The following is a 57,671-nucleotide window of genomic DNA, read 5'->3' as shown; positions in this document are numbered from 1 at the left end:
ACATATAGTGATATATAGTTTCTAGTTGCTCGTGTATATTCTGGCATGGATAAATAGCCTTCAATTTGAAAGTCTAATGACTCACCTTTAAAATGAACCATGTTTTTTGCAATCTGTAGACCGTATAATGATGCAAGAATTTGTCTTGCGTCGCCATTTCCATTACTACGGAACATTAATTTATCATTATGTTTTAAATCAAAAGCGATTTGTGGATTTGCTAATGCTAATCGATAGACTACGTCTGTCACATTACTTAATTCTGTTTGAACCGTTCTCATATATTTTAATCTAGCTGGTGTATTAAAAAATAAATTTGAAACTTCAATACTTGTCCCTTTTGATTTAGCAATTTCTTTTTGAGATTGCAATACGCCACCTTTTAAAATTGTTTCAATTCCAGGTCCGTCTTCGGTTGATGTTTTTACTGTAACATAACTAACAGATGCAATACTCGGCAATGCTTCACCTCGGAAGCCTAATGTACGTATTCGAAACAAGTCATTTTCATCTTTTATTTTACTAGTTGCATGGCGCTCAAATGCAAGGATACTATCTTCCTTTGTCATCCCTTCGCCATTATCACTTACAAAAATTCGTGAGAGTCCACCGTCGTTAATTTCAACTGTAATACGTGTACTAACTGCATCAATTGCATTTTCAAGTAATTCCTTAACAACTGATGCAGGACGTTCTACAACTTCACCTGCCGCTATCTGATTGGCTAAAATTTCATCTAACTTCTGTATCTTTGACATAAGTGAACCTCCTCTCTAGATAAATGAACCCTACAATAAAAAAGGTATAGTACATTATGCAGTTATCATAATTTTAACTATTAACAAAAAGAAAGGCCAATTGGCCCTCTTTTATTTTTTAACTTGCTTTTGTAGTTCATATAATAAATTAAATGCTTCCATCGGATTTAGCTCTAGTATATTGATTCCTTTTAATTGATCAATCACTGGATGGTTTTTAATTACTTCTTTAACCTTTGGTTGATTATCGTCAAACAAGCTTAATTGAGATCCACTATCTTCTTTGTCGGATGTTTGATCAATTTCTTTTTTAGTTTCTTGTTTATTTATAAAAACTTGTTCTTTATTTATGATTTCTTCTTTAACAAAAGAATGATTAGTTGATTCTAAATCATTTAAAAGTTCTTTTGCACGAATGATTACATCTTTTGGAAGATTTGCTAATTCGGCAACGTGGATACCGTAGCTTTGATCCGCTGCACCTTCAAAGATTTTATGAAGGAATAATACTTTTCCATCTTGCTCTTTTGCTGCTACGTGAATATTTTTCAAAAACTTAAGTTGATTCGCTAATACCGTCAATTCATGATAGTGAGTAGAAAAAAGCGTTTTTGCTCCGATATGATCATGTATATATTCGATCATCGCTTGTGCTAAAGCCATTCCATCATATGTTGATGTTCCCCTACCAATTTCATCAAATAAGATTAAACTTTTATCTGTTGCATTCGTGATTGCATAATTAGCTTCTAGCATTTCGACCATAAATGTACTCTGCCCAGAAATTAAATCATCTGCAGCACCAATTCTAGTAAATATTTGATCAAAAATAGGTAATTTTGCATATTCAGCAGGTACATAGCATCCAATTTGAGCCAATATACTGATTAACGCAACTTGTTTCATATACGTACTTTTACCAGCCATGTTTGGTCCTGTAATTAAAAATTGATGAGTATCAACATCAAAGTTTGTATCATTCGGAATATATTCTGAACCTAGAAGTACCTTTTCAACTACTGGATGTCTTCCATTCTTCACAATATATTCTCTTCCCTCGGTGAATGCTGGTCTTATATATCCATTTTTTTCACTAACGACAGAAAAACTTTGTAAAACGTCAATTTGACTAATTACTTGTCCTAATGTTTGAAGTCTAGATAAATATTGTTTTACTTGTTCTCGTATTGAAATAAATAACTCATATTCCAATCCAATCATTTTTTCTTCTGCTTCAAGAATCAGCGTTTCTTTTTCTTTTAGCTCTTCAGTAATAAAGCGTTCGGCATTCGCTAACGTTTGTTTACGTTCGTAACGACCTTCTGGTATTTGACTAATATTTGATCTAGTTACCTCGATATAGTAGCCGAAAATTCGATTGTAGCCAATTTTTAAGGACTTGATCCCCGTAATTTCTCTTTCTCTTTGCTCTAATTCCATTAGCCAATTTTTACCGTTCTTACTAACGAATCGATATTCATCTAATGTGTTATGAAAGCCATCTTTTATCATGTTTCCTTCTTTAATTGATAAAGGCGCATCTTCAATAATTGCATTCTCTAAAAGCATTTGAAGCTCTTCACATGGATCGATCTGATTAATTAGTTCATCTATCGTTTCATGACTAATTGATTTTAAAGCATGAATAATTGAAGGTACTGTTTGAAGTGAACGTTTTAATTGTAATAAATCTCTTGCATTTACATTACCAAATGAGACTTTTCCAGCTAATCGCTCTAAATCATATACATCCTTTAATAATTCTTTCAGGTCTTCACGTATAAAATAGTTTTCCATTAGCAATTCCACAATCGTCAAACGATGCTCGATTTGTTTAGTACTTACTAGTGGACGTTGAATCCATTTTTTTAGTAACCTTCCACCCATCGCTGTTTTCGTATCATCTAATAACCAATTCAAAGAACCTTGTTTGTTTTTTGAACGTTGTGTTTCAACTAATTCAAGATTTCTCATCGAATACATGTCCATGTTTAAAAAATCATGTTGATGAATGACTACTATTTCTTGAAGATGAGAAAGAGTTCGTTTTTGTGTTCTCGATAAATAATTTAATAATCTTGCAGCAGTAGTTTTTAAACTAGTTTGATCAATTGACTTTACAACATTTGTAAACTCCTCTGATAAACGATCGTTATCTTCGAATGAAACGGTAATTGAAAAGCTTTTTTCAAGTGTTTGAATCGCTTTAGATGAAAAATCTGCATTTACGACCACTTCCTTCGTACCAGTTGCTGCAATTTTTAAAACTGCTTCTTCGATTGAACCACTAAGTAATAAAGCATTGCCCTCACCAGTCGTCAAATCAATCCAAGCTAAAGCATATGAAGTAGGTGTTACTTCTGATAATGTTGAGATATAATGATTTTGCTTTTCATCAATCGATCTACCCTCCATTTGCGTCCCTGGAGTAATCAACTGAACAACTTCTCTTCGAACTACTCCTTTTGCGACCGTTGGATCTTCGACTTGTTCACAAATAGCTACTTTATATCCTTTTTCAACTAATTGTTCTATATATCCAGCAGCAGAATGGTATGGTACTCCACACATTGGAATTCGTTCATCCGTTCCACCTGCTCGTCCGGTTAAAGTAATTTCTAAAACTTGAGATGCCTTAATTGCATCTTCAAAAAACATTTCATAAAAATCACCAAGTCTAAAAAATAAAAATGCATCTTGGTAATTTTTCTTTATATTTAAATATTGCTCAATCATTGGCGTATAAGTTGCCATTCTATCCTCTCCATCAAAAAACATTCTTCGCATATTATATCACATTTTGCGAAAAGGCTTAGAAAGTTCGAAAGTTAAGAAAATGAAAACTTATATGATTGGAAAAAATCTTTATAAATCGAGTAGGAGGCGCGTTACCGCGCCGACCTCTCACACCACCGTACATACGGTTCCGTTACGGCGGTTCGAAAGTTTATGAAATTATCTCACTTAAACATTTTAATTTTAGTTCTTTCCAGTAGTTATTATTTAAGGCATAATCTAGAGTAGGATTATTTGAGGTGCGCCAATATCCTTTCCTTGAGTTGGCACATCTCCATGCTTTATTGGCATTGATTCCCAACCTTTTCAGATTTCGATATTTGGTAGATGTCTTCTTCCATTCCTTCCATCGACTTGCTCTTAATCTTCTTCGGGTATGCTTATCGATCTTTCTAGCGTATTTTTGGATATCTCCTATTTTAAAATAGTTTCCCCACCCTTGAAGTAGTTGGTTTATTTTCTCCACCCGATATTCCATACTTACTCCCTAATTTCGGTTGGTTAGTTTCTTTAGTTTTGTTTCAAATCTTTTCTTTGTTTGTTTCGGCACATATATTCTTGTTTTTCCCCACATTTTATAAATGCTGACTCCCAAAAACATACGTGCCATCGGCTTTCCCACTGCGCTTTTATTCTCATTTACCTTTAATTTCAACTTCTTTTCAATGAATTCACTAACACTCTTTTTAACTCGTTCGCCAGCCTTTTGACTTTTTACGTATATATTACTGTCATCTGCGTAGCGCACAAATCGGAGCCCGCGTTTCTCCAACTCTTTATCCATTTCGTTTAGGATAATATTGCTCAGTAATGGACTGAGTGGTCCTCCTTGTGGAGTGCCTTCACGATTCGCTTGTATTGTACCATTCTCCATTATGCCTGCTTGTAGGAACCTTCGAATTAATTTGAGTGTTGGTTTATCATAGATTGTCTTACAGATAATTCACATGAGTTTGTCATGTTGAACTCGGTCAAAGAATTTTTCTAAGTCGATATCCACTACATAGATGTATCCTTCTTCCACGTAGCGTCTTGCTTGTTCAATTGCTTGATGGGCGCTCTTATTTGGTCTGAATCCATAACTAAATTCACTGAATTGAACATCGAAAATAGGTGTCAACACTTGTACGACCGCCTGTTGAATGACTCGGTCAGTTATAGTTGGTATCCCTAATTTTCGTGTTCCTCCACTTGGTTTTGGAATATTTACCCTTCTGACTGCATGTGGTTTGTATTTTCCACTTCGTATTCTTTCGATAATTTCTTCGCTATGTTCTTTTAAGTAGATTCGTGTAGCTTCTATATCTTTCTCATCGACTCCTGCTGCACCTTTGTTTTTCTTAACCCGATTAAAAGCCATATTGAGATTATCTCTACTGGTGATTCGATTGATTAATTCCATATTGTCCCCATGAGTAGGTTTGCGCATAAGAACTCCACGCTAGTGATTTCTCCCACGTTTTCCGAACGTTTCGTAAACCATTAGTCCTTTTTAAGGTTGGCTGTGTCGTCATTCCTATGTAAACTTCCATTTTCATGGTCACTCCTTTCGTTCAGTCCTTCTCAACGTTTGTTGATACTATGACGTCTGCTGACTTCTCTTAACTCAGTTTCTTATCACTAAGAAGGTTCCCATCGGGTTATTAAGAGATCTCCCAGGGTAAGTTCATCCACTTTCATCTCATTTGTCTGCCACATTTATTCCTATTTTATCTAGAGATATTTTGGACTTTATCTTGTTATGCAGACTCATCCTAAAATAGGAACCTCGAATGTGATTCGTGTACCTCAGACCGAGATTTTGTCTAAGGCTTCCTTCAGATTTCATGTCACCATGAACACCCTTGCCTTCAACTAATGGTTCGCATATCTCAACGCCCATAACGGACTTTCACCGTCAAGTTGATGAACATGCCTGGCACACATAAAAAAACTAGGAAGTATCACCTTCCTAGCCTAGCTTACTCTTCTTCGCCTTCTAAAACAAAATCTGGATCTAAATCTTCAAACTCATCATCTACATCAAAGAACTCGTCATCGTCATGTACACCATGTGGTGCAACAAGTACGACTATTTTCGTTTCACCTACAACTTCAACTAATACTTCTTTCTCTACAGTTACAATAAATCGATTTCCATTTGGAGAAATAATTGCATCTAAACAATTTGGATGTTTTAATGATCTTGCAATCACTTCACAATCTTCGCCAGTAAAGTTTTCATCTCTGTGTCTCAACTTTACTACTTCATGATACTTAACAGACTCTGGAACTACTTCTGTTTTCGTATTGTCACCATGGGAGTACCAAATATTAATATCATATTTACCAGATACTTCTACTCCATCTTTGCATTTTTTTGCATCATATACATGGTTTATAACCCAGCAGCCTAAAATACTTGATGGTGTATGATTTGGTGTGATTGTATGTGTGACTTTGTTATATTTCTTGCCTCTTCCTACGACTGCCTTCGTTATAATCTCTCTATGTTCGCGTTCAGACATAGGTGTGACCCTCCTCGTTCCATTTTCATTTCATTCTATGCGTGACATATGCGGAATGTGTTAATGACATGAAAATTCTTTTATACAAGTTAAAAAAACATGTGATGATAAATTGTATGACGACAGCCTAATAAAGTTGACTCTAAATTGAAGAATTTAAAAAATAAACATAAAAATTATGATATTTAGGCTATTTAGTAATTACTTTATTAGCTTTACATAAAAAAAAGACTCAGGCAGCAAAATTAATTGCTTCCTTGAGTCTTTTATTATTAATGGCTGCAGCTATCTGTTTTGCAAGCATCAGGCCCGTGTGCTACTTTTGAACCTGTCTCACCACTTAATAAGTTACCACCTGTTGATTTAATGATTTCGTCTGTCACACCATTTGAGATCGTGTGAGCGATTAATTGAAGTAAATCATTAACTTCTACTTGAGAAGATTGGAATTCTTGTACAACTGGAATTGTTTCTAGTTTTTCGTTTAATTCATCAAGCTCTTGTTCAACCTTTTTAAGTGCTTCTTTCTTACCCCAGTGCTCTAAATTAACAGCTTGTTTTTGTAATGACTTAATTTCTTCAATATAAGTTCTTACAGTTTCACTCTCATTAATTTGCGCTTCAGCACGTTTAAAAAAATCTACTTCTTCTGTTTCAGAAATCATTACTGCTAATTCTTTTGCACGTTCAACGATATCAGTTTTTGTATATTTTCCCATTATAGCACCTCTACTGTTTCTTCTACTAATTCTCCATCTAATGACCAAGTTTTAGCTTTTGTAACTTTTACTTTTACAATTTGACCAACGATTGATTTAGGACCTCTAAAGTTTACAAGTTTATTATAAGGAGTATACCCAGCAAGTACATCAGGGTTTTTCTTACTTTCTCCTTCTACTAATACATCAAGTATTTGACCTTCAAAACGTTTATTAAATTCAGCAGATTTATCATTTACAACCTTGTTAAGACGTTGTAATCTTTCCTTTTTCACACTCTCTGGTACATCATCTACCATTTTTGCAGCCGGTGTACCTTCACGTGGTGAATAAATGAATGTAAATGCTAAATCAAAACCAACTTCTTCATATAATGTCATCGTTTCTTCGAATTGCTCATCCGTTTCATTTGGGAAACCAACAATAATATCTGTTGTAAATGAAATTTGTGGCATTGCTGTTTTTAATTTTCTTACAAGTTCTAAGTATTGTTCACGATCGTATTTACGTGACATTAGTTTTAGAACTTCAGAGCTACCAGATTGTACTGGTAAATGAATATGTGGCATTAAGTTGCCACCTTTTGCTAAAACTTCTATTAAATGATCATCAAAATCACGTGGATGACTTGTTGTAAAGCGAACACGTGGGATGCCAATTTTACGGATTTCATCCATTAAATGACCTAAACCATATTTACCATCATCTAAGTCTTTACCATAAGCATTAACATTTTGACCTAATAATGTAACTTCTTTATAGCCTAGTCTAGCTAATTCACGTACTTCATTGATGATATCCTCTGGTTGACGACTACGTTCTTTACCACGTGTGTAAGGAACAATACAGTATGTACAGAATTTATCACAGCCATACATAATATTAACCCAAGCTTTTATTTCGCCACGACGTACTTTTGGAAGGTTCTCGATTACATCCCCTTCTTTTGACCATACTTCAATAACCATTTCTTTACTAAACATCGCTTCTTGAATAATAAATGGTAATCTATGAATATTGTGTGTACCAAATACCATATCAATAAATGAATGTTTTTGTAAGATTCGATTAACAACTGCTTCTTCTTGAGACATACAACCACAAATACCAATTAATAGATCTGGTCTTTGAAGTTTTAACGGTTTTAAGTGACCAATTTCACCAAACACTTTATTTTCAGCATTTTCTCGAATTGCACAAGTGTTTAATAGAATAATATCAGCATCTTCAACTGATGTAGCGATTTCATAACCCATCGTTGTTAAAATACCTGCCATAACTTCTGTGTCATGCTCATTCATTTGACAGCCATAAGTACGGATTAAGAATTTCTTACCGACACCTGAATTTCTCATTTCTTCAGGAATTTCGAAACCACGATCATACGTAACTTCTTCTTTACCACGACGCTTTGCATCAGCTAAAGATGGAGCTTGGTAAACTTTTTCAAAATATTTACTGTAATCTTTATCGTTTTTATCTTTAGAATTATTTATATTAGTGCCTTGAAGGCGTTGTTGTTCATTCATGAAACAATCTCCTTTCTTCTCGAGCGTCCACACATTACTTAAGTATATAACGTTATTCTACAATATACAATGTGCCTTACGCAAAAAAGAAAGCTGATAATAGTAGTATATTTGAATAATTTTATTCATTATTTAAAAAACAATTCTTTAAATAATAAAGCGCTTTAATTATTAATAGAAGAATGTTGATTTCCAATATAGGGTACTCATCTTGGAACGTGACCCGGGCCTCTCGTGTTTTAATAGCACTTTTTTGAAACACAAAAAGAGAATCCATCAAAGGATCCTCTTAAATTAAAAATTCTCAGTATGATGTGGGTTCTCAGCTTACATAAAAAAATAAAAATATAAATAACTTAAGAAACAACCTGTCCAGGAAATAATCGTAAAATTCATGACTACGACATTTTCTGACCAACCATATTTAATTCCATAGTGAAAATGTATAGGGGCCATAAGAAATAGCCTTTTTCTTGTTTTTTTATAGTAGAAAACTTGAAAAATTACGGAAAACTGTTCAGCTAAATAAATAAAAAACAACATAGGAATCAAGATTTCTACTTTTTCAATTATCGCTAAAAAAGATAAAGAACCACCTATTGCCATTGATCCTGTATCCCCCATAAATGCCTTAGCTGGATATAAGTTATAAATTAAAAACCCAGCTAAACTCGCGATCATTATTAAACTAAAAATTTTCACTTCAATTTGATCTGAAATCAGAAAAAAGAAAAAGAAGGTAGGGATTGATACCATCCCAAGGAGTCCGTCCATCCCGTCAGTAAAATTAATAGCATTAGCTGATCCTACAATAAATAAAGTGATTAGAGTCAAAAAAACCCATAATGGTAAAAAGATACTTATAGAATCCGTAATACGAAAGGTTGTGTCTATTTTAAAAAAATTAATTAATACAATAAGTAAAAAAATTGTAAAAGAAAATTGAAAAACTAGTTTTGTTCTAGCTGATATTCCCCCTGGATCCTGTTTTGATGCTTTCCAAAAGTCATCAAGAAAACCAACAACACTGAATAAAATAAAAGTTCCAACTAAAAAAAGCATTAGTGGACTAGAATAATTAAGGAAAGCTACTAAAATACCAATCAGAAATATACTTCCCAGCATTAAAGGAGTGCCCTTTTTATTATGGTGCTCAGCTGGTAATTCTGCTCTTATAGGTTGAGTCAACTTCAATCTTCTTAACGTAGCAATTAAAAAGGGTGAAAGAATACTTACCAAAATAAAAGTTATTAAAGCAGGTAGGAGTGAGAATAACAAGATTTTTCTCCTTTCAATTATTTTTAATTAAGAAATTCGATAATATCATACGATTTCCTTTATTTGCCTACTTTTTAAATTTCAGAATTTATTTAAGTGTTACTCTGTAATTAAAAAAGGAGGACATCCAAAATAGGAAACCACCTTTTTTATTATGGGAAATATTCTTAGAGAATCGTTAAATATGTTGGCAAAACTGCAGAACAAAAAAGAGTAGTGATAAACAAAGTATAGGCTGCAAATAAGTCTTTGGGTAACGCAAATAAAAGGATCATCTGTACAAATAAATGATGAAATCTGGCAAATAAACAGTGATTTGCAAATAAAATCTGAAAATCGCAAATAAAATTGGCAAATCTGCAATTAAAAATACAGAATCGCAAATAAATTTAGCAAAACTGCAATTAAATCTAGTGGAAGTGCAAATAAAATAAAAAATTACCTATACCCGTTGAGATATTATGACCTAATATATGTACATAGTAGATGCTTTTAACTTAAAAACTAACAAATAAGCTCTAATGCTTACTAAATCTAATAAAAATTTACTAATTTTCGATAAAAAGCTCAATCAAATCAACTACAAATGAAAACCGAAGTTGAAAAACCTCCCACTTCATATATCGCCATAGTTCAGAACGTTATAAAATGTGAAACCTCATCTTTTCTCATCATTTATGCTATTTTAATATATCACTGACTTTAATTTTCCAAATCATATGATCATACCCTTTTTCCCAATAATCATTTAATAAATAATCGGGTTTCCCAAATTTCTTTTTCCAGATTTTTTGGGCATTACTATAGCCACTATCTAAACAAAATTCTTTTATCCCTTTATTCTGTAAAGTTACGTACATTTTATTTAATAATAAATTTCCTATTCCATTTTTTTGATAGTCCGGATGGACAAATACGGTACCGACCTCAAGTAGCCCTTTTAATGCATGGTTTGTACAATTTAAAATAAGATCACTTGCTGGACCATATTCAATCGAACCAATAATCTTTTCGTTATCTAGAGCAATCAAAAAAAATCGTTCCTCACCATTACTTTCAAAATCATTTTCTAAATATTTTCCTTTTGCTTCGATTTCATCATTCATACTTTCCACCTGATTTCTAATACCTTCTTTTGTAAAAGTGTCAGTAATTACTATTTCAAAAAATTGATTTAACTCTTTAATGTCCTCTATTCTTGGTCTTCTTATTTTAATATTCATCATCAAAACACTCCTAACTACAAATTACTTCAACATCAAATGGCAGTATCCTTCATAATAAATAGTCAGTTTGTCTATATTTAGATATAAAATAAAAAAAACTCCTCAAAAATGAGGAGTATTTTTATTATTACATGAATTCAGCAACTAATTTTTCGAATTGTGCTTTTTCTAATTGAAGTTCTGATTCAACTAATGGTTCTTCACTGTATCCAGAGATTAATTGTTGGTATGATTTTTGCTCTTTGTTTTGGTAAATAAGACCAGTTACTAAACCTTTATTTTGCATTAATGTTTGCATAGCCATTTCTTTGTTTGATGGATCATATCCTTCAATATCAGAAAGTTTAACAAGATTTTCTTTAAACCAGTCATATGTGTTTACTTTATTGTAAGTTACACATGGGCTGAATACGTTAATTAAAGAGAAACCTTTGTGGTTAATACCTTGCTCAATTAATGAAGTTAATTCTTTTAAATCACTTGAGAAACTTTGAGCTACGAATGTTCCACCAGCTGTTAATGCCATTTCCATTACTGAAAGTGCAGATTCAACAGAACCATGTGGCGTACTCTTAGTTTTGAATCCTACATCACTACGAGGTGATGTTTGACCTTTTGTAAGACCATAGATTTGGTTATCCATTACGATATACGTAATGTCAATGTTACGACGAATTGCATGGATTGTATGACCTAAACCGATAGCGAATCCATCACCGTCACCACCAGAAGCGATAACAGTTAGATCACGGTTAGCCATTTTAACACCTTGTGCAATTGGTAGTGAACGACCATGGATACCATGTAAACCGTATGAGTTAATATATCCAGAAATACGACCAGAACATCCAATACCAGAAATTACTGCAAGGTTATCAGGTTCTAAACCAACATTTGCTGCTGCACGTTGAATAGATGCTTGTACAGAGAAATCTCCACATCCTGGGCACCAGTTTGGTTTAATATTATTACGAAATTCTTTAAATGTTGCCATTTAGAACAACTCCTTCCTTGCAAGTATTGTAAATTTCTTTTGGTAAGAAAGGATTTCCATCATATTTTAGTAAGCTTGAAATCTTTTCTGCATGTCCACAGTTCATTTTAATAATGCTTGCTAATTGACCAGTAGCATTATTTTCAACAACGATTACACGTTTAGCTTTTTTAAGCTCAGGCATTAATTCGTTTGTTGGGAATGGGTGAATTAGACGGATATGAGCATGGTTAACTTTGATACCATCTTGCTCTAAACGAACCATTGCTTCTTCAATCGCACCACGAGTTGAGTTGAAACCAACTAGTAATACATCAGCATCGTCGTGTTTAGAGTTCACTAACACCGGGTTAGGGAATTTTAGGTTATTTAACTTACGCATACGTTTATCCATTTGTTGATTACGGTTAATTGGTGATTCTGATGGTTTACCCATTTCATCATGCTCAACACCAGTTACGTGGTGAATTCCACCTTTCATACCTGGTACTACACGAGGAGAAACTCCATCTTCAGTCACTTCAAAACGTTTGAAGTACTCTTTGTTTTCTGATACAGGTAATTCTTGTTTGTAATCAAACTTACCACGGCGAATTTGAACTTTATCAAATTGAAGTGGCTCAACAGTTTGTTTACCTAAAGAAAGTTGTAAGTCAGTAATTACGATAACAGGTACTTGGAATTCTTCAGCTACGTTAAACGCTTCTACCATATCGTAGAATCCTTCTTCTACTGTACTTGGAGCGATTACTACTTTTGGAATCTCACCATGAGTTCCGTAGATCATAGCCATTAAGTCTGATTGCTCTTGTTTAGTTGGAAGACCAGTACTTGGACCACCACGTTGAGTATCAACGATTACTAAAGGAACTTCAGTCATACCAGAAAGACCGATTGCTTCCATCATTAATGAAAGACCAGGACCTGCAGATGATGTTAATGTACGAACACCAGCATAGTTAGCACCGATTGCCATTGTACATGCAGCAATTTCGTCTTCAGTTTGAATAACTGCCCCACCATACTGAGGTAATTTTTTAATTAAGTATTCCATAATTTCAGATGCTGGCGTAATTGGATACGCTGCCATAAAACGAGAACCACCAGCTAATGCACCCATTGCGATTGCATCGTTACCGATTAAGAACATACGTTTTTTACCATCAGCTTCTGATAATTGCATTTTATTTACATTCACGCCAAGCATTTCTCTCATTTCTTCTGCTCCACGTGCGATTGCTTCTATGTTTTTCTCAACAATTTGTTGACCTTTTTTACCAAAAATTTCATCTACAACTTCTCTGAAAACTTCAATTGATAGACCTAAAATTGCACTTGAAGCTCCAACTGCAACCATGTTTTTCATTAATGAAGTACCTAGTTCAGTAGCTAATTCTGTAAATGGAATTGAATAAAGTGTTACGTCAGTTGAATCTGGAATTGTCGGATTAAATTTAGCATCAGCGATTACAATGCCGCCTTTGCGTAATTCATAAAAGTTTACATCGATTGTTTCTTGGTCAAATGCTACTAAAATATCTAAGTCATCTGAAATTGCACGAACTTCAGTTGTACTTACACGAATTTTGTTATTAGTGTGACCACCTTTAATACGAGAAGAGAAATGACGATATCCGTATAAGTAGTAACCTAAACGGTTTAACGCAATTGCAAAAATCTCACCTGTACTTTCGATACCTTCACCCTGTTGTCCTCCAACTTTCCACGAAAGTTGTTCAATCATTTCCTACACCCCTTTGAATGCCCTCATTCGTAATAAATTAAATTATAAATGGATAATTTTTTTGCATATCATTCATTTTTTATAAAAGAATGAAAGCGATTTAAAACATATCTTTTGATATGAGTTAATTCGCTTTCAATTCTAGACCTATTAATCAAAAAAATCAATGATTTTGAAAGAAATTATTCCTTTAATTTTTATATTTTTATTATTCTGAACAAGTAACGTGTTATTTGTAATGTATATATGATGAATAATTCTCATACATAAAGCCTTTAACCTGCTGTTCTGTATAGTGTTTAAGCAATTCATTTGTTAAATTTTGATAAAGTCCTACGTGATGTAAATTTGTTGGATGAGTATCTATTCCATCAAAATCTGATCCCATCGCGATAAATTTTTCTCCACCTAGAGAGCACATATAATCGATATGTTTAAGAATATCTGAAATCGTTGCGACACCTTCATCGACTAAAAAAGTAGGATAGAAATTAATCCCTACAATTGCTCCTCTATTAAACATAGCCTTTAGTTGTTCATCATTTAAATTTCTTGGATGTTTACAAATTGCTTTAGCATTTGAATGAGTCGCAGTTGGATATTTTGCTTGTTCAAATGCATCCCAAAACGCAGCTTCAGTACAATGAGAAAGATCACACCACATATTATGCTCATTTAAGTATTGAACTACACTTCTTCCAAAATTAGTTAAACCCCCATTTCTTTCTTCAAGAATTCCATCTGCAGCTTCATTAGCAAAATTCCATACTAAACCGACACTACGTACGCCTAGACGATGTAATATCTTTAGTCGATTAATATCACCTAAAAGTGCGTCACAGCCCTCTAGCGTCAAAATAGCACCCATTTCGTGACTTTTTAATCCAACTTCATCTTCTTTTGTTCGAATAACTTTAATATTATTATTTTTTGTTGCTACTTTTTCATAAAAAAGCGTGACACATTGAAGAGCTGCATCAAATTTGATTAGTTTATGTACATTTTCGGGGATATAAATAGCATAACACTGTATTTTACTATTCCCTTGTTTTAATCGATTAACTGAAACTTGTAGTGAATCATCATTTTCAAAATTGATCGATGGCTTTTCTAGTAATTTCATCAATACATCACAATGAGCATCAAAAACTTTCATAAATGAACACCCTTCCATTTTTTTGATTATTGAAATTAGTGTATCATATTAATAAATTCAATAATAAAAGTAATATTTATACACAAAAAAACTCGTCGACTGACGAGCTTTAAGTCGGAGCTAAAGTGTTTGCTCCACTTTTTAATTACAAATTTGCGTAATCTTACTCGCTATTACTTAATCTTTCTTTAATTAAAAATAAAACAACCTGTCGCTTTAAGCTAACAGGTTGTTATTATTAACGAGGCTCTACGATTAATTTAATCGCTGTACGCTCTTCCCCATCGATTTGAATATCTGTAAATGCAGGGATACAAATAAGGTCTACACCACTTGGTGCTACGAATCCTCTTGCAATTGCAACTGCTTTTACAGCTTGGTTTAACGCGCCAGCACCAATTGCTTGAATTTCCGCTGTACCACGCTCTCTCAATACACCTGCAAGTGCTCCTGCTACAGAATTAGGGTTTGACTTTGCTGAAACTTTTAATATTTCCATTCCTGATCCTCCTTGTACTTACAAAGCTATTATTGTGTACAATAAAAACTATTCTCGATAACAAGAAGTTATTCCTGCAAATATTTAAAAGTTTTTTAAAAATTTTCACAATTCTTTTAATTGATGTTATAGCTCTTGATGATCATCATTTATTTGTATTCTTTTTATCGATTTTGCTAGACCAGTTTGTTTGTCTAATTCGATGATCACACCACTTAGCTGACCTCTACCTTCATCTACTTCGAATCTCACTGGTAAGTTCGTTAAGAATTTTTTAATAACAGCTTCTTTTGTAACGCCTAGAATCCCATCATATGGACCAGTCATTCCAACATCCGTAATAAATGCTGTACCAGCAGGTAAAACTCGCTCATCAGCCGTTTGGACATGTGTATGTGTACCAACAACCGCTGTTACTCTTCCATCCAAATACCAGCCCATAGCAATTTTTTCACTTGTTGCTTCAGCATGAAAATCAACAAAAATGATGTTTGTTCGTTTTTTAGCGATTTTTATTAGCTCATCAGCTTTTTTAAAAGGACAATCAAGTGGTGGTAAAAATGTTCTACCTTGTAAATTTATCACAGCTATTTCAACATCATTAAAATTTAAAAATACTAATCCATTACCAGGTGTACCTTCAGGGAAATTAGCTGGTCTAACTAAGTATTTTGCTTGATCAATAAATTCAAAAATATCCTTTTTATCCCATGCATGGTTACCAAGTGTTACTGCTTGAGCGCCTAATTCTAAAAATTCTCGGTAAATATTTTCCGTTATTCCTTTACCATGCGCTGCATTTTCACCATTTATAATTGTTACTGATGGATTATATTTCCTTTTTAAAGCTTGAATATTAGCCTTTACCATTGTCCTACCATTTGAACCAACTACATCGCCTATAAACATTATTCTCATTTCGTTACATCCTTCCAACTTGCCACTGTTAATTCACAGCACTGATTTTACTTTTAGATTACCCAAAAATACGAATAGCCCCATTACTAGCACAATCTGAATCTTTCATCTATGCCATTCAACTAAGATTCATTTCAGATATGTATTTAGTTGGAGCTATTTTTAAAATTACTTTATTTTGTTACAAAAAAGAAAATAAAGTGGCATATACCACTTTATTTTGCATACTCGACAGCTCGAGTTTCACGAATAACCGTAACTTTTATATGACCTGGATAATCCAGTTCATCTTCAATACGTTTTCTAATATCTCTCGCTAATCTATGAGCTTGTAAATCATCAATTGTATCTGGTTTTACCATAATGCGTACTTCACGACCTGCTTGAATAGCGAATGATTTTTCTACACCTTCGTATGATTCAGAAATCTCTTCAAGTTTTTCTAAACGACGGATATAGTTTTCTAATGTTTCGCTACGTGCTCCTGGTCTAGCAGCAGATAATGCATCTGCAGCAGCTACAAGAACCGCAATAATTGAAGTTGGCGCAGCATCTCCATGATGAGATGCAATACTATTGATAACTACTGGATGTTCTTTATATTTCGTTGCTAATTCGACACCGATTTCAACGTGACTTCCTTCTACCTCATGGTCAATTGCTTTACCAATATCGTGAAGTAAACCTGCACGTTTTGCAAGTTTTGTATCCTCACCAAGTTCAGCAGCCATAAGACCAGCTAGGTTCGCTACTTCCATCGAATGCTTTAACACATTTTGACCATAACTAGTTCTAAATTTCAGACGACCTAATATTTTAATTAAGTCAGGGTGAATTCCATGAACACCAACTTCAAAAGTAGTTTGTTCACCGACTTCACGTATGTACTCATCTACTTCTCGTCTTGATTTTTCAACCATTTCTTCAATTCGTGCAGGATGGATTCGACCATCTTGTACTAATTTATCTAGTGCAATTCGTGCAGTTTCACGACGAATTGGATCAAAACCTGATAATATTACAGCTTCAGGCGTATCATCAATAATTAAATCTATACCAGTTAACGTTTCTAAAGTACGTATATTTCGTCCTTCACGGCCAATAATACGACCTTTCATTTCATCATTTGGAAGATTTACAACTGAAACAGTTGTTTCAGCAACATGATCTGCAGCACATCGCTGGATTGCTAATGATAAAATATCTTTTGCTTTCTTATCTGCTTCTTCTTTTGCTCGAGCTTCTGTTTCTTTTACTAGTATTGCTGTTTCATGGGATAATTCATTTTCGACTTTAGTAAGTATTAATTGTCTTGCTTCTTCACGATTTAAGCTAGAAATTCTCTCTAACTCTTCTTGTTGAGCAGCAATTAATGCTTCTATCTTGCTTTCCATTTCTTCTATCTGCTGTTGTTTTAAAACAAGAGATTCCTCTTTTCTTTCAAGAACAGACTCACGTTTTGAAAGTCCATCATCTTTACGATCTAAGTTCTCTTCTTTTTGCATCAGACGATTTTCTGACTTTTGTAGTTCACTACGACGGTCTCGAATTTCGTTTTCTGCATTTGTACGAATATTGAAAATTTCGTCCTTTGCTTCCAATAAAGCTTCTTTTTTAATTGTTTCTGAATCACGTTTTGCATCTTCAATAATTTGATTTGCATGATTAGTTGCGCCATTTATTTTAGCTTCTGCAATGGACTTACGGACAAAAAATCCGACAGCATAACCGACTCCGAATGTGGCAAGCAATGCGAAGATGATCAAAATTATAGTATTTGCACCCATGATTTCACCTCCTCTTGCTATTTAGTTAGTTTCATTTTTGTCGGCTGTTATATTGTATAAATAATTGCATCAACATACAGCACACTTCAATTCAATTTTTCACAAAATAGTAATATTTTTTTAGAATATACACTTAAATATTAAATCTCTTACCAAATGATGTCAAGCCTTGTAAATCGCTTACTTACTTGATTTATCAATATTTATTACATTTTTACTAGATTTCATACATTAGAATCTAAATTTTATTCATTAAATTTTTTATTAAGATCTGATTAGTAAGTAAATTGATAGAATTTTTCATATATGAAGTACTACTTATAAATATAAAAGAATATAGTTATTGTCTGCTTTTTTGATAAGTCCTGATCATAAAAATATGACTGATTCCAATGCAGGACACCTACATACTATGAGTGACTTGATATTCCTCTTCATAGTCGTTCTTATGGGCTCGCTCCGCATTGCCTATAGGAGTCGTTAATCCTTCCATTTGAATCTACTCTTTCATTTTCGTGAAATTATTATCTATATTTCATTTAAAACCATTTGAATCTCAATGAATACTGCTTTTTAGAAAATCAAAGAAATAAGAAATTAAAAATAAAAAAAATGTAGGCACTTTTAATAAGCGCCCACATTTTTTGCTGTTTTAAACTAAACTATGATTACTCTTTTAATAAAGAGAATTGTTCTTCGTCATCTGTTTCTGTTACAGTAACAGGGTTATCTAAACCATGGTGAAGACGGATCGATTCTTTAATCGTATCACGTATTTCTTTATTTTCTTTTAAGAATTGCTTAGCATTCTCACGGCCTTGACCAAGACGCTCTTCATTGTAAGAATACCATGCTCCACTCTTAAGAACGATATCTAAATCAGATCCAATATCAAGAATTTCTCCTTCTTTAGAAATACCTTCTCCATACATAATGTCTACTTCTGCTTGTCTAAATGGTGGTGCTACTTTATTTTTAACTACTTTAATCTTTGTTTTGTTACCCACAATATCATTACCTTGTTTTAATTGTTCAGCACGACGTACTTCTAAACGAATTGTAGAATAGAATTTTAACGCACGTCCACCTGGAGTCGTTTCAGGATTACCAAACATAACCCCAACTTTTTCACGAATTTGGTTAATGAAGAATGCGATCGTTTTTGACTTGTTAATTGCACCAGAAAGTTTACGTAATGCTTGAGACATTAATCGTGCTTGTAGACCTACGTGAGCATCACCCATGTCACCTTCAATTTCAGCTTTTGGAACTAGTGCAGCTACTGAATCAATTACGATAATATCAATTGCACCACTACGTACTAATGCTTCAGCGATTTCAAGTGCTTGTTCACCTGTATCTGGTTGAGATAATAATAACTCATCAATATTTACACCTAATTTTTGAGCATAAACCGGATCTAATGCATGCTCAGCATCTATAAACGCCGCTTGTCCTCCATTTGCTTGAACTTCAGCGATTGCATGTAATGCTACAGTTGTTTTACCTGAACTTTCAGGACCATATACTTCGATAATTCGACCTCTTGGATATCCACCTACACCTAATGCTACATCTAGTGCTAACGATCCACTAGAAATAGTTGAAATTTGGCGGTCAGTTTGTTCTCCAAGTTTCATTATTGAACCTTTACCGAATTGTTTTTCGATTTGTTTTAAAGCCATATCTAATGCAGCTTGACGATCACTCATTTAGATTCCTCCTACAGGACATATTTATCTCTTAACTATATAATAACTGTTTTTTGTTCGTTTGCCAACAAAATAATAGAACGTTTATTCGATATTTTTCGTATTTAAACTTAATTTTTAAAGAATAGAAACGCTTGTTTCGTATTTTTCGGTCTATAAAACTAGATTTTTATGAATATCGAAACTATAAAATTAAAAAACTCGGCTAAGTTAACCGAGCTTTTATATTATAAAATATTCTATTTCATTTTATAAGTCTTGACTTTCAAAACTTGAATTAATTAATTTAATCAACAAGTTCGCGCCATTTTTGACACTTGATAATCTTATTTGTTCTCTAGTGCCACTGAATTGAAACTCTTTTACAATTGAATCAGAATCACCAATTTTTATACCGATAAATACTTTCCCTACCGGCACATCTTCTAATGTAGACGGTCCTGCTTCACCAGTAAAACTAATTGAAATATTACTTCCTGTTAATCTTTGAATATTTTCAACTAGTGATTTTGCACACTCTGCACTGACTGCACCATTCTTATTAAGAATGTCTGATGGCACATTTAAAAGTTTTTGTTTCATTTCATTAGAATAACAAACAACACTACCTTTAAAAATGGACGAGTTACCAGGAATATCTGTCACTCTTTTACTGAATAAACCTCCAGTTAAACTTTCAGCAGCAGAAATAGTCAGCTTAAAATCTTTTAGCTTACTTGATAAAACTGTAAATAAGTTTTCATTATTTGTACCATATATAAACTGCCCAACACGCTCACGTATTTTTTCTTCAGCTTGTCCGATTAGTTTTTCTGCCTCTTGTTGATTACTAGCACTTGCAGTAACTCGAAGCATTACTTCTCCCTCACTCGCTAAAGGAGCAATTGTTGGATTTGATTGATTTTCAAGTAAATCAAGAATTTCAGTTTCTAAAATCGATTCCCCTATGCCAAAAAACTTAAGCTCTTTCGAAATAATCGTACTTGCTTCCTTTCCTTTTAAAAAATAAGGAATTAGTTCTTTCTCAACCATCGGAATCATTTCTTTAGGTGGTCCTGGTAATAATACAAATTGTTTATCTTTCGCTTCATAAAACATTCCAGGTGCCATACCGTTTTTATTCAATAAAACATGTGCATTATTAATGACTAATGCTTGTTTTTTATTATTTTCAGTCATTGGTCGATTTACTTTAATAAAATATTGTTCAATATACTCTAGTGATTGATCATGATAAACAAGTGACTCTTGAACAAATTCTGCGACAACTTCTTTCGTTAAATCATCCTTTGTTGGTCCAAGTCCACCAGTTAAGATGATTAAATCACTTCTTGATGAAGCAATTTCTAATGCACTTTTAAGTCGTTCGGAATTGTCTCCTACAACTGTTTGGAAATGATGGTGATATCCTAATGCAGATAAATGTTTAGCTATAAATTGAGCATTTGTATTTGCAATTTGACCTAAAAGTAGCTCAGTACCTACTGCGATAATTTCAGCACGCTTCATATCATTTCCCCCTATATTATTAATTACATTGATTTAAGAAGAACATCTCTATTTTTATAAAAATAATCCCAACCAGAATATACTGTAAAGAATAATGCGACCCAAAGTGATACATCTGCAATCGAAAATGGTAAGAAATTCAATGGGAAGTCATGTAAAAAATATGCAGAAATCGCGACTATTTGAGCCCAAGTCTTAATTTTACCTAGCATTGCAGCAGCATGTACTTCTCCAGAGCCAGCTAAAATCATTCGTAAACCAGTTACAGCAAACTCTCTACTTATAATGACAATCGTAATCCACGCAGGAACATAATGAAAATCAGTTAAGATAATTAAGGCTGAAGAAACAAGTAATTTATCAGCAAGAGGATCTAGAAACTTACCAAAATTAGTAACTAAATTATATTTTCTTGCGTAATATCCATCTATAAAATCAGTAACAGAGGCAATAATAAAAATTGCAGCTCCTACTAAATGATTAACTGGTATCGAATCACCAATTAATGTAACTTTTCCCCATCCAAAATCTACTAAAACGGCAATCATAAATAATGGAATTAGACAAACCCTTGACACTGTGATCTTATTTGGTAAATTCATGGTAAAACCCTCCAAAACTTTCTAAAAATGAAACATTTATAATAAATGAATAAAAGCCATCTTAAAGATGACTATTGATTCATTTTTAAATTTTTAATCGTAATCTTTTGGTGAACAGCATTTGTTGGACTAACTGGATATTTAAATACCTCATCGTTAATTCGTAGCTCAACATTATTAGAAGCACCAATATTTACAGTTACTTCATTTTCTGCTGTTAAGTCGTAGTTTTGAGTTTGTCCTTGTTTTAAAATTCCGCTATAGAACATTTTTCCATCAGCATTTTTTAAATCCACATAACTTTCACCATTTGCAACTACTTCTAATTTAAATACATCCGTACCAGATAAAGAAATAGTAGTTCGTTTACCCGCTGCAGAGTCAACAGTAATTTTTTGCGCTGGCGGTTGCTCGGTCACTACATTTTTAGGTTTCTCTGTTTTTTTCGTATTATTAGTTTTAGCCTGATCTAGCGCATTATTTTTTGGTTTTTCAATTTCAGAATTAGAGTTAGTTTGAGATTGATTCGTATCCGCAGATTTTTCATCATTTTTTGATGGGAACATCATATAAATAGCAATGCAGATTCCAATGATCAGAATCGCTACTAGTATCCTTGGTAAATAATCCATTATTCGTGATGACTTAACATTGTTTAATGGTTCTTTAAGCTTCGATGCTCTACTAGGGAGCTCCTCATGCTTTACATCTTCTACTGTATTTGCCACAGTTGATTCCTCTACCACTGGCTTTTCAGTTAGAAATCCAGAAACGTCAACACCAATTGTTTCTGCATATTGTCTAATAAATGCACGAACATAAAATTGCCCTGGCAATATTTCATAATTACCTTCTTCAATTGCTTCAAGATAACGTTTCTGAATCTTCGTTAACTCTTGTACATCGTCAATTGATAAGCCTTTCGCTTCTCTTGCTTCTCGTAAATATTTTCCTAATTCTGTCACAAGTTACACCCCAACTAACTTTAAAAATCAAACATTGAGAACGAGTTGTGTCCATTTTTATCCATTTGGTCTACAAGTTCATATTTAATTTCTTCATTTTCATCATTTCTTAATTCAATTATGTAATCAAAATCTTCTAAAGAGTATTCAGTTTGCTGTACAAATACATCTGGATGCTCAACTACTTTCACAGAAGACATTGCCATAATTTCGCGAACCAATTGCCAATGTTGCTCATTTGCTCTTCTATGAGAAAGAATGCCATCAATAATAAATACATTATCTGAATTATATTCGTCTTCTATTAATTGACTTCTTAATGTTTGTTTAATTAATGTTGATGAAACAAATAACCAGCGTTTATTTGCACATACACTTGCTGCTACTACTGATTCAGTTTTACCAACACGAGGCATCCCTCTAATTCCGATTAGCTTATGGCCTGGCATTTTAAATAACTCTGCCATAAAATCAACAAGCATACCTAAGTCATCGCGGACAAAACGAAAAGTCTTTTTATCATCTACATCACGTTGAATATAAGTACCATGTCTTACAGCTAAACGATCTCTTAGAGTTGGCTTTCTAAGTTTAATTATTGTTATATTGTCCATAGTATTTAAAATTGATTCAAATCTAGTAATTTGATCATCGTTATCGCAACCAAGTAACATGCCGCGTCTCATTGTGTCGACACCATTGATGGTTAAAATATTAATCCCTAGCATACCGATTAGTGATGCAATATCTCCAAGTAGTCCAGGGCGATTCTTATGTATTTCATACTCAAAATACCATTCGATTAACTCCATACCTATACCCCCTATTTGTTAACTACTTTACTCTACATTTAATAATAAACGATTTCGCCATAATATAAAAGGTAAAATATGTGAAATAAATAACTTTCGACGGGAAATTTTACTATGAAGTATGCCAACCACCGTTTACTCCAAGAATTTGGCCAGTTATATAAGAAGATTGTTCGGAAATTAGGTAATTTACAGTATTCGCAATTTCACTTGGAAGAGCTAAACGATTCATAGGAATTTCATTTGCAATTTCTTTTAAATCTTCTTCATTAAAGGCATTTAACATATTCGTTTTTACGGCACCTGGAGCAACAGCATTAACTTTTATTCCACTTGGCCCTAACTCTTTAGCTAATGCCATTACATAGGCATTTTGAGCACCTTTTGTAGTTGAATATAATACTTCACATGATGCACCAATTTGTCCCCATATAGACGAAATAACGACGATACTGCCAGATTTTTTAGCCACCATGTTAGGAAGAAAATGATTGACTACTTTGATCAAACTTTTAATATGTAATTGGGTCATTCGATCTATCTCTTCATCACTTACATCGTTAATCAAACCAAAGATTGAAAAACCAGATGCATACACAATTGAATCAATTTTATCAATTATTTGTGATGTTAACATTTCAACTCCATTTTCAACTGATAAGTCCGCTTGAACGAATTGGCAATTTACTTCAATTTCATTAGCCAATTCGATCAGTTCATTTAGTGGCTCTTTCTTACTATTATAATGGACAACTAAATCATATTTTTCATTGATTAATTTTTTCGAAATCGCCAAGCCAATGTCACCACTAGCTCCAATTACTAGAATTCTTTTTCTCATTTATTATAATCTCCATTTATTTGAGGTTTTAATGCAGGTTTCAAGAGTATTAAGAAATATAAAGGTAAAAGAGAAGCGAGGAAAACTCTTTAAAATTCAATATTACACTTAGATTCTAAATAAACCCTTAAATTTTTTTCTTTAAATTTCAAAAAGCATCCCAAAAAGGATGCTTTTAATTTTTCAATGAGGAAGAACAAAAAATTCACTCATAAAGTCTTCATTTATTAGATGACTAGCACTTTCTTTTAGATCCTCTACAGAAATAGATTGTAACACAGATACGATGTCAAATAAATGCATATCTAAGAACGCGTATCGTGTAAATTGGTTAGCGATATATTCTGGAGAATTTAAAGATCGTAAAAATCCGCCAATTTTCTTTTTAACTACGCGATCGACAATTTCTTTTTCCCACTGATGATTTATTGAGTCTAATAATACTTCTTTTATTTTTTCAGAAAGTTTTTCAGGTGAAGTAGAATCTCCTCCTATGATTGCAAAAGCAAAACCATTTTCTGCAGAGTAATCATATGAGAATGTATCATCGATTAAACCATCTTCATACATTTGTTGATAAGTGTTTGAGCCTTTGCCAAATAAATAATCAAGTAATACGGAAATTGATAGTTCATGCTTTAGTAATTCGCTTCCACCTTTAGGTGCAGTAAAATCTTTTACGCCAACAAGTACTTTCGATGATTGGACATTCATATGTAACACTTTTTTCTTTTCTGCAGATTCAGGAGTTTCTTCAGGGAAAAATCTCTTTATTTCATTTGCATCTTTGAAAGTTTTTTTACTTTGGTTATCTCTAATTAAATTCATTGTTTTATCAGGGTCTACAGGACCTACAACGAAAAACAGCATATTACTTGGGTGATAAAAAGTTTCGTAACAAGTATAAAGTAATTCTTTTGTAATTTTTGAAATTGATTCAACCGTACCAGCAATATCTGTTCTAACAGGATGTTTACCATATAAATTTGCAATCATCCCAAAATATTGTCTCCAATCAGGATTATCTTCGTACATTTTAATTTCTTGACCAATGATCCCTTTTTCTTTTTCAACACTTTGATCAGAAAAATATGGATCTTGAACAAAATCAATTAGCGTCATTAAATTTTGTTCTACATTATTCGTTGCTGAAAATAAATAAGCAGTTCGTGTAAAACTTGTAAACGCATTAGAAGAAGCTCCTTGTTTACTAAAAACCTGGAATACATCTCCATCTTTCTTTTCAAACAATTTGTGCTCTAAAAAATGAGCAATCCCATCTGGTACAACTAATTTTTCATCTTTTCCTAAAGGAATAAATTCAGAATCAATCGAACCGTATTTAGTTGTAAAGGTCGCATATGTTTTGTTGTAGCCTTGTTTAGGAAGAATATATACTTTTAATCCGTTATCAAGCTCCTCGAAATAAAGCGTTTCATTCAATTGTTCAAAATACTTTTTTTCCATTATGCTCCCTCCTGACCTTTTAAGAAGTAAGTTGTGTGAAGTTTTATTTTATTCGCTACAGCTACAATTTCATCTTTAGTAACTTTTTCGATTTCAGGAAACCAGTCCTCGATCGGACGTTCATTTCCCGCAGCTTGGTCATTGAATAATGTTTCAATGATTCCATAAGCAGTGTCCATACTTTCTAATAGACTGTTTTTGATCACTAATTTTGTTTGATCAATTTCCTCTTCAGTGAAATTTCCCTTTTTCATCTCTTCAAGTTGTTCAGCAATAATGGTTGTTGCTTTTTCATAATTTTCACTTGCTATACCAGACATGACCATTAAAATTGATTTATGACTTTCAAAACGCGAAGCAGCATAATACGCTAAGCTATTTTTTTCTCGAACATTGATAAATAATTTTGAATGAGAGAATCCGCCAAACAGTCCATTAAATACTTGCAGTGCAAAATAATCTGGATCTTTAATGGAAATCCCAGTAGTATAACCGATGTGTAGTTTAGCCTGATTTAATTTTTGCTCTTCAATTACTTCATTAGGAGAATCGACTGGCGTTGCTTTTGTTGTATCAACTGTTAATTGCCTACTAGTTGTGTTTCTAAAGTTTTCTTCAACTAATTGTTTACATTGGTCAAATCCAACATCTCCAACTATATAAAGATCAATTAAATCTTGTTGCAAAGCTTTTTCATAGTACTTATAAAGTGACTCAGCTGTAATTGAATTGACATCTTCTGTTTTTCCATTTGCAAGTAATGCATAAGGTTCACCCTTAAACATTTCTTCCACTAGTCGTTGATTTGCAAATTTTAATTTATCATCATTAATGGACTGAATTCGTTGTACTTGAGTTCTTTTTTGAGTTTCAACATGCTTAGCTGAAAATACCCCATTTTCTAAAAATGGATTTTGCCAAATAGAAGCAATAAGCATAAGCGCTTCTTTTAATAATGAACCTTGATTTGAAAGGTATTTTTCATTTGCTATGTCAATTGTAAATGACATAACATGATAATCACCTTTTTTTGATACGTCTACAAAGAAGGTCGCCCCATATAATTCTTCTAATTTCCTTCTAATTTCACCATTAGTAGGAAGATCTTTTGTTCCACTTTGCAATATATAAGGTAAAATTCCGCGATACGATACTGTGTCTTCTTCAAGTTTTCCACGTACTTTTAATGTAATCGAATTTGTTTTAAATTTTTCAGTTGTTACCACATGTAGTTTAATACCGTTAATATCACTATTTTTGTACTGTAACAAATTCAAATTGAACCCTCCTTAGACAAATACTATTTACTCATATTTATTTCCAATATCTTCATTGTATCTCTAATTTTACCAAAAATAAAACCTACTGCTTAGTTTACCCAAATTAATTATTTCAAATAAAAAGAAGCTTCGGATTTTATAAAGGAAGCTTCGATCGACCAGTTGAAATATAACGTAATCATTAGTATAAGCGATACTCATTGAAATTTATTGATAAAGTTGTGTATTTTGTTAAGATTGAGCTGATTTTTCACTATATATGCTTGAAAAATTTAATATAATTTTTTGGTCATTCTTTAAGTAAGAAATTGAGTAGATTGATTATTGTTTTTACTGGATTTTGTTTAATTTTGATTGTTTGCCATCCTATTTTATTGTTATTTCTTTTATTTTTTTAATACTTTTACTGTTTTTCATCATGATTTGTGGCCTTATTTGCAGTTTTGCTAGTTTTTATTGTAGATACGAGTTTTTTATTTGCATTTCCTCTGATTTATTTGCAGCTTCACCTTTTTTATTTGCACTTCCTATTATTTATAACAACGATATTATTCGTAATTAATTCTTTTAACCAAAATAAATAAAGCTTCAGAATGTTGAAATATAATGTATTCAATATTGATACATATAAACATTAATTGAATTTCTATGAACAATTAGACTATTTATCATTGTTTTATCTGTCATTTGATTTATAAACAAGTGATTTTGATTGATAGATAAATGTTTTAACTAACTTGTATAAATTTTAATATCTTCTTTTTGACGATTAATATTTGTAAAAATGTGTAGTCGTAATCATAAGTTACAATTTGATTAATAAAGGGTCATACATTCGTTCAATTGACTATTCTATTGTTTTTAAGATTATTCTTTTTTATCAAGAACTTGATTGGAACGAAAGGGTGCTCGACTCCTATGGGATTAGCAGGAAGGCTGAGACCTTAGCAGGCGTAGCCGAGGAGGCTAAAGAATCTCGCCCCATGGAAAGCGAGAACCCTGTAGTGGAAATCAATTCCACACAACTTACTTATCAGTGATTATCCAACAATTAATTGACAACATCCTTTTTAACAATAAAAAAAGCTTCCTAATTAAATAGGAAGCTTCAAAAACAATTATTTATCGTTTACCTTTTTCATATGCAACACCAACTGATTTTGGTGCTTGAGATGTTTTTGAGAATATAACTAATGCGATTAAAGTTACTACGTATGGGAATAGCTTTAGTGCTAATGGTGGTATATGAGCTAAACTTGGAATAACTTGTGATACGTTGGCAATTGTTGTAGCTACACCAAAGAATAATGTTGCAGCTAAAATTCCAAGTGGTTTCCACTGTCCAAAAATTAATGCTGCAATCGCTAAGAAACCAAGACCTGCAACACTTCCTGTAAATTCGCCAGAGTAAGTTACTAAAATAATTGCTCCACCTAATCCAGAGAATGCACCAGAAATAATAACGCCAAGGTAACGAATACGGTATACATTAATACCTGCTGCATCAGCTGCTTGTGGGTATTCACCACATGCACGTAGACGTAAGCCTAAACGAGTTTTATAAAGTACAAATGTACTAATGAGTAGAATGCCAATTACTAACCATGTTGTAGAATACGTGTTTTTAAAGAATAAATCCCCAAGAATTGGAATGTTCTTTAAGACTGGGATATCGGTACGTGTAATACCGTTAATACTGATGTTTCCTGATCCAGTAATATTTCTTGCTAAGAAGATTGTTAAAGCACCTGCAATCATATTAATTGCGATACCACTAATTACTTGATCTGCGTGTAAATTTATACTTGCAAACGCATGTAGTAAAGAAAATAAAGCACCTGTAAGAACTGCGACAAGAATTCCTACCCAGATTACCCAAACTTCACCTTGATGAGTTTCTTGAAGTTTTGAAATTGTTAAGGCACTAGCGAAACCACCGACAACCATTAAACCTTCTAAACCAATATTTACGACACCGCTTCGCTCAGAAAATAAACCACCTAATGCTACGATTAATAATGGAATCGTATAGGCAATTGCATATGGGAAAATTTGTATAATTAAATCCATGCCTTATTTCACCTTCTCTCCTACATTGCTGTTTTTATACTTGCGTGATTTGGATACTCGATCTATGACTTTTTTAATTAAAATACTCGTTGCAGAGAAATAGATAATAATTGCAATGATAACATCAGCAATATCTGGTGGAATTGAAGTCATTGCACTCATAAAGCCTTTACCAGAATATAATAGTCCAAAGAAAATAGCTGAGAAAAATACGCCAATTGGTGTATTCATTCCTAAAAGTGCCACAGCAATTCCGTCGAATCCTTCAGTAGGTAAAACCCCAATTTGAATTAGTGAAGCATTACCAGCGAATTGAACAACACCTGCTAGCCCAGCAAGTCCACCTGAAATCATCATTGATAAAATAACATTTCTATTTACCGAAATACCCGCATATTCAGCAGCACTACGGTTGTAACCTACAGCTTTTAATTCATAACCTAATACTGTACGATTAATAACAAATGAAATAACGATTACCATAATAACGGCGATAAATAAACCGAAGTTAATATATGAACCACCAAATAAATTTGATAAAAATGGCATTTTTAATGTTGCAGCATCTGCAAGCATTTTTGACTCTGTTTCAGTACTACCTTTAAAATATTGTGGTACTAAATAATAAACTGTCCAGTATGCAATCCAGTTCATCATAATCGTAGAAACTACTTCGTGAACATTAAACTTAGCTTTTAGTAGTCCTGGAATAAATGCCCAAGCTGCTCCTGCAATAAAGGCTACAATTACCATAAACGGTACTAGGACAAGAGTAGGTAAATGTACTGTTAAACCGACTGCTGAAGCACAAAATCCTGCAAAAAGCATTTGACCAGCAGCACCAATATTAAATAAACCTGTTCTGAATGCAAACGCAACAGAAAGTCCTGTTAAAATTAACGGAGTAGCAGTAGCAAGTGTATTACCAATACGCTCCGGATCTTTTAATCCACCTTGGAATAAATAATTAAACCCTTCAACCGGATCATTACCTGTTGCTAAAATTAATAATGCTCCAGCTAGTAAACCTAATACTACGGCAATTAAAGAAATAATTCCTCCCTTTTTCATGCCCCTTCACCTCTCCTTATACCAGCCATCATTAATCCTAATTCATCTTCATTTGTGTCTTTGGCATTAACGATATCAATGATTTCACCAGCATTTACGATTGCAATGCGGTCAGATAAATTAAGAACTTCATCTAGCTCTAACGAGATTAGTAGAACAGCTTTTCCACTATCTCTTTGCTCTATTAATCTCTTATGAATATACTCAATCGAACCAACGTCTAATCCACGCGTTGGCTGACATGCAATTAATAACTCAGGCTTAAGTTCGATTTCACGACCAATGATTGCTTTTTGTTGGTTTCCTCCAGACATTGATTCAACGACTGTTTTAGCACCTTCACCAGAGCGTACATCGAATTCTTCAATGATTTTCTTTGCATGTTTGGCAATCGCAGCTTTATCTAAAACTCCATATTTAGAGAATGGTTCTTGATTATAAATTTCTAGAACAACGTTTTCTTCAATTGTATATTCAAGTACAAGTCCTCTTTTTTGACGATCCTCTGGAATATGTGCAATACCGCTTTTAATTCGCTCGCGTATACTGTGTTTTGTAATATCTTGATTTTTTAATAAAATAGAACCTTCTTCAATCGGTCTTAAACCTGTAATTGCTTCAACAAGTTCAGATTGTCCATTTCCTTCAACTCCTGCAATCCCAACGATTTCACCTGCTCGAACTTGAAGAGTAGCATTTTTCAAACCTAAAACTTTTTTATTATTTTTGACACTTAAATTATTTACATCTAGAACAACTTCACCAGGTTTTGATTCTACTTTATCTACCTTGAAAGACACCTGACGTCCGACCATCATAGATGCCATTTCAGATTCAGAAGTTTGTTTTACTTCAACAGTACCGATGTATTTTCCGTGACGAATGACTGTACATTGATCTGCAACAGCTTTAATTTCTTTTAACTTATGTGTAATGATAATGATTGACTTGCCTTCATTAATCAAATTTTTAATAATCTTCATTAATTCTTGTATCTCTTGTGGAGTAAGTACTGCTGTTGGCTCATCTAGGATTAGTACTTCAGCATTACGATATAAAGTTTTTAAAATTTCGACTCTTTGTTGCATCCCTACTGTAATATCTTCAATCTTTGCATAAGGATCTACATTTAAACCGTAAGTTTTAGAAAGCTCTTCAATACGTTTTGCTGCAGTCTTGATATCTACTACTAGACCCTTTTTAGGTTCAAGACCTAGAATAATATTTTCTGTAACTGTAAAATTTGAAACTAATTTAAAATGTTGGTGAACCATTCCGATTCCTAGTTCATTTGCAACATTTGGATTTGAAATTTTAACTTCTTTACCTTTTACTTTTATAATTCCTTTTTCAGGTGTGTACATTCCAAAAAGGACGGACATTAAAGTTGATTTCCCTGCTCCGTTTTCACCTAATAAAGCATGAACTTCCCCTTTTTTTAATCGTAGTGTAATATTATCATTCGCTATAATGCCAGGAAACTCTTTTGTTATATTTAGCATCTCCACTACATATTCCATAATTTTCCTCCTTGTATATTACGAAGTCATTTATTTTAAAGTTTTACTTGATTTCGAAATATTTTTCTATATTTTTTATTTAGGGAGGGCTTTATTCTCTCACCCGATAGTCACGCCCTAATCAATTGGAAGCTTTACCAATATAAGTGCTTACAATTGATTAAGGCATGAAAAGCCAAAATCATTTTTAGGGTAGAAGAAGCATATAAAAGGTTCTCCTTTCCTATGCTTCTTCTACCATTTATTCATTAAATATTTAATTACTTAATTAAATTTCCTCTTTCATTTGCTACTACAATTTCACCAGACTTAATTTTGTTAAATACATCTTGAACTTTTGTTAAAGTTTCAGAACTTAAGTTTGGATTTTCTTTTGGTAAACCAATACCATCATTTTTTGCATCGTAAGTTAAAGTTTGTCCACCAGGGAATTTTTTATCTTTTTCAGCTTTTACCATATCAGATGCTGCTTTAGCTACACCTTTCATAGCTGATGTTAAAATTACTGATTTGTTATCTTTATAAACACCATCAGAGTACTGATCTACGTCTACACCAACAACCCATACTTGTTTACCACTAGCTACTCTGTTTTTAGCTTCAGTAATAGCACCTTGTCCTACTCCACCTGCTGCAGAGAAAATTGCTTTAACGCCACGGTCATACATTTGAGCTGCAATTTGTTGACCTGCTGCTTTGTCTGTAAAGCTTCCAGAATATACTACGTTATTAGCTTTTAAAGAAATGCTTGTTCCAAGGTTTTCGTTTGCATATTTAATACCTTGTTGGAATCCCCAGTTATATTTTTGAACTGCTGGAATTTCCATACCACCGATAAATCCAACATCACCAGTTTTTAATTGAACTGCTGTTGCAATACCAGCTAGGTAACCAGCTTCGTGTTCAGAGAAGAAAATTGAAACAGTGTTTTTCTTTACATCTGGCGTATAATCTTTAGCAGAGTGTGGTGTACCATCGATAATTACAAATTTGTCATCTTTATATTTATCTTGTGCTTTATAAATTGCTGTTTCAAATTTAAAACCTGGAGTAACGATGAATTTAAAGTCCGCATCATTTAAGTTTCCGATTTCTTTTAAGTAATCAGCTTCAGTTTCTCCAGCAGGTTTTAAGTATTTTGTATCATTCTTAAGATTGAAACCTAATTCTTTCGCTCCTGCTTGGATCCCTTCCCAAGTACCTTGGTTAAATGACTTATCATCAATTGTACCTGAGTCAGTTACCATACCTACTTTAAATGCGCCTTTTGCGTCTTTTGTATCTCCACCTTTACCACAAGCACCTAACATTGTACCTGCTGCTAAGGCCATTGAAAGAACAAGACCAGCTTTTTTCATCTTCATAAAAATTTTGCCCCCTTAAATTTTTATTTACTTTTGCACTAGCTTGGTATATAATCGTTAACTTAACGATCCACCTCCCTAATAATTTAATGAAATTTCAGTAAACAATATTTGAAAACCAGCCAAAACTTATTTTTTGTAAATATTAATTTGGCTATACAATTTTAATTTCTTTTTCTTAAAACATTAAAACTGAACTGATCCGCTCTGAAGTAATTATAAGAATGTAAAACTGCTCGGTTTAAATCGTCAAAATGTAGCTGTTCGATTAATAATAATGAAACATCTGGTTCACACTGTAATAAAGGAGAAACTTTATCGTGGTAACCTATTGGTTCAATTCTTGCACTTGAATATTCGATATTTCGACCAGTTTCTTTTTTGATGAATGAAAAGAATGAATGGTCTTCATATGATGGAACCTGTTTAAAATAATTAGTTGGTAATTTATCAATGCAATAAACTACAGGTTCACCATTTGCTGTTCGAATTCTTTCTACTACGTGCATACGATCATCTTCTGTGATTGTGAAGCTTTTTAAATCTTCTTTCGTAGGAACTAATAGTTTAGAAGATAGGAAGATTGTCCCAGGCTCTTTACCTGCATCAATAATCATTTCTGAAACACTACTTAATTGTTCAATGCCTGTCCTAAAAATTGGTTTCGGTTTCACAAATGTGCCGACCCCATGTCTTCTAACTAAGATATTTTCTTCTTCTAAAACTCTTAACGCTTCTCTTAATGTTGCTCTTGATACTCCAAATATTTTAGATAACTCATACTCTGATGGTAACTTATGATGTGGCAAGTAAATACCATTCTCAATATCTTGTTTTATTCGATCCATCACTTGGAGATAAAGTAATCTGGTGTCTGTTTTAATCTTCATTTCCCATCCCCCAAACTTCGGATTTCAGACATCAGTTGTTAGACATCTGTCGTATAATCCTTCTTTACTATACTGTTATTTTTTACTCATTTCAACACTTTTTTGAAAACGCTTTATTTTTTATTACGTTAATGAATCATTTGTTCATATTTAACATAAAAAAACTCTTATAATCTACAGTTCCACTTAGTGAAAAAGCTAGATTATAAGAGTTTTTGATTTTGGTAAATATAAATCATTTCTCCATAATAATGCTTTTTCCCCATAGTATTGCAAATATTGGTTGCAATGTAGAAACTTCCGACCCATCATGTCGATATTATATGAGGACTATCAATTTATCTGAAGAAATAATATCATTCTATGTCTAAAAATGTCAATAATGTTTCGACATTTTTTTCTTTTTGTTAAGACAACGCTTGCTCATCTTCCACTGGTTTACTAATTAATACTTCCCTAGGTTTACTACCTTCATACGGACCAACTATACCATTATCTTCCATAGAATCAATTAATCTGGCAGCTCTTGTATAACCAATTCTAAATCTTCTTTGTAGTAGTGATACCGAGGCTGATTGCATATTTGTTACTAACTCAACAGCTTCATTATAAAGATCATCATTCACTTCGGATTTCCCATCTTTTTCCTCTTTTACCATCATTTCTTCTTGGTACTGAGCCTTTTGTTGAGAGATTGAAAACTCGACTACTCGTTCAACTTCATCATCAGATAAAAATGCTCCTTGTACTCGGAGTGGTTTAGATGCACCAATTGGTTGATATAACATATCTCCTCTACCTAATAGTTTTTCTGCTCCACCAGTATCAAGTATTGTACGAGAATCTATTTGAGAAGATACACTAAAAGCAATTCGAGAAGGTATATTTGCTTTAATGACACCCGTGATTACGTCAACGGACGGTCTTTGTGTAGCAATAATTAAGTGGATACCCGCTGCACGAGCCATTTGAGCTAATCTAGTGATTGAATCTTCCACGTCACTTGAAGCTACCATCATTAAGTCAGCCAACTCATCAACAATCACGACGATAAATGGTAATAAAGGTTGTTTTGAGTCAGTCATCGTATTATTTTGTTTAGTTAATTCGTTATAACCTTCGATATTTCTAGTACCTGAATGAGAAAAAAGCTCATATCTTCTTTCCATTTCACTAACAACTTTTCGTAACGCTTGTGAAGCCTTTTTAGGATTTGTTACAACCGGAGTTAGCAGATGAGGAATACCATTATATACATTCAATTCAACCATCTTCGGATCGATTAGCATTAGCTTTACTTCAGATGGTTTTGCATTCATTAGGATACTAACAATGATTCCATTTATACATACACTTTTCCCACTACCTGTCGCCCCAGCTACTAATATATGCGGCATTTTATTAAGCTCTGCAAATACAGCATCACCGGCAATATCTTTTCCTAACGATACAGCTAATGGATTTTGTAATTTCGGATTTTTTGCTTCGAGAACTTCTCTAAGTAATACAGTCGTTATATTCGTATTAGGCACTTCAATTCCAACCGCAGATTTACCTGGAATCGGAGCTTCAATACGAATGTCTTTGGCTGCGAGTGCAAGTGCTAAATCATCACTAAGATTTACAATACGACTAACTTTTACACCCGCTTCAGGGTATACTTCATATTTAGTTACTGCAGGTCCATGATGTACTTTTGTTACTGTAGCCTTTACACCAAAACTTTGAAATGTTCTTTCAAGCTTGTCCGCATTTTCCTTTAGTTTGGACTCATTTTCACGTTTTTTAGCACCTTTTGGGTAGGCTAATAAATCCATTGATGGCAATACGTAATCTACCTTATCATCAATTCCTACTTCTGCAACTGGCAATTCGATTGACTGATCGTCTTCCTCTGCAAAATGGGCCTGGACTTGATTTGAATTATTTGCGATTATCAATTTTGGTTCCTTAGGTGCCTGATATGTAGGAGAATATTCGATTTGAATTTCTTTTTTCGGTTCGATGATCCCATCTTCGTATGAATTTTTAACTTGATAATTTATATTGTTACCATTTGACACTTCTTCATCATTATCATTGTCTTCATATGAATCTTTCCTTGTTTTTCTCTTTTGTTTAGCCTCAGCTCGTCTACTAATAGTTTTTTGTTCACGACCACGTTTCCAGAAATTTGTAAAATCCTTCCATGTATCTGAAATTAAATTTCTTACTTTTGGCATTATATATTGATATAAATAACCGCCAAGTGGCTTACCAGTAATAAATAAAACTCCCGCAACAATTGCTATGACTCCGAATAGAATTGCACCGGTTCGATCAAATAAGAAATATAAAACTGCAAAAAGTATCGCTCCAATCATACCTCCACCAAGATCCACCGTACTAATTTTACCTTTGGCTTCAATTAAGAATAAATCTAGCGTACTTTTTATGACAGATTGATCATGAAATTGATTATTTTTTGCTAATAAATCAAATAGAGTAACATGACTAAACATCAATATACTAAAGAAGATTAACAATCCACCAATCGTAATACTCGAAACAAATGGAGGTCTTTTTCGATAAATTATGCTATATGCAGATAAACCGATTATAAAAAGAAAGCTTAGCATGTACCATTCCCCAAAGAAGAATCTCAAGAATAATACAAAGGCTTTACCTACAATACCAAGCTTTAAAATTGTTACGATTGATAGTGCTAAAAATATTAATCCACTAATTTCATACCATATTGAACCATTTCCACTTACTGATTTTCGAGCTTTTGACTTTTGCTGCTTCTGCTTTGCCATGTAATTCACCCCCATCAAAATTTGCAGATTCGCCAAAGAAAGCAGCCTTTTGGCTGCTTTCTTAAATTGAATTTATTATAACATATCAGAACATATGTTTACCATGTATTGTTAATAATTACCTCAAGTTGGAAGAACTAAAATTCTTTGACCAGGTGAATATTGCATAAAATGCTGCGGATCGGTACTTACAATTCTTTTAATTTCAAAAGCTGTACCCCCTACACTATCAACCAACATTGGAACACCATTGTATTCCAAAAACTGCTGCGAGGTGTATTCTTGTTGATCAACGGGAAAAATCGATTCAATTGGCATTATTGTATAAAGAATCAAAATTCATTCTCCTCTTTATTAGACTTTTCTTTTCGTTCATCAATCAATTCCTGCAATTTACTTAATGCTTGCCCAATGCCACCTACATCATCAATTAGTCCATATTTTACTGCATCTCCACCGACTACATTTGAGCCGATATCTCTTGTTAAATTACCTTTTGTAAACATTAATTCCTTGAAACGTTCTTCCGTAATATTTGAATGCTTTGTAACAAAACGAGTTACTCTTTCTTGCATTTTATCAAGATATTCAAACGTTTGAGGTACACCAATTACTAAACCAGTTAGACGAATTGGATGGATCGTCATTGTTGCCGTTTCAGCAATATATGAAAAGTCAGTACTTACTGCAATTGGAACTCCGATACTATGTCCACCGCCTAAAACGATTGATACAGTAGGTTTCGTTAATGTCGCAATCATTTCTGATATCGCAAGACCAGCTTCCACATCTCCACCGACAGTATTTAGAACGATTAATAATCCTTCAATCTTAGGATTTTGTTCAATTGCAACTAATTGCGGGATTAAATGTTCATATTTAGTTGTCTTATTTTGAGGTGGTAATGCTACATGCCCTTCAATTTGCCCAATTATCGTTAGACAATGGATTTTTGAATCATTGCTTGCTGGAACATTTGTTTGTCCTAGCTGTTGAATTTTTTCAACAATGCTCATTTCCTTTTGATCATTTGGCTTTGGAGGTGCTTCTTCGTTTGGAATAGGTGTTTCATTATTTGAATTTGTCAAAACGGTTCCCCCTATCATTTTTCATACAAGTTAGTATGTGAAAATAATAAGGAAATCATACCCATCTTGGAATAAGAAGTACCTCACTTCAATTTAAAATTATACTTCCATTAATATTGGAAGAATCATTGGTCTTCTTTTTGTTTCTTCATATAAATAAGCGCTTAATCCATCTCTAATTGAATTTTTTAATAATGTCCATTCAATTTGATCGTTCTGTAACATTTTTTCTGTAATGTCTTTTACAATTTCAGTTGATCTAGTTATTAATTTTTCGGACTCACGAACATACACAAAGCCACGAGTTATAATTTCTGGACCAGATATGATTGCTTTCTTTTGCTTGTTAAACGTTACCACAACAATTAGTATTCCATCTTGAGAAAGTAGCTTACGATCACGTAATACGATATTTCCAACATCACCGACACCAATTCCGTCAATTAAAACGTTGCCAACATCGACTTTTTCAGTACGAGAAGCTTGACCATTTTTAAATGAAACGATGTCCCCTTTTTCAACAATAAAAATATCTTCTTTTGCCATCCCTACTTCTTCTGCAATATGTGAATGTGCTTTTTGCATTCGATATTCACCATGAACTGGTATGAAATATTTTGGCTTCATCAATTCAAGCATTAATTTTAATTCTTCTTCATAGCCATGACCTGATACGTGTACCTTTTTATAGCCATAGATAACATTTGCACCAGCTCTAAATAATAGATTAACAGAAGATGCAACTAACATTTCATTTCCTGGAATAGCTGTTGCTGCCATTAGTACAGTATCACTTTTTCGGATTGAAACTTGTTTATGCGTACCTTTAGCAATTTTTGAAAGGGCTGCCATTGGTTCTCCTTGTGTACCTGTAGTTAGAATGACAATATCTCTTTCTTTATAATTATCTGTATCAACAACTGAAATCATTAAATCATCAGGAATCGTTAAATAATCTAATTCCTTCGCTATTTCAATCGATTTCATCATACTACTTCCGACCACCGCTAGTTTTCTACCAGTCGCTACACTTGCATTAATAACCTGTTGGATGCGATATATATTTGAAGAAAAGCAAGCTACTAAAACTCTTCCATTTGCATTCATTATTTCTTTTTTAATTTCTTCCGATACTTTCTTCTCAGACCCCGAAAACCCTTGTCTTTCTGCGTTCGTGCTATCAGAAAGCAAACATAATACACCTTTATCTCCTATTAGTGCTAGTTTGCCTAAATCAGCACCTGGATAAGGACTTTTCGATTGATCAAATTTGAAGTCTCCAGTAAAAACGACCGCACCTTGTGGTGTATTTACACAAAATCCAAATGAATCAGGAATACTATGGGTAGTCCTAAAAAAACTAATTGAACTATTTTCAAATGTTAATAAAGTGGTTTCGTCATATAGTTCAAATTGCTCAAGGTTTTTAATACCCTTTTCACTTAATTTTTCTCTTATAAATAAATAAGCTAATTTATTAGTGTAAAACTTTACTTGTGGAAGTTTATTCATAATATATGGAATCGCACCAATATGATCTTCATGTCCATGTGTTATAAAAACACCTACTACTTTATGTGCGTTTTTCTCTAAATAACTTACATCAGGTATGACATAATCTATTCCGTACATTTCTTGGTCAGGAAATTTTAAACCTGCATCTAACACATAAATCAATTCACCAACTTCGACTATATACATGTTTTTTCCGATTTCGCCTACCCCACCAAGGGCAAAAACTTTTACTTGTTGTTCCTTCATTTCCTTCACCACAACCTGTTCCTCCTAGTTAGTTCTTTAAATTTACAGACCGTTCAAAATCTTACAAACATTATATCCTAGTCGGAACAGGTAAAACAAGATACATTCTTCCTTAAATAGGAAAATCGGATTACTTTGGGTATGTATTTTTAATCATTTTTAACGCTCAGGTGGCTATTGCTAACATTGAAAATAAAAATGATTGTTTCCACCTCAACCTTCCTTCTTACGCATAGGAGCAAAGAAGACTTTTCTGCTAAAATAATCAAGTTTTCAGACTTCTTATCTTTTCTTATTCCTCCTTTTACTTCTTCTTAATAAACCAATTAATAAATCTCTCTATGATGAGAAAATTACAAAGGCACCTCTTATGGGTATTGTTCAAAAAATGTCTCATTTTAATAGTTAAATTCTTTTTTTGTAGTGATTCATTGGTCAATTATTTCTCATTACAGGAATATGAATAACTTAGAGAAGGAGGATCTAGATGAATTTTAATGATAGAGAGCCTTCAAGAATGAATCTATCTAAATTCGTAGACGAACTACCAATTCCACCAATTTTAAAACCACGCTGGAAAGATCATTTTTATACTTATTATGAAGTAACGATGACGGAGTTTAAGCAATCGCTCCATCGTGAGTTAAATGACTCGACTGTTTGGGGGTATGAAGGAAGTTATCCTGGACCTACAATTAAAGTAGAAAAAGGTGAGACCGTGTTTATTAAATGGATCAATGATCTACCAGATAAACACTTGTTTCCTATCGACTATACTGTTCATGGTGCCCATAAAGATGTCCCTCAAGTAAGAACAGTAGTGCATGTACATGGTGCTTGTGTTGAGCCTGAAAGCGATGGCTATCCTGAAGCTTGGTTTACAAAAGATTATAAACAAGTTGGACGTTATTTTAGAAAGCAAGTATATCGATACGATAATTGCGATTGCGCATCTACGCTTTGGTACCATGATCATGCACTTGGCATTACAAGACTTAATATTTATGCAGGTTTAGCAGGATTCTATCTAATTAGTGACCATTCGGAAAGTTCATTAAATTTACCGAATGAGAAATATGATATCCCGCTATTGATACAAGATAAAAGTTTTAATCATGATGGTTCACTTTATTATCCAGAACAACCAGATCAACCAATCAAAGTACTACAAACGTCTATTATTCCTGAATTTGTTGGTGATACAGTGATAGTGAATGGTAAAGTTCATCCTTATTTAAACGTGGAACCAAGAAAATATCGATTTAGGTTATTAAACGGTTCTAACACACGCTTTTTTCGAATTACGCTTGATTCTGGTCAACTTATGTATCAAATCGCAACAGAGCGTGGATTCATGCAGCATCCGATTGGCATAAATGAGCTTATGTTATCACCTGCAGAACGAGCAGAAGTAATCATCGATTTTACTAATCTTGGAGGTAAGAAGATTACTATGAAGAATGATGCTCCTACCCCATTTCCAACTGGAAGACCTGTTGATGAAAATACTGGAACTGTGATGCAGTTTAAAGTTACTTTGCCATTATCAAACGTGGATACGAGTATGATACCAGCTTATATGGTGCCCGTTCCAAAAATAAATGAACTGTCTGCTTCAATGAAGCGATACTTAACATTAGATCACAAGATGGATCAGTTTGGACGAGAAATTATGTTATTGGATAATAAACATTGGGATGCACCTATTTCAGAAAATCCGAAATTGGGAACGATCGAAATATGGTATTTAATTAACTTAACGCCAGATTCTCATCCTATCCATCTTCACTTAATTGATTTCCAAATCTTAGATCGAAGAAACTTTGATGTAGAAAAGTATAAAAAAGAAAGGATCATTCTTTACACAGATCCACCGACTCCACCTGAACCACATGAATGTGGATGGAAGGACACTGTTCAATCTAATCCAAACCAAGTAACTAGAATAATCATGAGGTTTGGTCCATTCACAGGATTATATGTTTGGCACTGTCATATGTTGGAACACGAGGACTATGAAATGATGAGACCATTTATTGTGATTCAATAAGAGATTTCGGAGTTTTGGGTTTGAATCCATACAATAAAAAACCACTTACGCCATCCGAAATTGGATTGTACGTAAGTGGTTTTGTTATTAATTATTTTGTAATGCTTCGTCTAATTTATTTATTAAAATACTTAAAGTTGTACGTTCAGCTTCTGAAAGTGGTACAAGCGGTAAACGAACTCCACCAACATCTAAACCTTTCATTTGTAAAGCTGTTTTGATTGGACCTGGACTTGGAGCCATGAAGAATCCATCAAATAATGGTAATAGTTTACGGTGTAAGAATTGCGCTTTCGCCATATCTCCTGTGAAGAAGCTTTCAGCTAATTGCTGCATTTCATTTCCTAACACGTGAGACGCAACTGAAACCGTTCCCTTTGAACCAATTGCAAATGCAGGAAGCGTTAGGCCGTCATCACCACAATATAATTCAAAATCTTCAGGAGTACGGTCAATAATTTCTGTCATTATGCTTAAGTTACCAGTAGCATCTTTAATTGCAACTACATTTTGAATTTCTGCTAATCTTACAACTGTATCTACTGTAAGGCTGGCAACTGTTCTGCCTGGTACATTATATAACATTACAGGTAGTTCAGTACTTTCAGCCGCTGCTTTAAAGTGTTGATATAGTCCTTCTTGGTTTGGTTTATTATAATAAGGTACAACAACCATAATTGCATCTACTCCTAAAGCAGATACCTTTTTCGTTAATTCAACTGTTTCACGAGTATTATTACTTCCAGTACCCGCGATTACAGGGACTCTTCCTTCTGCAGCTGAAACAACATGACTAATTAATGCTAATTTTTCTTCAGAAGTTAATGTTGGAGATTCTCCAGTTGTTCCACAAACTACGATTGAATCCGTTCCATTCTCAATTAAGTAGTTCACAAGTTTTGTTGTTTTTGCAAAATCAATATTACCTTTTGAATCAAAAGGTGTTACCATCGCTGTTGAAATTTTACCAAATCTACTCATTGTTCCACTCCGATCAAAAATTAATCCATTTTAACAGAACTAAGTTCAAATGCATCATGAAGTGCAGTAACCGCATCGACCATATCTTCATTTTTGACAAGCACCCAAATAGTTGTGTGACTGTCAGCTGATTGTAAAATTTGAATACCTTTTTCAGCTAATGCAGTTACAATTTTTGAAGTTACGCCGGGTACTCCTGCAATTGCAGCTCCAACTATTGATACTTTTGCACATCCTGTTGTGTATGAAGGCTCATAGCCAATACCTTTTAATACATCAATCGCTTTTGAAGCAACTTCATCACTTACAGTGTATACTACACCATTAGGTGAGATATTAATAAAGTCTACACTTATTCCTTTATTTGCCATTGCTTTAAATACTTGAGAATGTAAATCAAAAGTATGTTCCTTTGAAGTTACTCTAATTTGCGTAACATTCGGTACATGTGCGATCCCTGTAATTAAACGGTCTTGAATATTTTCACCAATAATTCGTTGTGTAGGATTCGATGTTACTAGTGTACCTAAACTATTTGAATAAGTTGAACGAATGCGAATAGGTACTTTCCCTTGCATCGCGATTTCTACAGCCCTAGGATGAATTACTTTCGCTCCTTGATATGCCATATTACAAATTTCTGCATAAGTAACAACTGCTAAAGGTCTTGCTTCTTTTACGATCCTTGGATCTGCAGTCATTACGCCTTCAACGTCAGTAAATATCTCGATTGTTTCTGCGCCAACAGCAACCCCAAGTGCAGAAGCTGAAGTATCACTTCCACCTCTACCTAATGTCGTAATATCACCATTAGATGTTGATCCTTGGAATCCTGCGACTACTACAACATCAAAGTTTTCAAGCTCTTTAATTAGACGGCCACATTTCATATCAAGAATTTTTGCATTTCCAAATTCATCATTTGTTCGGAAACCTGCTGATGCACCTGTCATTGCCATCGCATGAATACCGTTTTCATTTAATAAATTTGAAAAAACAATTGATGAAATTGTTTCACCACATGACATTAATAAATCAAGTTCTCTTTGTGTAACCTTACTTTTTTTTGCGCCAACTAAATTTAATAGTGTATCTGTTGCATATGGTTCACCTTTTCGTCCCATAGCAGAAACTACTACTACTAATTTATATCCTTTTTCTAATGCTTCTTTTATATGCTTAAGTGCGTGCTTTCTACCATTTTCGTCACGTACTGAAGTCCCTCCAAATTTTTGGACTAATATTTTCATTCTTGCACCTCTCTAGCAGTTTTCACTAAATGATGCTTAACTCAATTAATCTTTCAGCAATTTGCACTGAATTCCAAGCAGCACCTTTTAATAGATTATCTGAAACGATCCATAAATGGAATCCAAAAGGATTATCTAGGTCTTTACGGATACGTCCTACAAATACTTCATTACTTCCAATACTGTAAAATGGCATTGGATATAGTTGTTGTTCTGGATCATCTTGTAAAACGATTCCAGGTGCATCACTTAAAAGTGATTTAAGTTCAGCTACCGATACTTCTTTATCAACTTCAATGTAAACTGACTCAGAGTGACCAGAAATTACAGGAAGTCTTACACAAGTTGCACTAATTTGTAATTCAGGTAAATGCATGATTTTTTTAGTTTCATTAATCATTTTCATTTCTTCATAAGTATATCCATTCTCAGTAAATACATCGATTTGTGGAATTGCGTTAAAAGCAATTTGATAATGTTTCTCACCACTTTTTACCGGTAATACTGATGGAGTTGCTTCTTCACCATTTAAGAATGCTTGCGCTTGTTCCTTTAAGGCTTCAATTGCTGTTACTCCAGCACCAGAAACGGCTTGGTAAGTTGAAACTACTACTTTATTTAAACCAATTGATTGACGAATTGGTTCTAGGGCAACAACCATTTGGATTGTTGAACAGTTAGGATTTGCAATAATACCTTTATGATTAAATAAATCTTTGTCATTTACTTCAGGTACAACTAAAGGTACATCTTCAGCCATTCTAAATGCACTAGTGTTATCTACTACTACTGCCCCTCTTTTAACTGCTTCAGGAGCTAGATCTTTTGATACTGAGCCACCAGCACTAAATAAAGCAATATCTACACCTTCAAAAGCTTCAGGAGTAGCTTCTTGAACGATTACTTCTTCACCTTTATATGTTAATTTTGTTCCTGCAGAACGTTTTGAAGATAAATATTTAATTTCTTTTACTGGAAAATTTCTTTTCTCCAATGTTGCAATCATTTGTTGTCCAACTGCTCCAGTTGCACCTACTACAGCTACTACATAACTTTGCTTATTCCCCACTTTTTTTTGCACCATCCCTGTTTTCACTTTTATTAAATAGTTTACGTCAAATGAAGTTTATATTCAAAGGTTTTCGCTTGAATAATTCTTTTCATAGTAACGAGTATGTATCCTAATGACACATACTCAATTTTCTTCATTCTAACATAGAAAAAATAATTCAGTCCTATTTTTTCTAAAATATTTATTGTAGATCGCGATATTTTTCAACTAAAACAGGTTGAAGTTGATTTCCTTGAATAGAAGATTTCACCGTATCAAGTAATGAATCCATTCTTGCCACTAATGAATTCGGTTTTTTTATTGGATCATCTTGACCAAAGGGAATAAAATAGATATTTTTTGTACTCATTAAACGCATTAAATTATGACTTAGATGATAATACCAATCTAAATGGGATATCTATGGTTTGGGACATAATAATTGACTTTAAAAGGAGTCGATTAAAGGATTTAAAAGGGGATTGAAACAAAAAATTAAGCTTAGGAAAATAATTTTTAATATCTCACCCTAATGATTGTAATGAACGATATATTTAGCGTAAACAGTATCAAGTTGTTTTTTAATGCAAGTATGATAAAAGGTTTGTTTATAATCAGTAAATAACACCTTTAAAAACCGATCTCTAATTGATTTAATCGTCATATTATGAAAACGTAAATAGGTTTCTGTCCAAAACACCATATTCTTTGAAAAAGTTTCATCGTCTATTTCAAAAAATTTCCGTACAGCTCGAATACCAATATTCCCCATCAAAACAGTTACATCCTCCACGTCAACATTTGCATCTAGTTCAAAAATAATAATCTCATAATCGTTTCTAGTTCTATTATTTGTATCTTTAAGTGAATATCCTATTAATTCACCATTTGTAAGATTAAAAGCAACTACACCTTTAGCATAATCTAAAGCCCAGTTATTATATGCTAGTTCTAATACATCTTTTATTCTTACATTTAAAATTAATTGATCGGCAAGCTTTCGTTCGATCAATTTTCCCATTGTAAAAAATTGTTTTTTTAAATGATATTCGATAATAACCAACATCCCTCTCTATGATGAATATTTAGAATCACTATCACTATAATTACGATCGTTATGTAAAAAAAATGACAGATTTTTGAAGAATCTGTCTCAGAATTTTTCTGAAATACATGAATCATCTTAATTATGGTCATTATTATATCTGCAGATAAATTAATTGCATATTTAGTTTTTTACCGTTATAAAAGTACAAAAAATATTGTTTCCCTTAAGAATTAAGTCATTTGGAAAAATAGCTAATTCTTCATAGAACAATCATAACGATTAAATAAAAAAAGCACCCTTTTTTAGGTGCTTGCTAAATTCATCTTACTGATCATCTTTCTTATACAATTCGTCTTTAACAATCTTCCAGCCAATCGTATGAATTTCTTCAATAATTTTCTTTCTAATTTCTTCTGTGACATCATTTGGCGCAATTATATTCACTTTTGTTTTTCCAAATTGATAGGTAGCAGTAAATTCTGTTGGTTTACTCAGTATCACCACCCCCATAATTCATTGTATGTTTTGTTTTATTACGGACTACCCAACTTTTTGTTGCCTATTGATTCAAAAATTAATTAATTCCTTAATTAGACATATATATAGTCTATGAGGTGATTAAATGGAACGAGTTGCATTGTACTTGCGTAAAAGTCGGGCAGATTTAGATGCAGAGGCTAGAGGTGAAGGTGAGACCTTATCAAAGCATAAGGAGCAGCTTTTAAAATTCGCGAAGGAAAATGATTTAAAGATAATTTGTATCCGGCAGGAAATTGCATCTGGTGAATCACTTGTTTACCGGCCAGAAATGTTAAAGCTTTTACAAGAAGTTGAAGAATTTAATTATGATGGTGTGTTAGTAATGGATATGGACCGTCTTGGACGCGGTAATATGAAGGAACAGGGTATTATTTTAGAGACGTTTAAATCATCTAGAACAAAAATTATTACACCAAGAAAGACCTATGACCTCCATGATGAGTTTGATGAGGAATACAGTGAATTTGAGGCATTTATGGCGCGAAAAGAATTAAAAATAATTACTCGTAGGCTTCAAAGAGGTCGAGTTTTATCAGTCCAAAGAGGAAATTATTTAGGAACCTATGCACCTTATGGATATGAGCTTTATGAAACGAAGGAATTCCGTTCATTACGTATTAATAGCAATCAGGCAAAGGTAGTAAAAAGTATTTTTGAATGGTATACGAAGGATTTGATTGGTGCAAATGAAATTGCGAACCGTTTAAATCAAATGAATATCCCTTCCTATACTGGAAAAAAATGGAGTTACCATTCCATTTTGGAGATGATAAAAAATCCTATTTATACTGGGAAGGTGACTTGGAATAAAAAATCAAGTAAAGGTATAAGAAAACCAAAATCTGACTGGTTAATTGTTGATGGAAAACATGAAGCAATCATTGATCATGTAATATACAATTTGGCACAAGATATTTTAAATAGTCGATACCATGCTCCTTATAATAGTAAATTAAGTAATCAGCTAGCTGGAATAATTTTTTGTAGTAAATGCGGATCAAAATTACAGCAGCGTTATCCAAAAGGTAAGCCTAGACAAATCGTGTGTACAAATAACCGTTGTAACACTCGCTCTTCGTATACTCATTTAATTGAAGAGAAACTCTTACAAGGGTTAGAAATTTGGTTAAAAGAATACAAAATAAGTTTTACGAATCAAACCGTCGAGGAAGATTTTGAGGTAATTAATTTAAAAAAGCAAGCACTTAAACAAATCGAAAATGATTTAAATGAATTAGTAAATCAAAAAAATAATTTATTTAATTTACTAGAGCGTGGTGTTTATGATGAATCGATTTACAATGAACGTTCTGAAATCCTCTCAAATCGACTAAAAGAACTTTCAAATAGTAAGACGTTAATTTTGGATGAACTGGCTAAATATCACAATAGAGAGTTGCTAAACGAACAATTTATTCCAACCTTTGAAAAAGTGTTAGATTTATATTACAAAACAACTGATATAGAACTAAAAAATCGTCTCCTTAAATCAGTTTTATTTAAAGTTGAGTATCAAAAAGAACCACATCAAAAACTAGATGATTTTACACTTATACTTTACCCGAAGCTCCCTAGGTGATCTTGTTAACTGATTTGGTATTACCATCTAAGTCACATTAAATTAGTTCCATTTAAACCTAAAGCATCGTTTGTAGAAATACCTAAAACAACAGGCTTTCCATTTCTCAATGTAGCCTTAGCTGCCATTAATACAGGGCTATCAGTTTGAGCATTAGCAAACTTACTCATTGAATTTCCTGTTAACGGTGCAATTACCATACAATCTAATTGTACTTTTGGACCAAATGGTTCTGCTCCTACAATTGAATCAACTGTTTTACGCCCTGTAATTTCTTCTATTTTTTCGATCCAGTCTTCTCCTACACCAAATCGTGTTGTTGTGCTTTTTACAGTAAAAGTAACAACAGGGTATACGTCAGCTCCATCATCAACTAACTTTTGAATTTGAGGTACTACCTCTTCATAAGTACAATGTGATCCTGTAATACCAAATCCAATTTTCTTGCCTTTCAACGTCATTTTGGTTGCTCCTTCCTTTTGTCTAAATCTACTTTTAATAGCTGTGTTAGTACGTTTCCAATTATTTGACCTGCTGTTTTAGGAGCAACGATTCCTGGTAAACCTGGTGCTAATAATGCCTTAATACCTCTTTTTTCAGCATAACGAAAATCTGTTCCACCTGGTTTAGATGCTAAATCAATGATCAGTGCATGTGGTTGTAATCTTGAAATGACACTTGCTGTAACGATTTGAACTGGAACAGTATTAATGACAACATCGACATCCTTTAAGGCTTCTTCAATGTTCTTGAATTCAAAAGCTTCTAAGCCCATTTCAACAATTCTAGCAATATGTTCTGATTTACGAGCTCCTACTTTTACTTTTGCACCCAAACTATGAAAAGTCCTCGCGACACTCATTCCTGTACGACCTAAACCTAATACGGCTACTTTCGAATTATGAATTGTATATTCCGTATGTTGAATGACCATCATGATCGTACCTTCAACTGTCGGAATACTATTATAAATAGCTACATCGTCTCGTTCAAATAATTTTACTAACTTTCGATTTGAAGCTGTAACTATACTATCTAAGTAAGAGTTACTTATTCCAGAGTAAATCGTACAATGCGAAGGAGTACTGTCTAAAATTTCTTTTGTCAGCACGACTTTCTCATTTGAAAAAATTGTATCGACAACTCCTTCATTATTCGTACCTGGTACAGGTAGAAGGATTGCATCTAGATCTTTAAAATCTGCATCTGCTATTAATTCTTTTGATGCACTGGTAAAGCCACTATCTAATTGTTCAAAACCTATTAATGTTACCTTTGCGTCTAACTCTGTTAACTTCCGAATAACTTCCAGCTGTCTGGCGTCCCCACCAATAACAGCAATATGCAAGCCAGTTAACATGCAGCATTCACCTTCTTTACTTCACTATGGTAAATGGAAATTAATCTCTGTAAGCAGGACTACCGCCTAACATCTTTCTCCTAAATATCTTATGAATCTTCCATTGCATTGGTGAAGATTCTTTCTAAAATTAAGGTGCAGTAATGAAAAACTGTTAAAACACTCTTTCTCTTACTCTTTATTTGAAAAATAAAAAGAGGATCCTATACGGGAACCTCTAATTTATCAACTTATTGTTTAATATTTGTTGGAATTACTCCATCAGGGCTTACTAATGAAACTGCATATTCGTCAGTAAATACAAACTTCGCAATATCATTTACCTTATCAATTGTTACACCATCAATTAGTTGAATTACTTCATCTAAAGTACGGTGGTTACCTAGCATTAATTCATTTTTACCATTTCGGCTCATTCTACTATTTGTACTTTCTAAACCTAACATTAAATTACCTTTTAATTGCTCTTTACAATTATTTAATTCTTTTTCTGTTATTCCATCTGCATTTAATACTTTTAAGGTTTCTTGGATTGTTTCAAATAATTGATTTATTTGGCTTTTTCCAGTACCCGCATAAATTGCAACTGTACCGCTATCATGGTATGCAGAGTGATAAGAGAAAACTGAATATGCAAGACCTCTTTGCTCACGTACATCTTGGAATAATCGACTACTCATACTGCCACCAAGTATATTATTTAAGGCAATTAATGGATATAAATCGCTATGTCCAAGTTCAAGACCCCTATAGCCAACACAAAGATGTGCTTGCTCTGTTTCTTTTTTGCGAGAAATTTGTCCATAATGTATTGTAGGGATTCCAAAGTTTATATCTTTCTTTTTACCCTCATAATTTCCAAATAAATCTTCAACACGTTTAATAAAGGATTCATCAATATTACCCGCAATTGAAATAACTACTTGATCTGGAGTGTAAAAATCCTTCATGTACTGACGTAAAGTATCGCCGTTAAAAGATTTTAATGTTTCTTCTGTACCTAAAATTGGATAACCTAATGGATGATTTTCATACATAACTTTACTTAATAAATCATGAACTAAATCATCTGGTGTATCGTCATACATTTTGATTTCTTCAAGTACTACATTTTTTTCTTTTTCTAATTCACCTTCATCAAAAGTAGAATTAAAAAACATATCTCCTAGGACTTCTAACGCGTAATCAGCATGAGTATCTAACACTTTAGCATAATAACAAGTATATTCTTTTGAAGTAAATGCATTCACTTGTCCACCAATTGAATCGAAACTTTCAGCGATTTCTTTCGCATTGCGTGTTTTAGTGCCTTTAAAAAACATATGCTCAAGAAAATGTGAAACACCATTCAGTTCTGACGTTTCATTGCATGAACCTGTTTTAATCCAGACTCCAAGTGCAACTGAACGGACAGTTGAAATATTTTCTATTACTACTCTGACTCCATTTTTACAAGTATGTCGTACAATCATGTAATGCCTCCTATGTATACACCATCTATTTACACTTTTGTAATAAGATTGAAAAATTTAACTATATTTTACAATCATCTTAACAAAGCTGAAAGTAATTGTCATTTGTTTTCAACTTTTTTAATTGTATCGTACCGTTTTTCATCTAATAAAGTTGAAATATCTACAACTTTTCTACCTGATGCCTCTATTTTTGTGATAAGTTCATCAAGTGCCTCAGCTGTCGGTTTTGTTGGATGCATAAGAACGATTGTACCATTGCCTACTTTTTTCATTACACGATTAATAATGACTTCTTTTCGAGGTTTCTGCCAATCAATCGTATCTGCTGTCCACATAATTGTTTTCATGCCTAAATTTGAAGCGATTTTAACTACTTCATCACGATAACTACCGCTTGGAGGGGCAAACCATACAACTTTTTGATCGGTTGTAGCTAGTATAACTGAATTTGTTTCCGTTATTTCATTTCTTATTTGCTGACTACCTAATCTTGCCATATCGGGATGTGTATAAGAATGGTTCCCAACTTCTTGGTCTGCAGCAGTGATCAGTTTAGCGACTGTTGGATTATTCTTTACCCATCTACCCTCGAGAAAGAATGTTGCTTTTGCATTGTGCTTCTTTAATACTTCTAACATTTTCGGAATAAATTCATTACCCCATGCAACATTTATTGTAAATGCTACCATTGGTTTATCAGGATTCCCTTTATACACTGGTGATGGTGGTAAATCCTTTAAATGAACTTTTGGAGAAACTTCTTTAAATACTAGTTTATTCTGATCAAACTTACCTTTTGACTTCATTTTCTTATATGACGCATTAATATCAATTGCTAAACCGTTATAGCCGGGTATTGCTTTCCAAACCGAGTCCACATAAGCATCTTTTGGAGGTATCTCGAAAGTTGGCGCTTTTGTTTTGATTTCTTCATATAATCCATTTGTTTTAGTTGTTACAAATGACGATTTTGAAGTTAAGTTCTTCACGTATTGATTAGTATATTGATTTCTAACTACTAAAATTGCTAGAAATAATGCAATAACGATTGCTATGACTTTTAACCGACTTTTACTCATTTCCTGACACCCTCCTACTAGAAGGAATATGATATTTTTTAATAAAATAGAACAAGCTTTCTACAACTTATGTACGAATAAAATAGTAATAACTAATTCATCTGGTAATTTCTAGTTCTACTTTTCTTATTGTAACCAAAAAATTTTTACACACACATTAAATTCTGGAAAATTAAAAGAGTGGGATTTAGAATAGGAGTGGAAGTAAAATAAATAAAAAAAACAGATTCATTTTTTAAAATGTACCTGTTTTTTTTATTTATTAAGGAAGACTAACGCCTTCCGCTTTTCTAGTTTTGCTCAGCTTTTTCTTTTTGTTCCTTTAATACAGCTTTGCGAGATAGGTTTACTCGTCCTTGCTTGTCGATTTCGGTTACTTTTACTAGGATTTCGTCTCCAAGTGAAACTACGTCTTCAACTTTTGCAATGCGTTCTTCTGCAAGTTCAGAAATATGGACTAATCCATCTTTACCTGCAAAGATTTCAACGAATGCGCCGAATTTTTCAATTCGTTTTACTTTACCCATGTATAATTGACCTACTTCTACTTCACGAACAAGGTCTTCGATAATTTGTTTTGCACGTTCATTCATAGGTTGGTCTACAGATGAAATAAATACTGTTCCATCTTGTTCGATGTCAATTTTCACGCCAGTTTCTTCAATAATTTTATTGATTTGTTTTCCACCAGGTCCAATAACATCTTTAATTTTATCTGGGTTAATTGTCATCATTAAGATTTTTGGAGCAAACTCAGATAAAGCAGTTCTTGGTTCGCTAATTGTAGCTAGCATTGAATCAAGAATTTGCATACGACCAATTTTTGCTTGTTCTAATGCTTCTTTTAAAATTTGTTCTGATAAACCTTCAATTTTAATGTCCATTTGAAGTGCAGTTACACCTTTAGCTGTTCCTGCAACTTTAAAGTCCATGTCACCTAAATGATCTTCCATACCTTGAATGTCTGTAAGAACTGAATAATGTTCACCAGATTTAATTAATCCCATTGCAATACCTGCAACTGGTGCTTTAATTGGTACACCAGCATCCATCATTGCTAGAGTACTTGCACAAATACTTGCTTGTGAAGTAGAACCGTTTGATTCAAGTACTTCTGATACAAGGCGGATTGTGTATGGGAAATCTTTTTGATCTGGAATACTTGGCTCAAGTGCTCTTTCACCTAATGCTCCATGTCCAATTTCACGGCGACCTGGTCCACGAATTGGTCCTGTTTCACCAACACTAAATTGTGGGAAATTATAATGATGCATAAAACGTTTTGATTCTTCTATGCCTAATCCATCAAGAATTTGCACGTCACCTAGTGCACCTAGCGTACAAATGCTTAGTGCTTGAGTTTGTCCACGAGTGAATAAACCAGAACCATGTGTACGTGGTAATAAACCAACTTGTGATGATAATGGACGGATTTCATCTAATTTTCTTCCATCAGGACGAACTTTTTCAACTGTGATTAAACGACGCACTTCTTCTTTTACTAGCATTGAAAGGATTTCTTTAACTTGTCCAATAATCTTTTCTTCTGCTTCATTTTCTTCAAACTGAAGAACAACGCGTTCTTTCACTTCATTGATCGCAGCTTCACGAGCATGTTTTTCATGAACTTGAATAGCTGCATTTAATTCTGTTTCACAAATTTCACGAATTTGTTTTTCTAATTCAGCATCAAGTTCATGAAGCTGAATTTCCAATTTTTCTTTTCCAACTTGTGCTACTATTTTTTCTTGGAATGCAATTAATTTTTTAATTTCTTCATGACCAAACATAATTGCTTCAAGCATTACTTCTTCTGGCACTTCATTAGCTCCAGCTTCAACCATGTTAATTGCATCTTTCGTTCCAGCAACTGTTAAATGAATGTCACTGTTTTCAGCTTGCTCAACAGTTGGATTAATAATAAATTCGCCATTTATACGACCAACTACAACGCCAGCAATTGGTCCGTTAAAAGGAATGTCAGATACGCATAGAGCTAATGAACTACCAAACATAGCAGCCATTTCTGATGAACAATCTTGATCAACGCTCATTACCATACTGATTACTTGTACTTCATTACGGAATCCATCTGCAAATAATGGTCGAATTGGGCGGTCAATTAGTCGACTCGCTAATATTGCTTTTTCACTCGGTCTGCCTTCACGTTTAATAAATCCACCAGGAATTTTACCTACTGCATATAAACGCTCTTCGTAGTTTACTGTTAATGGGAAAAAGCTAACTTTTTTAGGTTCCTTTGATGCAGTTGCTGATGATAATACGACTGTATCTTCGTATCTTACTAAAACTGCTCCATTTGCTTGCTTTGCTAATTGTCCTACTTCAACAGTAAGAGTTTTACCAGCAAGCTCCGTGGAAAAAACGTGCTTTTGTTGTTCCATATGGTATAAATACCCCTCTCTAATTTACAATTCAAAGTCTAAACTAATTATGTAAAAAAATCGTATATTCTCTATTATCTCCTATGTTTAGTAAAGAAATCAACTAACGAGAAAAAGAGAATAAATATTTATAAATTTAAAATACAATTGATCAGTAATTTTAAATCGATATGTATAAGAAAAAGCGGGAAGAATCCCGCTTTTTTTTAAAGTATCAAATTAATACTCGAAATTAACGACGTAAACCTAATTTGTTAATTAATTCACGGTAACGAGTAATGTCTTTGTTACGTAAGTAGTTAAGTAAGTTACGACGCTTACCAACCATTTTTAATAAACCACGACGAGAGTGGTGATCTTTTTTGTGAGTACGTAAGTGCCCATTTAAAGAGTTAATGTTTTCAGTTAAAACTGCAATTTGAACTTCTGGAGAACCAGTATCGTTCGCATGAGTTTTGTAAGTGCTGATAATTTCGTTTTTACGTTCTTGAGTTAATGCCATGTTTTTTCACCTCATAATAATATTATTGAACACCTATCACCTAGCAGTCGTCGGTGAATCGATTTGCCAAGCAACGGTTTTTCAAGTACTTTACTAATATTACATTGTTTTAATTATAAAAGCAAGTATTCTAAAATAGTTATTCTCTGAAATAACTTTTTACTGTTTCACGATCTTTTTGTAATTGATCGATTAATTCATTTATACCATTAAACTTCTTTTCATCACGTATTCTAGCATACCAAAAAATTTCAACTTCTTTTCCGTATATATCTTCATTAAAATCAAAAATATTTACTTCAATTGTTTGTTTTTGGAACTCATGATAGAAAGTTGGTTTGTATCCAATATTACACATACCTTCATATAATTCACCGTTAACAATACATTTTACAGCATAAACACCTACTGAAGGTAATGCATACGGAATTGAAACAGAAATATTAGCTGTTGGAAATCCAATTGTTCGACCACGTTTGTCACCATCTACAACGATCCCTTTAATTTGATACTGTCTGCCAAGTAAGTGGGTTGCTTCTTCCATTTCACCAGCTTTTATCGCTTCTCTAATTCGAGTTGAACTTACTTTCTCATCGTCTAAAACGAATTTTGAAATTGTTGATTGTGAAAATTCACCTCTAGAATGAAATGGTAATGATTCCATATTCCCTTTACCATATTTTCCAAATGAAAAATCAAATCCAGCAACAACATGTTTTGCATTTAAAGAAATAATGTATTGATCGACAAATTCTTGTGGTAGAAGGGAAGCAAATTCCTCTGAAAATTCAACAACAAATAATTGGTCTACACAAAGTTTCTCCATCCACTTCACTTTTAGCTCCAAAGGTGTCAAATAGGAAATCGCATCATCACGATTTCCGAGAATTGCAGATGGATGTGGATCGAATGTCATCACTGATAATAATAATCCTTTTTCATCCGCAATTTCTTTAGCAGCTTTTATGACTTGTTGATGACCTTTATGTACTCCATCAAAAAAGCCAAGTGCTAAGACCGTTTCTTTACAATCTTCTTTTTTTATTGAATGAGGATGGGTGATTTTTATTATTTTTGTCATATATATCACCTTTTCTATAATCAAGTCTCTTTTCCCATTATAGAACAATGAATAAAATTTATATAGTTTTTTCTATTGGTTATGAAATACTCTTGTCGGTTTAATTACATTAATATTTTTAGGGTTTGGAGTGTACATTGCAATAATTCTATTATTTTCATTGTAGACTGCAATATATTCTCCTTCCTTACAGTTCATCGTATTAGGAAAAAATCCACCATTAAATACTCTTACTTCTTCTTCAGCGGTCACATTTAGACGTGGATACTCATTAAGAGCTTGCTCCATCGATAACATTACACGGTCTAATGTAAAATCATTAGCATTTTCTTCTAATTCAGCAAAAGTAACGCAATCATCAATCGTAAATGCGCCTGCTTTTGTTCTAGTTAAATAAGACATATGAGCAGGGAATCCTAAAAGTTCACCAATTTGAACAGCTAAAGTTCTAATATATGTACCTTTACTACAGAAAACTTCAAATTTAAAAGAAATTGTCTCTCCTTCGAATACTTCTCGATCATCAAGTAGAATAATTTCAAATATTGTAACCGTTCTAGTTGGACGTTCAACTTCAATTCCAGCCCTAGCGTATTCATATAGCTTTTTGCCATTTACTTTTACAGCAGAGTACATAGGAGGAGTTTGACTGATATCTCCTGTTAATTGATTTAATACATTTAAAATTTCTTCACGAGTAATAACTCGATCAACCTTCTTTTGATCAATAATTTCACCATGAGAATCCTCAGTTGTTGTAGAAAACCCTAAAGTAATTTCACCAATATATTTTTTCCGATCATCGGTTAAATATGGTATTAGCTTTGTAGCTTCACCTACACATATCGGCAAGACGCCCGTTACTTCTGGATCAAGGGTTCCTGTATGACCGACTTTTTTTGTCTTTAAAATCTTTCTTATTTTAAAGACACAATCATGAGAGGTAAGACCCGCTGGTTTATTCAGTGCAATTACACCATTCATCTTATCACCTATTGTTTATTTTTTAGCATGATGAAAAATGGATAGACGAATCACTCGCCTATCCATTCATTATCAGTTATTCTCTTTATTAATTTGAGTTAGCAATGTCTCAATTCGATTACCATAATCGACTGATTCATCAAATTCAAAAATTAATTCTGGTGTCTTACGTAAACGAATACGTTGACCAATTTCAGAACGAATAAATCCTTTTGCTTTCGCTAATCCAATTAATGTATTTTGACGTTGTTCATCGTCACCTAATACTGAAATATAGACTTTAGCTTGTTGTAGGTCACCTGTTACTTGAACATCAGTAACTGTTACGAAGCCGATTCTTGGATCTTTAATTTTTCTACCGATAATCTCACCAAGTTCTTTCTTCATTTGTTCCCCAACACGATGTGCTCTTACTTTCATACTTTCACCTCAATCTTACAAAGCAAAACAATTCGTGCTTTCATACGATTAGTTTAACTAATTGTATAAATAATTATTTATTATGCTGAACTTATTCAAATGTGATAAGTCCATTATTTATTTCCAATTTTAAAATCATTTTTTAAAAGAAGATATTGTTATGTCTAGTTCCAGCGACTTGCCCCTCGAGGTCATAAGCCAATGC

The 57,671-nt window shown here is 33.2% G+C and carries 46 protein-coding genes, 3 pseudogenes and 1 riboswitch (1 of these 50 running past the window's edge); of the genes and pseudogenes, 2 read left to right on the top strand and 47 right to left on the bottom strand.

The genetic code is table 11. The annotated features are described in order from the left end of the window. The 32 genes and pseudogenes from mutL to ACFVR2_RS11245 form a co-directional block, all read right to left on the bottom strand. A protein-coding gene (mutL, locus tag ACFVR2_RS11410) for a DNA mismatch repair endonuclease MutL (protein ID WP_387361673.1) crosses the window boundary here: on the bottom strand, positions 1-758 show its 5' portion. Its footprint begins 1,186 nt before the window's first position; the window shows 758 of its 1,944 coding nt (coding positions 1-758); it begins with the start codon at positions 756-758; its stop codon lies off the left edge, out of view. Positions 759-869: 111 nt separating this feature from the next. Next, complete coding sequence (mutS, locus tag ACFVR2_RS11405) at positions 870-3,512, bottom strand: DNA mismatch repair protein MutS (protein ID WP_387361671.1); 2,643 nt, start codon at positions 3,510-3,512, stop codon at positions 870-872. A gap of 193 nt (positions 3,513-3,705) precedes the next feature. Beyond that, positions 3,706-4,956 (bottom strand): annotated as a pseudogene (ltrA, locus tag ACFVR2_RS11400) (group II intron reverse transcriptase/maturase). Further along, positions 4,928-5,086, bottom strand: coding sequence for a hypothetical protein (locus ACFVR2_RS11395; RefSeq protein WP_387361669.1), 159 nt, complete (start codon positions 5,084-5,086; stop codon positions 4,928-4,930). The pseudogene ltrA and the gene ACFVR2_RS11395 overlap by 29 nt, the downstream one beginning before the upstream one ends. A 429-nt stretch (positions 5,087-5,515) precedes the next feature. Then, positions 5,516-6,061 (bottom strand): outer spore coat protein CotE, encoded by a 546-nt coding sequence (cotE, locus tag ACFVR2_RS11390; RefSeq protein ID WP_387361667.1) that lies wholly within the window; start codon positions 6,059-6,061, stop codon positions 5,516-5,518. Positions 6,062-6,333: 272 nt separating this feature from the next. Beyond that, positions 6,334-6,780 (bottom strand): YlbF/YmcA family competence regulator, encoded by a 447-nt coding sequence (locus ACFVR2_RS11385; protein ID WP_387361665.1) that lies wholly within the window; start codon positions 6,778-6,780, stop codon positions 6,334-6,336. Beyond that, complete coding sequence (gene miaB, locus ACFVR2_RS11380; RefSeq protein WP_387361663.1) at positions 6,780-8,309, bottom strand: tRNA (N6-isopentenyl adenosine(37)-C2)-methylthiotransferase MiaB; 1,530 nt, start codon at positions 8,307-8,309, stop codon at positions 6,780-6,782. The genes ACFVR2_RS11385 and miaB overlap by 1 nt, the downstream gene beginning before the upstream one ends. 327 nt (positions 8,310-8,636) lie before the next feature. Beyond that, on the bottom strand, positions 8,637-9,548 hold the full coding sequence (gene mraY, locus ACFVR2_RS11375; RefSeq protein ID WP_387361788.1) for a phospho-N-acetylmuramoyl-pentapeptide-transferase: 912 nt from the start codon (positions 9,546-9,548) through the stop codon (positions 8,637-8,639). Between the two features lie 719 nt (positions 9,549-10,267). After that, positions 10,268-10,813, bottom strand: coding sequence for a GNAT family N-acetyltransferase (locus tag ACFVR2_RS11370; RefSeq protein WP_387361661.1), 546 nt, complete (start codon positions 10,811-10,813; stop codon positions 10,268-10,270). A 127-nt stretch (positions 10,814-10,940) separates the two neighbouring features. Continuing rightward, positions 10,941-11,807, bottom strand: coding sequence for a 2-oxoacid:ferredoxin oxidoreductase subunit beta (locus ACFVR2_RS11365; RefSeq protein WP_098231873.1), 867 nt, complete (start codon positions 11,805-11,807; stop codon positions 10,941-10,943). Then, complete coding sequence (locus ACFVR2_RS11360; protein WP_387361658.1) at positions 11,794-13,551, bottom strand: 2-oxoacid:acceptor oxidoreductase subunit alpha; 1,758 nt, start codon at positions 13,549-13,551, stop codon at positions 11,794-11,796. The genes ACFVR2_RS11365 and ACFVR2_RS11360 overlap by 14 nt, the downstream gene beginning before the upstream one ends. 229 nt (positions 13,552-13,780) lie before the next feature. After that, positions 13,781-14,707: a dipeptidase gene (locus ACFVR2_RS11355; RefSeq protein ID WP_387361656.1), complete on the bottom strand. Its 927-nt coding sequence runs from the start codon at positions 14,705-14,707 to the stop codon at positions 13,781-13,783. Positions 14,708-14,945: 238 nt separating this feature from the next. Further along, positions 14,946-15,206 carry a stage V sporulation protein SpoVS gene (gene spoVS / locus ACFVR2_RS11350; RefSeq protein ID WP_088041153.1) on the bottom strand — a complete coding sequence of 87 codons (261 nt, stop codon included), beginning with the start codon at positions 15,204-15,206 and terminating at the stop codon, positions 14,946-14,948. Between the two features lie 126 nt (positions 15,207-15,332). After that, positions 15,333-16,124, bottom strand: a complete 792-nt coding sequence (locus ACFVR2_RS11345; RefSeq protein WP_387361654.1) for a TIGR00282 family metallophosphoesterase — start codon at positions 16,122-16,124, stop codon at positions 15,333-15,335. A gap of 215 nt (positions 16,125-16,339) precedes the next feature. Beyond that, the gene (gene rny, locus ACFVR2_RS11340; RefSeq protein ID WP_335412898.1) at positions 16,340-17,911 is read right to left on the bottom strand and encodes a ribonuclease Y; all 1,572 of its coding nucleotides are present in this window, start codon (positions 17,909-17,911) and stop codon (positions 16,340-16,342) included. A gap of 668 nt (positions 17,912-18,579) precedes the next feature. After that, positions 18,580-19,623 (bottom strand): recombinase RecA, encoded by a 1,044-nt coding sequence (recA, locus tag ACFVR2_RS11335; RefSeq protein WP_387361651.1) that lies wholly within the window; start codon positions 19,621-19,623, stop codon positions 18,580-18,582. 249 nt (positions 19,624-19,872) lie between these two features. Continuing rightward, positions 19,873-21,132: a competence/damage-inducible protein A gene (locus ACFVR2_RS11330; protein WP_387361649.1), complete on the bottom strand. Its 1,260-nt coding sequence runs from the start codon at positions 21,130-21,132 to the stop codon at positions 19,873-19,875. A gap of 23 nt (positions 21,133-21,155) precedes the next feature. Continuing rightward, positions 21,156-21,734: a CDP-diacylglycerol--glycerol-3-phosphate 3-phosphatidyltransferase gene (gene pgsA / locus ACFVR2_RS11325; protein ID WP_387361647.1), complete on the bottom strand. Its 579-nt coding sequence runs from the start codon at positions 21,732-21,734 to the stop codon at positions 21,156-21,158. Between the two features lie 71 nt (positions 21,735-21,805). After that, on the bottom strand, positions 21,806-22,699 hold the full coding sequence (locus tag ACFVR2_RS11320) for a helix-turn-helix domain-containing protein (protein WP_387361645.1): 894 nt from the start codon (positions 22,697-22,699) through the stop codon (positions 21,806-21,808). 20 nt (positions 22,700-22,719) lie between these two features. Next, positions 22,720-23,511 (bottom strand): DUF3388 domain-containing protein, encoded by a 792-nt coding sequence (locus ACFVR2_RS11315; RefSeq protein ID WP_025568772.1) that lies wholly within the window; start codon positions 23,509-23,511, stop codon positions 22,720-22,722. A 112-nt stretch (positions 23,512-23,623) separates the two neighbouring features. Then, the gene (gene ymfI, locus ACFVR2_RS11310; protein WP_387361642.1) at positions 23,624-24,352 is read right to left on the bottom strand and encodes an elongation factor P 5-aminopentanone reductase; all 729 of its coding nucleotides are present in this window, start codon (positions 24,350-24,352) and stop codon (positions 23,624-23,626) included. A 183-nt stretch (positions 24,353-24,535) separates the two neighbouring features. Continuing rightward, positions 24,536-25,819 (bottom strand): EF-P 5-aminopentanol modification-associated protein YfmH, encoded by a 1,284-nt coding sequence (gene yfmH, locus ACFVR2_RS11305; protein WP_387361640.1) that lies wholly within the window; start codon positions 25,817-25,819, stop codon positions 24,536-24,538. Beyond that, positions 25,819-27,090 (bottom strand): EF-P 5-aminopentanol modification-associated protein YfmF, encoded by a 1,272-nt coding sequence (gene yfmF, locus ACFVR2_RS11300; RefSeq protein ID WP_387361786.1) that lies wholly within the window; start codon positions 27,088-27,090, stop codon positions 25,819-25,821. Before yfmF ends, yfmH begins: the two co-directional genes overlap by 1 nt. A 1,131-nt stretch (positions 27,091-28,221) precedes the next feature. Then, a complete protein-coding gene (locus ACFVR2_RS11295; RefSeq protein ID WP_387361638.1) occupies positions 28,222-29,169 on the bottom strand; it encodes an ABC transporter permease in 948 nt (315 codons plus the stop codon). A gap of 3 nt (positions 29,170-29,172) precedes the next feature. Next, positions 29,173-30,240 (bottom strand): ABC transporter permease, encoded by a 1,068-nt coding sequence (locus tag ACFVR2_RS11290; protein ID WP_387361636.1) that lies wholly within the window; start codon positions 30,238-30,240, stop codon positions 29,173-29,175. After that, positions 30,237-31,760, bottom strand: a complete 1,524-nt coding sequence (locus ACFVR2_RS25115) for an ABC transporter ATP-binding protein (protein WP_483867299.1) — start codon at positions 31,758-31,760, stop codon at positions 30,237-30,239. The genes ACFVR2_RS11290 and ACFVR2_RS25115 overlap by 4 nt, the downstream gene beginning before the upstream one ends. Positions 31,761-32,020: 260 nt before the next feature. Next, complete coding sequence (locus ACFVR2_RS11270) at positions 32,021-33,118, bottom strand: BMP family lipoprotein (RefSeq protein WP_387361782.1); 1,098 nt, start codon at positions 33,116-33,118, stop codon at positions 32,021-32,023. Positions 33,119-33,288: 170 nt separating this feature from the next. Beyond that, positions 33,289-34,014: a GntR family transcriptional regulator gene (locus tag ACFVR2_RS11265; protein ID WP_387361634.1), complete on the bottom strand. Its 726-nt coding sequence runs from the start codon at positions 34,012-34,014 to the stop codon at positions 33,289-33,291. A 245-nt stretch (positions 34,015-34,259) separates the two neighbouring features. Further along, a riboswitch (purine riboswitch) is annotated at positions 34,260-34,361 on the bottom strand. 60 nt (positions 34,362-34,421) lie between these two features. Continuing rightward, entirely contained in the window at positions 34,422-36,812 is a 2,391-nt protein-coding gene (locus ACFVR2_RS11260; protein WP_387361632.1) for a DNA translocase FtsK, read from the bottom strand. Positions 36,813-36,935: 123 nt separating this feature from the next. Beyond that, positions 36,936-37,148, bottom strand: a complete 213-nt coding sequence (locus ACFVR2_RS11255) for a YlzJ-like family protein (protein ID WP_335411639.1) — start codon at positions 37,146-37,148, stop codon at positions 36,936-36,938. Continuing rightward, positions 37,145-37,828 (bottom strand): ClpP family protease, encoded by a 684-nt coding sequence (locus ACFVR2_RS11250; RefSeq protein WP_254664609.1) that lies wholly within the window; start codon positions 37,826-37,828, stop codon positions 37,145-37,147. Before ACFVR2_RS11250 ends, ACFVR2_RS11255 begins: the two co-directional genes overlap by 4 nt. A 171-nt stretch (positions 37,829-37,999) precedes the next feature. After that, positions 38,000-39,670 (bottom strand): ribonuclease J, encoded by a 1,671-nt coding sequence (locus tag ACFVR2_RS11245; RefSeq protein ID WP_387361779.1) that lies wholly within the window; start codon positions 39,668-39,670, stop codon positions 38,000-38,002. 508 nt (positions 39,671-40,178) lie between these two features. Between ACFVR2_RS11245 and ACFVR2_RS11240 the strand changes: the two genes are divergently transcribed. After that, positions 40,179-41,711, top strand: coding sequence for a multicopper oxidase family protein (locus ACFVR2_RS11240; RefSeq protein ID WP_387361777.1), 1,533 nt, complete (start codon positions 40,179-40,181; stop codon positions 41,709-41,711). A gap of 87 nt (positions 41,712-41,798) precedes the next feature. Here the strand turns inward: ACFVR2_RS11240 and dapA are convergent, their stop codons facing one another. From dapA to ACFVR2_RS11210, 6 genes and pseudogenes are all read right to left on the bottom strand, one after another. Then, a complete protein-coding gene (dapA, locus tag ACFVR2_RS11235) occupies positions 41,799-42,692 on the bottom strand; it encodes a 4-hydroxy-tetrahydrodipicolinate synthase (protein ID WP_387361630.1) in 894 nt (297 codons plus the stop codon). 20 nt (positions 42,693-42,712) lie between these two features. Beyond that, positions 42,713-43,942, bottom strand: coding sequence for an aspartate kinase (dapG, locus tag ACFVR2_RS11230; RefSeq protein ID WP_387361628.1), 1,230 nt, complete (start codon positions 43,940-43,942; stop codon positions 42,713-42,715). A 25-nt stretch (positions 43,943-43,967) separates the two neighbouring features. Next, positions 43,968-45,011 carry an aspartate-semialdehyde dehydrogenase gene (gene asd, locus ACFVR2_RS11225; protein ID WP_248266347.1) on the bottom strand — a complete coding sequence of 348 codons (1,044 nt, stop codon included), beginning with the start codon at positions 45,009-45,011 and terminating at the stop codon, positions 43,968-43,970. Between the two features lie 184 nt (positions 45,012-45,195). Continuing rightward, positions 45,196-45,378, bottom strand: a pseudogene (gene spoVFB / locus ACFVR2_RS11220) (dipicolinate synthase subunit B); the annotation flags it as partial. Positions 45,379-45,522: 144 nt separating this feature from the next. Continuing rightward, on the bottom strand, positions 45,523-46,056 hold the full coding sequence (locus tag ACFVR2_RS11215) for a hypothetical protein (protein ID WP_387361625.1): 534 nt from the start codon (positions 46,054-46,056) through the stop codon (positions 45,523-45,525). Positions 46,057-46,365: 309 nt separating this feature from the next. Further along, positions 46,366-46,542, bottom strand: a complete 177-nt coding sequence (locus ACFVR2_RS11210) for a hypothetical protein (protein WP_387361623.1) — start codon at positions 46,540-46,542, stop codon at positions 46,366-46,368. A 121-nt stretch (positions 46,543-46,663) separates the two neighbouring features. Between ACFVR2_RS11210 and ACFVR2_RS11205 the strand changes: the two genes are divergently transcribed. Further along, on the top strand, positions 46,664-48,160 hold the full coding sequence (locus tag ACFVR2_RS11205) for a recombinase family protein (protein WP_387361621.1): 1,497 nt from the start codon (positions 46,664-46,666) through the stop codon (positions 48,158-48,160). A 35-nt stretch (positions 48,161-48,195) separates the two neighbouring features. Here ACFVR2_RS11205 and dpaB read toward each other — a convergent pair. The 9 genes and pseudogenes from dpaB to rbfA form a co-directional block, all read right to left on the bottom strand. Beyond that, a pseudogene (gene dpaB, locus ACFVR2_RS11200) lies at positions 48,196-48,621 on the bottom strand (dipicolinate synthase subunit B); the annotation flags it as partial. Continuing rightward, entirely contained in the window at positions 48,618-49,520 is a 903-nt protein-coding gene (dpaA, locus tag ACFVR2_RS11195; protein ID WP_387361619.1) for a dipicolinic acid synthetase subunit A, read from the bottom strand. The gene dpaA and the pseudogene dpaB, both read right to left, overlap by 4 nt. Positions 49,521-49,750: 230 nt before the next feature. Further along, on the bottom strand, positions 49,751-50,992 hold the full coding sequence (locus ACFVR2_RS11190) for a M16 family metallopeptidase (protein WP_387361617.1): 1,242 nt from the start codon (positions 50,990-50,992) through the stop codon (positions 49,751-49,753). 101 nt (positions 50,993-51,093) lie between these two features. Then, complete coding sequence (locus tag ACFVR2_RS11185; RefSeq protein WP_387361615.1) at positions 51,094-52,074, bottom strand: polysaccharide deacetylase family protein; 981 nt, start codon at positions 52,072-52,074, stop codon at positions 51,094-51,096. A 290-nt stretch (positions 52,075-52,364) separates the two neighbouring features. After that, on the bottom strand, positions 52,365-54,479 hold the full coding sequence (pnp, locus tag ACFVR2_RS11180; RefSeq protein WP_387361613.1) for a polyribonucleotide nucleotidyltransferase: 2,115 nt from the start codon (positions 54,477-54,479) through the stop codon (positions 52,365-52,367). 232 nt (positions 54,480-54,711) lie between these two features. Then, positions 54,712-54,981: a 30S ribosomal protein S15 gene (rpsO, locus tag ACFVR2_RS11175; protein WP_025568545.1), complete on the bottom strand. Its 270-nt coding sequence runs from the start codon at positions 54,979-54,981 to the stop codon at positions 54,712-54,714. 139 nt (positions 54,982-55,120) lie between these two features. Further along, on the bottom strand, positions 55,121-56,062 hold the full coding sequence (ribF, locus tag ACFVR2_RS11170) for a bifunctional riboflavin kinase/FAD synthetase (RefSeq protein ID WP_387361611.1): 942 nt from the start codon (positions 56,060-56,062) through the stop codon (positions 55,121-55,123). A gap of 72 nt (positions 56,063-56,134) precedes the next feature. Further along, entirely contained in the window at positions 56,135-57,046 is a 912-nt protein-coding gene (gene truB / locus ACFVR2_RS11165; RefSeq protein WP_387361609.1) for a tRNA pseudouridine(55) synthase TruB, read from the bottom strand. 72 nt (positions 57,047-57,118) lie between these two features. Beyond that, positions 57,119-57,466 carry a 30S ribosome-binding factor RbfA gene (rbfA, locus tag ACFVR2_RS11160; protein ID WP_025568543.1) on the bottom strand — a complete coding sequence of 116 codons (348 nt, stop codon included), beginning with the start codon at positions 57,464-57,466 and terminating at the stop codon, positions 57,119-57,121. Between the last annotated feature and the right edge of the window lie 205 nt (positions 57,467-57,671).

The sequence above is a fragment of the Gottfriedia sp. NPDC057991 genome, from assembly GCF_042886615.1.
Lineage (GTDB): Bacteria > Bacillota > Bacilli > Bacillales > Bacillaceae_G > Gottfriedia.
Note: the sequence above shows the minus strand (reverse complement) of the source record. Positions and strands in the feature narration are given on the sequence as shown.

Coding starts and splice junctions, on each gene's coding strand:
- mutS (WP_387361671.1), bottom strand. CDS start 3,512: ATGGCAACTTATACGCCAATGATTGAGCAATATTTAAATATAAAGAAA.
- ACFVR2_RS11395 (WP_387361669.1), bottom strand. CDS start 5,086: ATGGAAGTTTACATAGGAATGACGACACAGCCAACCTTAAAAAGGACT.
- cotE (WP_387361667.1), bottom strand. CDS start 6,061: ATGTCTGAACGCGAACATAGAGAGATTATAACGAAGGCAGTCGTAGGA.
- ACFVR2_RS11385 (WP_387361665.1), bottom strand. CDS start 6,780: ATGGGAAAATATACAAAAACTGATATCGTTGAACGTGCAAAAGAATTA.
- miaB (WP_387361663.1), bottom strand. CDS start 8,309: ATGAATGAACAACAACGCCTTCAAGGCACTAATATAAATAATTCTAAA.
- ACFVR2_RS11370 (WP_387361661.1), bottom strand. CDS start 10,813: ATGATGAATATTAAAATAAGAAGACCAAGAATAGAGGACATTAAAGAG.
- ACFVR2_RS11365 (WP_098231873.1), bottom strand. CDS start 11,807: ATGGCAACATTTAAAGAATTTCGTAATAATATTAAACCAAACTGGTGC.
- ACFVR2_RS11360 (WP_387361658.1), bottom strand. CDS start 13,551: ATGATTGAACAACTTTCGTGGAAAGTTGGAGGACAACAGGGTGAAGGT.
- ACFVR2_RS11355 (WP_387361656.1), bottom strand. CDS start 14,707: ATGAAAGTTTTTGATGCTCATTGTGATGTATTGATGAAATTACTAGAA.
- spoVS (WP_088041153.1), bottom strand. CDS start 15,206: ATGGAAATATTAAAAGTTTCAGCAAAGTCAAACCCTAATTCTGTAGCA.
- ACFVR2_RS11345 (WP_387361654.1), bottom strand. CDS start 16,124: ATGAGAATAATGTTTATAGGCGATGTAGTTGGTTCAAATGGTAGGACA.
- rny (WP_335412898.1), bottom strand. CDS start 17,911: ATGGGTGCAAATACTATAATTTTGATCATCTTCGCATTGCTTGCCACA.
- recA (WP_387361651.1), bottom strand. CDS start 19,623: ATGAGTGATCGTCAAGCTGCATTAGATATGGCTTTAAAACAAATCGAA.
- ACFVR2_RS11330 (WP_387361649.1), bottom strand. CDS start 21,132: ATGAAGCGTGCTGAAATTATCGCAGTAGGTACTGAGCTACTTTTAGGT.
- pgsA (WP_387361647.1), bottom strand. CDS start 21,734: ATGAATTTACCAAATAAGATCACAGTGTCAAGGGTTTGTCTAATTCCA.
- ACFVR2_RS11315 (WP_025568772.1), bottom strand. CDS start 23,511: ATGGAGTTAATCGAATGGTATTTTGAGTATGAAATACATAAGAATCGC.
- ymfI (WP_387361642.1), bottom strand. CDS start 24,352: ATGAGAAAAAGAATTCTAGTAATTGGAGCTAGTGGTGACATTGGCTTG.
- yfmH (WP_387361640.1), bottom strand. CDS start 25,819: ATGGAAAAAAAGTATTTTGAACAATTGAATGAAACGCTTTATTTCGAG.
- ACFVR2_RS11295 (WP_387361638.1), bottom strand. CDS start 29,169: ATGGATTTAATTATACAAATTTTCCCATATGCAATTGCCTATACGATT.
- ACFVR2_RS11290 (WP_387361636.1), bottom strand. CDS start 30,240: ATGAAAAAGGGAGGAATTATTTCTTTAATTGCCGTAGTATTAGGTTTA.
- ACFVR2_RS25115 (WP_483867299.1), bottom strand. CDS start 31,760: ATGGAATATGTAGTGGAGATGCTAAATATAACAAAAGAGTTTCCTGGC.
- ACFVR2_RS11270 (WP_387361782.1), bottom strand. CDS start 33,118: ATGAAAAAAGCTGGTCTTGTTCTTTCAATGGCCTTAGCAGCAGGTACA.
- ACFVR2_RS11265 (WP_387361634.1), bottom strand. CDS start 34,014: ATGAAGATTAAAACAGACACCAGATTACTTTATCTCCAAGTGATGGAT.
- ACFVR2_RS11260 (WP_387361632.1), bottom strand. CDS start 36,812: ATGGCAAAGCAGAAGCAGCAAAAGTCAAAAGCTCGAAAATCAGTAAGT.
- ACFVR2_RS11250 (WP_254664609.1), bottom strand. CDS start 37,828: ATGAGCATTGTTGAAAAAATTCAACAGCTAGGACAAACAAATGTTCCA.
- ACFVR2_RS11240 (WP_387361777.1), top strand. CDS start 40,179: ATGAATCTATCTAAATTCGTAGACGAACTACCAATTCCACCAATTTTA.
- dapA (WP_387361630.1), bottom strand. CDS start 42,692: ATGAGTAGATTTGGTAAAATTTCAACAGCGATGGTAACACCTTTTGAT.
- dapG (WP_387361628.1), bottom strand. CDS start 43,942: ATGAAAATATTAGTCCAAAAATTTGGAGGGACTTCAGTACGTGACGAA.
- ACFVR2_RS11205 (WP_387361621.1), top strand. CDS start 46,664: ATGGAACGAGTTGCATTGTACTTGCGTAAAAGTCGGGCAGATTTAGAT.
- dpaA (WP_387361619.1), bottom strand. CDS start 49,520: ATGTTAACTGGCTTGCATATTGCTGTTATTGGTGGGGACGCCAGACAG.
- ACFVR2_RS11190 (WP_387361617.1), bottom strand. CDS start 50,992: ATGATTGTACGACATACTTGTAAAAATGGAGTCAGAGTAGTAATAGAA.
- ACFVR2_RS11185 (WP_387361615.1), bottom strand. CDS start 52,074: ATGAGTAAAAGTCGGTTAAAAGTCATAGCAATCGTTATTGCATTATTT.
- pnp (WP_387361613.1), bottom strand. CDS start 54,479: ATGGAACAACAAAAGCACGTTTTTTCCACGGAGCTTGCTGGTAAAACT.
- rpsO (WP_025568545.1), bottom strand. CDS start 54,981: ATGGCATTAACTCAAGAACGTAAAAACGAAATTATCAGCACTTACAAA.
- ribF (WP_387361611.1), bottom strand. CDS start 56,062: ATGACAAAAATAATAAAAATCACCCATCCTCATTCAATAAAAAAAGAA.
- truB (WP_387361609.1), bottom strand. CDS start 57,046: ATGAATGGTGTAATTGCACTGAATAAACCAGCGGGTCTTACCTCTCAT.
- rbfA (WP_025568543.1), bottom strand. CDS start 57,466: ATGAAAGTAAGAGCACATCGTGTTGGGGAACAAATGAAGAAAGAACTT.